The sequence below is a fragment of the Nostoc sp. DedSLP04 genome, assembly GCF_034530775.1.
Classification (GTDB): Bacteria; Cyanobacteriota; Cyanobacteriia; order Cyanobacteriales; family Nostocaceae; genus Nostoc.
Genome location: NZ_JAVRCL010000032.1, coordinates 1 through 57,671 on the forward strand (window position 1 = coordinate 1; position 57,671 = coordinate 57,671).

At 40.4% G+C, this 57,671-nt stretch carries 43 protein-coding genes and 1 pseudogene (1 of these 44 running past the window's edge); 15 read left to right on the plus strand and 29 right to left on the minus strand.

What is annotated here, in order from left to right; genetic code table 11:
* The first annotated feature begins 474 nt into the window (after window positions 1-474).
* Both RMX89_RS18885 and RMX89_RS18890 read left to right on the plus strand, forming a co-directional pair.
* Complete coding sequence (locus tag RMX89_RS18885; protein WP_322690010.1) at window positions 475-2,709, plus strand: hypothetical protein; 2,235 nt, start codon at window positions 475-477, stop codon at window positions 2,707-2,709.
* Window positions 2,710-2,722: 13 nt separating this feature from the next.
* Window positions 2,723-5,029, plus strand: coding sequence for a hypothetical protein (locus tag RMX89_RS18890; protein WP_322690011.1), 2,307 nt, complete (start codon window positions 2,723-2,725; stop codon window positions 5,027-5,029).
* Between the two features lie 20 nt (window positions 5,030-5,049).
* Here RMX89_RS18890 and RMX89_RS18895 read toward each other — a convergent pair whose 3' ends face one another.
* From RMX89_RS18895 to RMX89_RS18915, 5 genes and pseudogenes are all read right to left on the minus strand, one after another.
* Window positions 5,050-6,252, minus strand: a complete 1,203-nt coding sequence (locus RMX89_RS18895; protein ID WP_322690012.1) for an FtsW/RodA/SpoVE family cell cycle protein — start codon at window positions 6,250-6,252, stop codon at window positions 5,050-5,052.
* A gap of 333 nt (window positions 6,253-6,585) precedes the next feature.
* Window positions 6,586-6,792: a phycobilisome linker polypeptide gene (locus tag RMX89_RS18900; RefSeq protein WP_094349821.1), complete on the minus strand. Its 207-nt coding sequence runs from the start codon at window positions 6,790-6,792 to the stop codon at window positions 6,586-6,588.
* A gap of 222 nt (window positions 6,793-7,014) precedes the next feature.
* Window positions 7,015-7,503, minus strand: a complete 489-nt coding sequence (gene apcB / locus RMX89_RS18905) for an allophycocyanin subunit beta (protein WP_104908010.1) — start codon at window positions 7,501-7,503, stop codon at window positions 7,015-7,017.
* Window positions 7,504-7,568: 65 nt separating this feature from the next.
* A complete protein-coding gene (gene apcA, locus RMX89_RS18910; protein WP_322672097.1) occupies window positions 7,569-8,057 on the minus strand; it encodes an allophycocyanin subunit alpha in 489 nt (162 codons plus the stop codon).
* A gap of 397 nt (window positions 8,058-8,454) precedes the next feature.
* Window positions 8,455-11,754: pseudogene (locus RMX89_RS18915) on the minus strand (phycobilisome rod-core linker polypeptide); the annotation flags it as partial.
* Between the two features lie 1,114 nt (window positions 11,755-12,868).
* Between RMX89_RS18915 and RMX89_RS18920 the strand changes: the two are divergent.
* Window positions 12,869-13,993 (plus strand): glycoside hydrolase family 2 TIM barrel-domain containing protein, encoded by a 1,125-nt coding sequence (locus RMX89_RS18920; RefSeq protein WP_322683848.1) that lies wholly within the window; start codon window positions 12,869-12,871, stop codon window positions 13,991-13,993.
* A gap of 282 nt (window positions 13,994-14,275) precedes the next feature.
* Here the strand turns inward: RMX89_RS18920 and RMX89_RS18925 are convergent, their stop codons facing one another.
* From RMX89_RS18925 to RMX89_RS18995, 15 genes are all read right to left on the minus strand, one after another.
* The gene (locus RMX89_RS18925) at window positions 14,276-15,136 is read right to left on the minus strand and encodes a glycosyltransferase (RefSeq protein WP_322690013.1); all 861 of its coding nucleotides are present in this window, start codon (window positions 15,134-15,136) and stop codon (window positions 14,276-14,278) included.
* 275 nt (window positions 15,137-15,411) lie between these two features.
* Window positions 15,412-16,080: a hypothetical protein gene (locus RMX89_RS18930; protein WP_322690014.1), complete on the minus strand. Its 669-nt coding sequence runs from the start codon at window positions 16,078-16,080 to the stop codon at window positions 15,412-15,414.
* 256 nt (window positions 16,081-16,336) lie between these two features.
* On the minus strand, window positions 16,337-17,101 hold the full coding sequence (locus RMX89_RS18935) for a glycosyltransferase family 2 protein (RefSeq protein ID WP_322690015.1): 765 nt from the start codon (window positions 17,099-17,101) through the stop codon (window positions 16,337-16,339).
* Between the two features lies 1 nt (window position 17,102).
* On the minus strand, window positions 17,103-18,461 hold the full coding sequence (locus RMX89_RS18940) for a hypothetical protein (protein ID WP_322690016.1): 1,359 nt from the start codon (window positions 18,459-18,461) through the stop codon (window positions 17,103-17,105).
* A gap of 180 nt (window positions 18,462-18,641) precedes the next feature.
* Window positions 18,642-19,904 carry a glycosyltransferase family 4 protein gene (locus RMX89_RS18945; RefSeq protein WP_322690017.1) on the minus strand — a complete coding sequence of 421 codons (1,263 nt, stop codon included), beginning with the start codon at window positions 19,902-19,904 and terminating at the stop codon, window positions 18,642-18,644.
* 38 nt (window positions 19,905-19,942) lie between these two features.
* On the minus strand, window positions 19,943-20,860 hold the full coding sequence (locus tag RMX89_RS18950; protein WP_322690018.1) for a glycosyltransferase family 2 protein: 918 nt from the start codon (window positions 20,858-20,860) through the stop codon (window positions 19,943-19,945).
* 158 nt (window positions 20,861-21,018) lie between these two features.
* A complete protein-coding gene (locus RMX89_RS18955; RefSeq protein WP_322690019.1) occupies window positions 21,019-22,029 on the minus strand; it encodes a glycosyltransferase family 2 protein in 1,011 nt (336 codons plus the stop codon).
* Window positions 22,030-22,052: 23 nt separating this feature from the next.
* Window positions 22,053-23,060 (minus strand): glycosyltransferase family 2 protein, encoded by a 1,008-nt coding sequence (locus tag RMX89_RS18960; RefSeq protein ID WP_322690020.1) that lies wholly within the window; start codon window positions 23,058-23,060, stop codon window positions 22,053-22,055.
* Window positions 23,061-23,129: 69 nt separating this feature from the next.
* Complete coding sequence (locus RMX89_RS18965) at window positions 23,130-24,119, minus strand: glycosyltransferase family A protein (RefSeq protein WP_322690021.1); 990 nt, start codon at window positions 24,117-24,119, stop codon at window positions 23,130-23,132.
* Window positions 24,112-25,149 carry a polysaccharide deacetylase family protein gene (locus RMX89_RS18970; protein WP_322690022.1) on the minus strand — a complete coding sequence of 346 codons (1,038 nt, stop codon included), beginning with the start codon at window positions 25,147-25,149 and terminating at the stop codon, window positions 24,112-24,114. The genes RMX89_RS18965 and RMX89_RS18970 overlap by 8 nt, the downstream gene beginning before the upstream one ends.
* Window positions 25,146-25,892: a methyltransferase domain-containing protein gene (locus tag RMX89_RS18975; protein WP_322690023.1), complete on the minus strand. Its 747-nt coding sequence runs from the start codon at window positions 25,890-25,892 to the stop codon at window positions 25,146-25,148. The genes RMX89_RS18970 and RMX89_RS18975 overlap by 4 nt, the downstream gene beginning before the upstream one ends.
* A gap of 54 nt (window positions 25,893-25,946) precedes the next feature.
* Window positions 25,947-27,032, minus strand: a complete 1,086-nt coding sequence (locus RMX89_RS18980) for a polysaccharide pyruvyl transferase family protein (protein ID WP_322690024.1) — start codon at window positions 27,030-27,032, stop codon at window positions 25,947-25,949.
* 258 nt (window positions 27,033-27,290) lie between these two features.
* Window positions 27,291-28,556 carry an ABC transporter ATP-binding protein gene (locus RMX89_RS18985; RefSeq protein ID WP_322690025.1) on the minus strand — a complete coding sequence of 422 codons (1,266 nt, stop codon included), beginning with the start codon at window positions 28,554-28,556 and terminating at the stop codon, window positions 27,291-27,293.
* Window positions 28,557-28,597: 41 nt separating this feature from the next.
* Window positions 28,598-29,443, minus strand: coding sequence for an ABC transporter permease (locus tag RMX89_RS18990; RefSeq protein ID WP_322690026.1), 846 nt, complete (start codon window positions 29,441-29,443; stop codon window positions 28,598-28,600).
* Between the two features lie 35 nt (window positions 29,444-29,478).
* Window positions 29,479-30,792, minus strand: a complete 1,314-nt coding sequence (locus tag RMX89_RS18995) for a polysaccharide biosynthesis tyrosine autokinase (RefSeq protein ID WP_322690027.1) — start codon at window positions 30,790-30,792, stop codon at window positions 29,479-29,481.
* A gap of 15 nt (window positions 30,793-30,807) precedes the next feature.
* Between RMX89_RS18995 and RMX89_RS19000 the strand changes: the two genes are divergently transcribed.
* Together RMX89_RS19000 and galE are read left to right on the plus strand one after the other, a co-directional pair.
* Window positions 30,808-32,208, plus strand: a complete 1,401-nt coding sequence (locus RMX89_RS19000; RefSeq protein WP_322690028.1) for a sugar transferase — start codon at window positions 30,808-30,810, stop codon at window positions 32,206-32,208.
* A 10-nt stretch (window positions 32,209-32,218) separates the two neighbouring features.
* Window positions 32,219-33,235: a UDP-glucose 4-epimerase GalE gene (galE, locus tag RMX89_RS19005; protein WP_289794838.1), complete on the plus strand. Its 1,017-nt coding sequence runs from the start codon at window positions 32,219-32,221 to the stop codon at window positions 33,233-33,235.
* 165 nt (window positions 33,236-33,400) lie between these two features.
* Here the strand turns inward: galE and RMX89_RS19010 are convergent, their stop codons facing one another.
* Together RMX89_RS19010 and RMX89_RS19015 are read right to left on the minus strand one after the other, a co-directional pair.
* A complete protein-coding gene (locus tag RMX89_RS19010) occupies window positions 33,401-34,147 on the minus strand; it encodes a 2-phosphosulfolactate phosphatase (protein WP_322683833.1) in 747 nt (248 codons plus the stop codon).
* Between the two features lie 143 nt (window positions 34,148-34,290).
* On the minus strand, window positions 34,291-34,974 hold the full coding sequence (locus RMX89_RS19015; RefSeq protein ID WP_322690029.1) for a hypothetical protein: 684 nt from the start codon (window positions 34,972-34,974) through the stop codon (window positions 34,291-34,293).
* A 507-nt stretch (window positions 34,975-35,481) separates the two neighbouring features.
* Here RMX89_RS19015 and RMX89_RS19020 point away from each other — a divergent pair.
* Window positions 35,482-36,663 (plus strand): class I SAM-dependent methyltransferase, encoded by a 1,182-nt coding sequence (locus RMX89_RS19020; RefSeq protein ID WP_322690030.1) that lies wholly within the window; start codon window positions 35,482-35,484, stop codon window positions 36,661-36,663.
* A gap of 70 nt (window positions 36,664-36,733) precedes the next feature.
* On the opposite strand, the gene bioB is transcribed toward RMX89_RS19020, so the two are convergent.
* The gene (gene bioB / locus RMX89_RS19025) at window positions 36,734-37,741 is read right to left on the minus strand and encodes a biotin synthase BioB (protein ID WP_322672075.1); all 1,008 of its coding nucleotides are present in this window, start codon (window positions 37,739-37,741) and stop codon (window positions 36,734-36,736) included.
* A 498-nt stretch (window positions 37,742-38,239) separates the two neighbouring features.
* On the opposite strand from bioB, the gene RMX89_RS19030 reads away from it, so the two are divergent.
* Together RMX89_RS19030 and RMX89_RS19035 are read left to right on the plus strand one after the other, a co-directional pair.
* Window positions 38,240-38,815, plus strand: coding sequence for a GNAT family N-acetyltransferase (locus RMX89_RS19030; RefSeq protein ID WP_322672074.1), 576 nt, complete (start codon window positions 38,240-38,242; stop codon window positions 38,813-38,815).
* Between the two features lie 379 nt (window positions 38,816-39,194).
* Window positions 39,195-39,650: a hypothetical protein gene (locus tag RMX89_RS19035; RefSeq protein ID WP_322690031.1), complete on the plus strand. Its 456-nt coding sequence runs from the start codon at window positions 39,195-39,197 to the stop codon at window positions 39,648-39,650.
* A 504-nt stretch (window positions 39,651-40,154) separates the two neighbouring features.
* Here RMX89_RS19035 and RMX89_RS19040 read toward each other — a convergent pair.
* Window positions 40,155-40,367, minus strand: coding sequence for a hypothetical protein (locus RMX89_RS19040; RefSeq protein WP_322672072.1), 213 nt, complete (start codon window positions 40,365-40,367; stop codon window positions 40,155-40,157).
* 198 nt (window positions 40,368-40,565) lie between these two features.
* Here RMX89_RS19040 and RMX89_RS19045 point away from each other — a divergent pair, with 198 nt between their 5' ends.
* Window positions 40,566-40,700: a hypothetical protein gene (locus RMX89_RS19045; RefSeq protein ID WP_322690032.1), complete on the plus strand. Its 135-nt coding sequence runs from the start codon at window positions 40,566-40,568 to the stop codon at window positions 40,698-40,700.
* Window positions 40,701-40,711: 11 nt separating this feature from the next.
* Window positions 40,712-42,169, plus strand: coding sequence for a protein adenylyltransferase SelO (locus tag RMX89_RS19050; protein WP_322690033.1), 1,458 nt, complete (start codon window positions 40,712-40,714; stop codon window positions 42,167-42,169).
* Between the two features lie 371 nt (window positions 42,170-42,540).
* On the opposite strand, the gene RMX89_RS19055 is transcribed toward RMX89_RS19050, so the two are convergent.
* The gene (locus RMX89_RS19055; protein WP_322690034.1) at window positions 42,541-44,265 is read right to left on the minus strand and encodes an ABC transporter ATP-binding protein; all 1,725 of its coding nucleotides are present in this window, start codon (window positions 44,263-44,265) and stop codon (window positions 42,541-42,543) included.
* 249 nt (window positions 44,266-44,514) lie between these two features.
* Between RMX89_RS19055 and RMX89_RS19060 the strand changes: the two genes are divergently transcribed.
* Entirely contained in the window at window positions 44,515-46,482 is a 1,968-nt protein-coding gene (locus tag RMX89_RS19060) for a putative bifunctional diguanylate cyclase/phosphodiesterase (RefSeq protein ID WP_322690035.1), read from the plus strand.
* Window positions 46,483-46,826: 344 nt separating this feature from the next.
* Here the strand turns inward: RMX89_RS19060 and RMX89_RS19065 are convergent, their stop codons facing one another.
* Window positions 46,827-47,822: a PRC-barrel domain-containing protein gene (locus RMX89_RS19065; RefSeq protein WP_322690036.1), complete on the minus strand. Its 996-nt coding sequence runs from the start codon at window positions 47,820-47,822 to the stop codon at window positions 46,827-46,829.
* Window positions 47,823-47,885: 63 nt separating this feature from the next.
* Complete coding sequence (smc, locus tag RMX89_RS19070) at window positions 47,886-51,623, minus strand: chromosome segregation protein SMC (protein ID WP_322690037.1); 3,738 nt, start codon at window positions 51,621-51,623, stop codon at window positions 47,886-47,888.
* A gap of 659 nt (window positions 51,624-52,282) precedes the next feature.
* Here smc and RMX89_RS19075 point away from each other — a divergent pair.
* Window positions 52,283-53,104 (plus strand): carbonic anhydrase, encoded by an 822-nt coding sequence (locus RMX89_RS19075; RefSeq protein WP_322690038.1) that lies wholly within the window; start codon window positions 52,283-52,285, stop codon window positions 53,102-53,104.
* A gap of 449 nt (window positions 53,105-53,553) precedes the next feature.
* On the opposite strand, the gene RMX89_RS19080 is transcribed toward RMX89_RS19075, so the two are convergent.
* The gene (locus RMX89_RS19080) at window positions 53,554-54,012 is read right to left on the minus strand and encodes a BON domain-containing protein (protein ID WP_322690039.1); all 459 of its coding nucleotides are present in this window, start codon (window positions 54,010-54,012) and stop codon (window positions 53,554-53,556) included.
* Window positions 54,013-54,301: 289 nt separating this feature from the next.
* Between RMX89_RS19080 and RMX89_RS19085 the strand changes: the two genes are divergently transcribed.
* From RMX89_RS19085 to RMX89_RS19095, 3 genes are all read left to right on the plus strand, one after another.
* Window positions 54,302-54,502: a hypothetical protein gene (locus RMX89_RS19085; RefSeq protein ID WP_322690040.1), complete on the plus strand. Its 201-nt coding sequence runs from the start codon at window positions 54,302-54,304 to the stop codon at window positions 54,500-54,502.
* The gene (locus tag RMX89_RS19090) at window positions 54,480-55,400 is read left to right on the plus strand and encodes a ribonuclease D (RefSeq protein ID WP_322690041.1); all 921 of its coding nucleotides are present in this window, start codon (window positions 54,480-54,482) and stop codon (window positions 55,398-55,400) included. The genes RMX89_RS19085 and RMX89_RS19090 overlap by 23 nt, the downstream gene beginning before the upstream one ends.
* Before the next feature lie 232 nt (window positions 55,401-55,632).
* Window positions 55,633-56,475 carry a tetratricopeptide repeat protein gene (locus RMX89_RS19095; RefSeq protein ID WP_322690042.1) on the plus strand — a complete coding sequence of 281 codons (843 nt, stop codon included), beginning with the start codon at window positions 55,633-55,635 and terminating at the stop codon, window positions 56,473-56,475.
* Window positions 56,476-56,627: 152 nt separating this feature from the next.
* On the opposite strand, the gene RMX89_RS19100 is transcribed toward RMX89_RS19095, so the two are convergent.
* On the minus strand, window positions 56,628-57,671 hold the 3' portion of the coding sequence (locus tag RMX89_RS19100) for a sodium:solute symporter family transporter (RefSeq protein WP_322690043.1). 525 nt of this gene lie beyond the right edge of the window; the window shows 1,044 of its 1,569 coding nt (coding positions 526-1,569); its start codon lies off the right edge, out of view — the gene reads right to left on this strand; its stop codon occupies window positions 56,628-56,630.

Sequence of the window (57,671 nt, forward strand, 5' to 3'; positions counted from 1 at the left end):
ATTTCAGTTATTTACTACTTGCTTATGTCGGAAAGTGACAGAAGAGGGATACAGCAGATTTCAAGTTGGTGAGGTACACAAGCAAGCTAAATCTGTTACCCAGGTATAAAGCGTGTTTTATATCATGTCCGCTTGATTGCTTATTAAACCCGAAGAACCCCACCCCGCCAAAGCTACGCCTTGTCTCCCCTCCCCGCTTGCGGGGAGGGGTTGGGGGTGGGGTGTAATGACTGTGGTTAGCATAACTAATTATGCGGACATGATATTACTCCTGAATTCTGAATTCTGCTGTATATGTATTAGCGATCGCCTTTGAAAATGACTTTTATAAATTGGTCAATTTATTACACAATATTTAATAGTATATAAATTTCAATAATCAAAGGAAAAAAGCTATTGTCACGTTTTCACGAGACATTAATTTTTTAATAGTGCTAGTCATGCAGAATATAAAAAAATATTATAAGTAATAACATGGAAAAAAGTGTTATTAATGCCAGCCTTTCTACTCAGAACCTAACCTTTCGTCCAGGTGATACTCCTGTATCATTTGAGGTAACTGTCAATAATGACAGCGATCGCTTCGTCAATTTTCAGATAGAAATTACTGCGGCGGGTGAAATCCGCAACACAGGATATCGCTGGTATAGACTTGAACCAGAGGTAGCGGCAGCCAAGCCACCGGGCAGTAGTACCATCTTCCAAGTTTTCGTATTCAATACACCCATGCCGGGATTTGTTGGTACTGTTAACCTGATGGTAAACATTTTTTCACCGCAATTAGCACAACAGTCCAGACTTGTGCTACGCCTGAAAATCGAGCGAGACAACAGACCAACACATTTAAGTGTAGAATTACCTGTACGAGAGTTCCAAGTTTATCCTCGCAATTCTGTCGATATACCAGTACGGGTACGGAACTTGGGGCAACAACCAACTGAGGTAATGCTGCGTTTTACAGGCGTCGAGCCGTCTTGGCTAGCTGGCAGTGCAGAACGCCGATTACCCTTAGATCCAGGTGGTTTAGCAGAAGCTACATTCCAATGCCAACCTCCTTCTGTAGTGCAAGCGCCCAGTCAAAATTATCCTTTTACTATTGAAGCTGTTAGCAATAATGGTTATCCAACTAATGCTGAAGGCAATATTGAAGTTTTGCCAGTGGGTTTTATAGACTTTACTACCACCGAAAAACACCTGAAAATCCCCAATAAATCGGCATGGTTGCCTGACTGGAAATCTGATACAGCTTCCTTTGAATTACTATTTAAAAACGCTAGCAATCTCAACCAGGAAATTAATGTACAAGTGCAGGGTAGAGACTGGCGAAAATGTAGTTTTAAAAAGCTTCCCGAAACTGCTAATCTGCATCTAGGAGAGACAAGTAAAGTCATTCTCGATGTTAAAACAAAACGTCCTTGGATTGGAATCGGCAAAACTCTATTATTAGAGGCTAAATCGGAATTATCCGATCAACGTTTAGGCAGTACAGACCCAGCCACGCAGACATTAGAAGTAGAGACTCTGCCAATTATACCTTTATGGCTACAATTGGCTGCGATCGCACTATTAGCCGCACTCCTCGCATTAATCTTGCAACCAAAAGGTGTAATGCATACCCGTTCTGTCAACTCAGTGCGCTTTAGTGGCATTGGTTTATCTGTGGTCAGTGGCTCAGATGATTGCACCTTAAGATTTTGGAGAATTGGTGCTGATAGTTTAGACCCCGATGATACTGTAAGATATGCTGGACAACCCCTTGCTTGCGACCAAGCACAACAGCCTAAAGGCTTGATGGCGATTACCGATGACGCTGTAGAAGTCTTGCGCTTCATGCCTTTACAAAATAATCGCGCTGCTGTTGGTTTAGATAATGGTGTAATTGAACTTAGAGATGTCCCATCAGGTACAAAGATTAGCCAACTTCAAGACCTTAAAGATCCTAAAGCAAAAGGCGATCGCGTTTTTGACCTAGCTTTCACCTCAAACTCACTTAACTTATTCAGTGGGTATGGCAGTGGTAAAGTCAGACTATGGTCAAGACCAGCGCCTAACAGCGATTTTCTGCCAGAACCGCAAGTTATTGACGTACAAAGTAGATTGAAACTCTCAGGTTTCCAAGTCCGGGCATTAAATCTCAGCCCAGATGCAAAAACTCTAGTAATTGCTGGGAACTTTAAGCGTTTTATATTGTGGCAGTGGAATCAAACTCAATCTGATAAACAATCCCCAACTTTATCGGTGCAAAATCTAGAAAAACTAGACCCATTAGTTGGGCCTGAAGATTATATTTGGGGATTAGCTTTTGTTCCTGACTCAACAGGAAAAATCCTCGCAACTTCTGATTCTGCGGGTTTTATTACCATTTGGGATTTAAATCAGTGTCAAACTATCAAAAATCCGAATCCGCTAGAAAAAGTAAATGAACTTAATTGTTTGCAACTAGACCGTTGGTCAGCATCAAAAACATCTGTGCGGACTCTAGCATTTAGTGACGATGGGAGTCTCTTAGTAAGTGGTGGCGATGATGGACGAGTCGTAGTTTGGTACTTAACTCCCGAACATAAGCTTGACAAAACAAGAGCAGCAGAAGGTAAAACAATTTACCAAAGCTCTAAAAAAATCAATAGTATCGACTTGAAAACCAATCAAGGAACCATGATTGTGAGTGGTGGTGAAGATTTTCAGGTCAAATTACACCGCATCAAATAAGGGAATCAATGACATGCAAGCTAAATTCAATCCACTGCAAGTTATTATCAACCCACCTGGAATTCAATTTGGGATGCCAGGAGATACCATTGAACTTTATATTGTTGTAATCAATCAGGGAAATCAAAGTGCGGTTATTGACTTATATTTTGTTTTTGATGAAGTATTTCAAAATTTAACCGGCTGGTCTAGTTCTCCTAGAGAAAGTTTAGCGTTAGCTCCAGGGCAAAATAGCGACGAAGTCAGATTTGAGTTTCAAATCGCCGCAAATGCTCTCCCAGGAACCTATGACTATACACTAGTCGTAGATTCTCCTCTACATTATCCCCAAGATACTCCCATAACTTTCGCAAACCAAATTAAGGTTCTGCTAAAAGAACAGACTGCAATTCGGGTGAACGACCCAACATTTTCCATCAGACCTAACACCAACCCCAACAAACCGTTAATTTTCAATCCTAGTGAGCCTTTGCAAGTGGAGGTAATAGTTGACAATCGCTCTTATCTCGTAGACAGATTCCGCTTGAGTTGTCCAGATTTAGACGATGACTGGTTCACAATTAATTATCCTGCGACTGGATTTGAGGGGCCAGGATTAGTGTCTGACGTGACTGCATTAGAACTCAATCCTGGTACGCAAGGTCAAATATTGTTGAAATTTCACCCACCTGGAGATACCCTTGCTGGAAGCTATTCGCCGACAATCCGCTTGTATTCAGAAAACTCTCCAGATTTAGTACTGTTGGATTTGGTGTATATCCAAATTCCGACAAATTATCGCTTAGATATACAACTTAATACCATCTTGGGACAAGTTAGCCGTAGTCTTGGTAAGTACGAATTATCACTAGCTAACCAGGGCAATATTGTCCGCGAACTGATATTAAACTTAAAAAGTCGAGACGAAGAAGAACTCTATACTTACAAATTCGATCCCACTGAAGTCAGATTATTACCTAATAGAAGTGCTGTGGCTAATTTGACGGTCAAACCCAAACCTTGGTGGCGACGACCGTGGTTTGGTGCAGGGCTAGCGATCAACTTTCAACTCAACATCAAAGATCAACAAAATTTACCCCTACCGAACACACTGCCTCAAGGAACTTTGGTATGGAAACCCCGCCCTTGGTGGCAATTTCTTCTGTTAGTTTTGGCAATTTTGGGGTTATTGGGAGGGATAGGATTTATCATTTGGCGAATTTTAAACCCCGATCCTTTGAGATTAGAAAATTTTAGTGCAAATGACTCTCAAATTACTGAAGGTGATGAGGTAGCTTTAAATTGGGAAATTCATCAATATAAACAGTTAAAAAAGTTAGTTTTGACGGCTAAAGGTTCCCAACCTATTCAGCCGATTACTTATGACTTTAGCAATGGCATTCCTGAAACACTGGGTAAAGGAAGTGCTAATGAAATCCCTCCTTGTCAGGTACAAAATAAACAAGAATTAATTTGTAGCAACGTCAAAACTGGAGTAAAAACAAAAGGCAATTACACTTTTGAATTACAAGCCTTTTATCACAATGGTATACAAATATTTTCTCAAACTAACCAAGTAGTAGCGCAAACTACCCAAGTAGAAATTGCAGAAAAACCAATTGCATCAGTAGTTAATTTTCAGCTAGATAAGCCACAGTACACAAAAGGTGAAAATATTCTTTTTAGTTGGACAATTGCACGTCCATTATTGCTGTCACAACTACAGGTTGTTGGCAATGCAGATGATGGTACATCTTATGGTGAACCAGTTACTTACAAATTTAATCAAGGCAATATTACAGACCCTAAAATTAAAAAACTATGTATACAACAAAATCAACAACTGCAATGTAAAAATATTCCTTTATTAGCAAATAAAGTGGGAAGTTTTGCATTTGAAATCAAAGCTGTTTCTAACAATGGAAGCGACAAAATTAGTTCTAAAAAAGCTGAATCAAAAATTCCAATATTACCTAAACCATTTAAAATTGTCTATTTCAAAATTAACGGTAGCGAGCAACCAAATTTGGTTCTCAATGAAGGAACATCTGCTATTCTGAGTTGGAGAGTAGAGGGAGAAAATATTCAGGTTAAACTTATACCATACGGCAATGACGTTCCAGCAGTTGGTTCAACGAAGTTTTTAGTAAATCAAGCCTTCCCCGCTCAAATCGGGCTGCTAGTCAATGATATATCTGGTAAGCAACAACCCCAGCAAAGAGGATTTGCAATCACAGTCCTCAAAAAAGTAGTGCCTACTCCTATACCTAGCTTTAACCCAATTCCACCTACTCTGCCACCTAGCAATAGTCCATTTAAGACTCCCTTACCTCAGAGGTAACTTTTTGGGCATTTGCTAGCTCAATTCCTGGTTTTATGAAAAGCTCGGCGTCTGCGCCCATTTTCAAGCTGAGGTTTTCGCAACGGTACTACCTCAGCTTCACTACTCTCACGTGCTACCCGAATCAACAACCCAGCAGCTATTAAACTGGCAATCATAGAATTACCACCATAACTAAACATCGGTAAAGGTAAGCCAGTAGTCGGTAGAGAACCTGTAGCAACACCGATGTGGAGCAATGATTGTCCTACCATCAAAGTCGTCACACCGATCGCTACTAATCTATGTACTATATTTTTAGCCTTCAGTGCCACAACTAATCCGAGAGTAGCGAATGTAGCTAAAAGTACCAACAACACCATACTGCCAACAAAGCCAAACTCTTCAGCGAACACCGCAAAAATAAAATCGGTATCTTGAATTGGTAAATAAAACAGTTTTTGTTGAGAAAGCCCATATCCAGCTCCCCAAGTTTTACCAGAACCCACAGCTAGTAGACTTTGCACCAACTGGTAGCCATCTCCTGTAGCATCCGCCCAAGGATTGAGGAATGACATTACCCGCTTACGCTGATACTCTTTAATACTAATACTGAGTAGCGCCAACATTACTCCACCAATTGCTGTTCCTCCCAGGTACTTGTAAGGTAAGCCAGCTGCTAAAGCAATTAGCCAGATAGTCATGCCGCAAAGTGCCGTTGTACTCAAGTTAGGCTGGGCAAGAATTCCTAAAAGTACCAAACCAAAAACGCCCAACCAAGCGAAGCGAACCCGCCAACTAATTCGTTCCCATTGACCAAAAAGCCGCGCACTTTGCAACACCAAAAAGGGTTTAATTAATTCTGAGGGTTGAATCGGAATTGGCCCGATCGCAATCCAACGCGCTGCATCAAAAGCTTTTTTTCCCAATCCTGGGATCAGTGTGACAAAAATTAACCCTAAAAACAGCAACAAAAACCAATGGGATAGTCCCAAAATTTTCTGCAACGGCGAATTAACAATAATATTGAATCCAATTAAGGAAACTAAGACCCAAAGCAATTGACGTTTAAAGTAATACAAACCATCATTCTGACGGGCATCAGCGACAGGATATGATGCTGAAAATAGCATGATCAAGCCGACGAACAGCCAAATCAAGGTTAACCAGCGCAACAATCGCGCTTCTAATGCCCAGTTGGAAACTGAACTATCAAAAATTGGAATCAGGTGGCGTAGATTCACGATCGGTACAGGTAAAAACTTAGAAATTAGGAGTTAAAAATAAAACTCATAAATCATAACTTATAACTCATAAGTAGGCTTTACAACCATAAATATTAGAGTTGTTAACTTCAATACACCACTAGTTCAATAATTTCTGACAAATTGCCATTTCTACACTGTAAAAGCTAAGTAGTATTTTATACTCAAAGCTCAGTTTTCTATAGTTAAAAGCGATCGCTCGAAAATTGACTGAAAGTGTTCTAAAAGTTTTTTGTAGTATCAATTCTCAACAAAAAAGAGGTCTTTCTCGACCTCTTACCAATTTCCTAAAATAATATTCTATTTACAGAATTACGACAAGCCAGTATTAGCGCCTTGCTTACCAGTTGCTAGTTCCACCTTGATGATTGTGCCGCCTGCTTTTTGAATGCGTTGCTGTTCGCGGAACCAGTTTTCATAAGGAACTAGCTTAGTGAAGTAAGTATTTTGCAGTTCGCGTTGCGTACGAATTCGGGTTTGGCTAGGAACTAGAGCAGTAATTTTAAACAAACGGGACATATTTTGAAAATCTCCTGTATACTTTGCGAAAACTTTTTTATCTCAAAATCTTGAGTGCAAATCTTTTAATCATTCAAAGGCTGGAAATCAAACATCAATACTAGACCACCAACACTCATCACTGATAATTTACCAAGATAAGCAATATAACGTTCTAGCACTCACGGCTGATTTCCAGACCTTAATAAAGCCGCACCTAAATTCTTAAGCGCAAACTAGTTCTTAGCTTAAGCCAGAGGAGATATAGTCTAAGTAAACGCCCATTTCCTTACCAGCATCAGAACCTACCAAGCTGGCGGTTACTTCTTTGATTGCTTGGATAGCTTGCACGGTAGCACCGACAGGAACGCCCAAGGAGTTGTAGGTTTCCTTCAAGCCATTGAGCACACGCTCGTCTAGGATGGAAGGATCGCCAGCCAACATAGCGTAGGTAGCGTAGCGGAGGTAATAATCCAAATCACGGATGCAAGCAGCATAGCGGCGGGTGGTGTACATGTTGCCGCCGGGACGGGTGATGTCAGAGTATAGCAAAGATTTTGCTACAGCTTCTTTGACGATCGCAGCAGCGTTAGCGCTGATGGTGCTAGCAGCACGTACCCGTAGTTCGCCAGTAGAGAAGTAGCCTTTTAGCTTTTCTAAAGCAGAAGAGTCAAGGTATTTGCCTTGAACGTCTGCGGAGTTAATGACAGCGGTAATTGCGTCTTGAGCCATGTTGTTAATTCCTTATTTCCAACCGTATTGCAATACTTCTGTTTAAGTAGGTAAACAGCTTTACCCTATCCTAGAAGGGCACCAACTAGGTAGTCGAAGTAGCCAGCAGCTTCACTAGCGTCATCACCAGAGAGCAGTGACGCAGAGCCATTCTTCAGCCCACGGATACCTTCAGCAACACCATCGATAGGAGTTCCCAAGGACTTGTACAGTTCACGGGCACCAATAACACCAATTTCTTCGATGGGGGTGACATCACCAGCAACGATACCGTAGGTAACGAGGCGGAGGTAATAATCTAGGTCACGCAGGCAAGTAGCAGTCAATTCTTGACCGTAAGCGTTACCACCAGGAGACACAACATCAGGACGCTTTTGGAACAGTTGATCGCCAGCTTGCTTAACGAGCCGTTCGCGATTTTCTGATAAAACTTGAGCAATCCGCACCCGGCGCTCACCACTTGTAACAAAGGACTTGATCCGATCTAACTCACCAGGGCTGAGGTAGCGAGCTTCTGCATCAGCATTCACGATAGCTTTCGTGACGATACTCATTAATGGATTCCTCCAATACTAATGAAACCAGGATTTGATTAAACTGGTGCGACTTTGAGTTTGGTTTACTGAGTTTGTTTTCTCATTCTTTTAGACACAACAATTTTACAACTGCTACGGCTAATAAATTACGAGTTTGCTTGAGTCAACACAAGTACACAAGCTTTCAAACTCAGTTACCTTCCGCAAAACATTTTCCGGCATTCTGTTGAGCATTTATGACTGCTCTTAATACTTTGTAATATTGCTTTTCAGAATTTACTGTTTTAACTGCAATCTGAGAGCGGTATTACGAAAGGTTAAGAAGGGGACAGGGGAAAGGTTACAGGGGACAGGGAACAGTAAATAATCTGTACCCTATTCCCTATTCCCTATTCCCTACTTCTTAATCAACCGCAACACTGCCGAGGTAGTTACCTGCTGGCAGAGATGGGAAGCGGTTGTAAGGCACAACATCTTCACCGAAGTAGCGGTTATATTCTGGACTTTCGACTATTGCTTCTACAGCGGCTGACAAACCACTATCGACTAGCAGCTTGTTATATTGGCCAATTTCTTCCTGAGTTGCGGGTGTACGCCCCAACAGATGACGGAAGAGGAACTCAATGACCTTGGTATGAGGATAAGGTGATAAGAAGCGCTGGCGATAGATTTGGGAACTAGCTAGTTCACGCACAAACTCCCGCACGGAAATTTCACCATTTTGGAGTTTGCTATCTAGGTCAGTGCGACGGAAATTATCGGGCACTTCACCGCTAAATACATCCAATACTTGACGATAAATGGCATTGATTGCCTGTTGTTTTTCGTCTTGGTTGGTGTTTTCTGTTAGACGGTAAATGCGCGCATGTTTACGCACACCTTGTTCCACGGATTGTCCGCTAGCATCATTGTAGGAACGGCCCAGTTCAGCAAAGGATGGCTGACCATTTGTTTGGGCTGCGATATCTGCGATCGCCTGTGCCAAAAGCGGTGTATCGTTACTAACTCCGACACGGGCTTGTACTGGCTTAAAGCTGGGTACAACCACGTCATCGTTTTGCTTAGTCAGCTGGTTGTAAAGCTTCTCTGTATTCGGGAAGTTTGCCGCTGGCAGGGTCGGGAAGCGGCGGTAAGGAACCGTATCTTCACCAAACACCTGGTTATATTCCACACTATCTACCAAAGCACCAATAAAGGCACGAATACCTTGAGTAGCCAAAATTTGGTTATACTTGCGGATTTCTGCTTGGTCTAGTGGCGCACGTCCCAAGAAGTGTTTGGTTCCTAACTCAATCACTTTGGTGTTGGGGTAAGGTGTGTAGAACTCTTTCAGGTAGAGGTTAGAATAACCCAAACCTTCAATAAATTCCTTCACGCTAATTTCGCCATTCCCCAGCTTGCTTTCCCATTTGGTAAATTCGTTTTTGGCGATGTATGGTGCAATATCCCGCTCAAAAATCTGACGATAGGCAGCGCTGATCAAAGTTTTGACTGCAACCTTGTCAGTAGTATTCGCCACCAATTTGAAGATTTTGGTTTGTTCCCGTTGCTTGCTAACACCTTGGTTAATGCGGAACTGAATATCTGGTTCTGACCGCTTTTCTGTCACTGTACCCAGTGTCACAAAGCTTGGTGTTACCTCCTTCTGGATTTTCGCTGCGATATCATCACGAATGCTACCAACACGTAATTGTCGCCCTGCTACACCACCAGGAGTCAGATACCGTTCGTAAGGAATCGTATCTTCACCAAAGGCTTCGCTGTATTCTACGCTGTTAATAATGGCATCAACCACCGCGTAAAAGCCCTGTTTAGAAGCAATATCAAAGTACTTGTTGATTTCTTGACGACCATAAGTCGGACGACCCAACAAGCGGCGGTGAATATACTCGATCGCTTTACAAACATACAGCGATGACCAGTATAGATTGCGGAAGACATCCGACTTAGCCAAAGCACGGATAAATTCCCGTACCGAGATGTCACCATTTTCCAGCTTGATTTCTAATACCTTTGGGCGCTGACCTTCGTAGACATCGCGACCAAAAACTTGCAGGTAAGCAGCTCTAATCACTGCTTGTGTGGAGCTTTCGGAGTATCTGACACTAGAACTTTTGGGAGCCTTTTTACCTCTAGTACCAGGCAGTTGGTCTAATTTGAACACCTTGGGACCAAGGGTACCAGGAGCTTCACCCCGCGCTCTGGGATTACTATTTTGGTTATTAATCCCTGCTCCTTGGTGAATCAGGATGCGTTTGGTATCCTTGCTAAAAGGAGCCGGACTGGTACTGGGGTTGCGAGTTTCTTTCGGGAAAATCGCCCCAAACTGAATTTCCAAGGGGTCGTTACCAGAACCGTAAGGATGTTGATCTGGTAGCGGTTGCTCGTAAGCCGCAAATGTGGTGAGGAACTGAGGTATCTTGCGGAAAGGCGCACTGTAGTTAAACAGGTCTTGCTGCGGCCCCCAGTTGCGACATTCTTGTGCTTCTTGACCCAGACCCCGCAGGTAGGGTACTGTTTCTTCACCAAAATAGTCGCCGTATTCAGCAGAATCTACTAAGGCATCTACCAAAGCTGGTAGACCACCGTTAGAAATAATCGAGAAGTATTTTTGTACTTCTTCTCGGCTACTTGGGCCCCGTCCGAGAATGTGACGGAAAGCTAGTTCGATGACTCGGCTGTTAATAAAAGGCTGGTAAAACTGTTTTTGGTAAAGGGGAGATTTAGCTAAACGACGGACAAACTCTTTCATAGAGATGTCGCCATTCTTCACCTTGGATTCTAGGTCAGATATGGACAAACTATAAGCACGGGTAATGTCGCGCTCAAAGATTTGTCGATAGGCCGCTTTAACTACCTCATTTTTTTCACTACTGGATAACCCAGTCTTCATCACAAACTTGGGACGACGTTCTGAGGCATTGAAGTAGATTTGCGGCAATTCTAACCCTTGCTGGTCGCTAGAAGGGCGTTGGCGCAGTTTATTTGAAGGTGTGGCTGCTTTGAATTCTGTTAACAAAACATCCATGTACTGAGACACAATTTCTGTACCCTCAGCATCGTTGCGGAAAAATGAAAGTGCCCCAGCTTTGATTTCTTGTAAAGCTACTAGCGTAGCTTCTCCAGAGCAGGCATTTTCAATGATTTCCCGCAAACCCCTTGTATTCACCGCTATGATGTTGGGATCGCCAGCAACGATCGCATAAGTAGCGTAGCGCAAGAACCAGGATAAATCCCGCAAGCTCTTGGCCATGTTGCTTGGGCCATATCGAGCAATGTTAATTGGTCTGAAACCTGGAGGTGTCGGGCCGCTGGGGGATGAGTTAAATATTGATCGTAAATTTTCTAGGAACCCACCACGACTTTCAACGTAGGTTACAGTTCCCAGTTGCATCCCTTGTTGAACATTAGCACCGCTAACAGCACTAACCGGTACTATTTCTACTGCTCTGGGCTTTTCTAAAAAAGCCATTGGCGAACCACCAACAAAAATCCGGTTAGCAGCTCGAGACACAATAATCTCGGCATTGTCCGTCAACGTCTGAGAAATTTCTAGACGCTTTGCACCAGATGCAAAATAGCTTGCCAGTTCATTTAGTTCACCATTTCCCAAGAAACGGTCTTGCTGCTCCGCTTGGGTAATTGTGGATACAGGTAGGGTTTGATATAGTTGCGGACGCGCAACCGAGCTTCCACCACTCGCCTTAACACTCATCGGATTTGTAAAACTCCCATTATAAGCGTTTATATGTTAAGTCTGGATTGTTTTGAGGCTTGACACATCGGCGTGTCTATGCTTTATAAGCTTGAAAGTATTACCTGCAAAACTGCCAGTAAATTAACCCACTTAGCTTTTAGATTAGAACGTTTTGCGTTCTCAAGGCGGATTTATTAAGAAGTATGTAGAACCTGTATCTTAAATGTCTCCAGTCTTAAAAGTGTATACTCCAGTTTGTCTGAGATTAAGTCTAAGTTTTGTAACTAAGTAGTAGGTTGGGAACTGTCTGCTGATTTCTTTTTTATTTAAACGCATAAGCACTTCGCCTTTTTGCAGGGTAGGGGCACAGAGGGAAACGCAGAGGCACGCAAAGAATTAGCTATGCATTAATTAAAGGTTGCACTTAGTCACTAGACAGTGGTTATTCGTCGATGTTAAGTTGTTTTTGCTACTGGTAAAAGCATGTTAAAACTGACACTATAGGGGAAATAATTCTTAATTTGTGGTAGTTTAATCTGGAAATAGTCAGTATTAAGATTAAGGGTAAATGCTAAGAACAAAAGTTGTAAATTTAACTATTGATTCAATGCTACCCTATCTGCGATCGCAATTATTTTCGCTGTCACTTCGGCAAATGCGTTTCCAGAGAAAACATCAGCACTGTTATCAACCGAGCAAAGACTAGACCTCAAATACCAACTCTGGTATACAACAGTGAAGCCCGCCACTACGACCCAAATTAAATGTATAAATTTATACTTTTATTTTAATGTTACTTCTTAAAAAGGGACAGTGACTAAAGAAAGCATAACTGTTAGTGGTAGCGATCGCTTCAAATTCACTACAAAAAATGCTAACGCAGTGAAACTGTTACAAAATATTTATAATTCTAAATATTGCCAATGATTTTCAGAGAACCAGCATATATCACCAAAGGTGGACGTGACCAGTTTTATCGCGGACAAACGTTTGCTTACATCGCTACTAAGGTATGAGGTAGGTACTCAAATGTCCTTGAATAAGTTGCAATGATTCATAGATAATACCAAATATTGCCAAACCAATCAATGTGATGTTTAATTAAGCTTGTTCTTAAATTTAATATTTGATAATGATAACGCGACGTAAATTTATAGCTTTAATTCCTGGTTTTTTAGTAGCTAGTACTAGCAGCATACTTGTAAGTTTAAATCCCAAAAAATATTTAACTAATCGGAAACGAAGTTTACCGTTTTTCTTAGGTTGGTATGACAATATCAATAATATTGATGTACCAATCAAAGCATCTTCTAAAGGAATTGACTTATTAATGCCCTATGTTGAAAAAGAGAGCAAAGCAAAAATCCAGGCATTTTTGGATGCTTCTAAAAAAACACCAATAAAAATCCTGCTTGAGATTCCTCGTATTTTAATCGAATCAGAAAATATTTCTGGAGTGAAAGACTTTATTCGTACTTATAAAAACCATCCTTCCGTTTATGCTTGGTATCTTTATGATGAACCAGAAATAAAAAAACCTAGACCAATTTCTCCAAATTTGTTAAAAAAGGTATACAAAGCTATTAAGGAAGAAGATAAATCAAAGCCAGTGGCATTAGTTTTTACCAAAATAGAAAAAATTGAACCTTACAGCGATGCAATGGATATACTGATGTGGGATTGTTATCCTTGTAAATATGGAGTTGTAGAATTCCAATGGGTATCATTTTACCGAAAAGCACTCTACGAAGTCATTTCCCTTGCTGATGTTAAAAACAAAAAGTTTTGGAACGTAATACAAGCTTATAAAGGAAATCAGACCGATTTTCGATTACCAACAAAGTTAGAATTTCGCTATATGTTTTATTTATCAGTCCTGACAGGGGCTGATGGGTTGCTATTTTGGATACACTATCTCTCTTCACCTTCCTGGAATGAGTCAGTTTTGTATCCTACTATTAAAGAATTCCGAGATTACATTCCTGCAATCGTTAGAGGAGAAGATTTAAGTAATCCAGTACAAGTAAACAACCCAAATATAGAAGTTAAATTATTTCCTATTCCTAATACTACAAAATCTTTAATCATAGCTGTTAATCACACTTCGAGTCAAATAAATTTCGTAGTAAAACTAACTCAGAATTTAGCTGGTAAAATAATTACTTTTAATGAAAAAACTATTAATAACCTATTTCCTAATGCAAGTTTCAGTACTCGTTTAAATCCTTATGAAGTAAAGTTGTATCAAGTAAGATAAGTTAATAAGCTTAGTAACTAAATATAAGACATCTAAACTATTCAAACTTCTTATCCCATATCTCTTAACTCCGAGAAGTGGGGATGAAGAAGTTTGAGCTATGTGGCATAGTTAACTCTATCTTATGTTTAATTGCGTTATCCCACTTAGATATACAGTATGATAAATATTTTTTACGGAGATTAAATAGATATGATATTAAACCACTTTTTATGATGGTAATTAATATCTATAGTTTAAATATAATTAAATAGAAATCTAAGATTTCTATTTAACTAAAAATTAGCCAGCATTTTGATTAAAATTGCTCTGTTTTTTAAATTTTTTGTATCCCCAAACTTGCATTTTATAGGGAAGAATGCGAAATAGTAAAGACATTACTTTGAGAATATTTAATTTTAGTGAAAGAGTATTGTATTGATATCGTGCTTTAATTTGCTGTCCTAAAGCCGCAGACCTTCTACTGATAACGCCTGTATTTCTATAATAAAGTAAAGGTTCAGATAAATTTGAAATACCAACTCTCAATTTCAATGCTCTTGCCCACAATTCTAAATCACATTCAGAACGAAATTTCATGTTATAAAGTCCTGTTTTAGCAAAAACACTACTTCTAAACATCACAGATGGATGTATCAACGGATTTTGATAATGAAACAGTGCATGTATCTCCTGATTACATACAGGCATTATCCTAATTGAGCAATTTTCTCTTGGAAATTCATCCTCAAAGACATAAGCCCAAGTACCTAAGATGTCAATATCTAAGTTATTTTCTAAAAAATCTATTTGTTTACTTAATCGCTCTGGATGTGCAATGTCATCAGAGTCCATTCTTGCGTAGTATGTAGATGAAGAGTTTAATATAGAGATATTAAGTGCATGAGCTAAACCCATGTTTTGAGAAATTAAGAGGTGTTTTATATGAGGATAAGTTGCAGTATATTCATTAACAGTTTCCTCCAAAATTTTTGAAACCAAACCATCCTGAATTAAATGAATTTCCTTTGCTGGTACACTTTGCCATAAGATAGAGTCAATAGCAGCACGAAGATGTGCAATATTGCTACCTTGGTAAAAAGGAATACCCACTGTAATGCTTGCTTGTATGTTGCTAGAAACTGTAGGTACTGTATTCGACATGGATGTATTTCACCTTTGTATATTTCAAAAACAAAAATATGTTTATAAAATTTCTTGCAAGGTTTTTGAAATATAAGCTTCTGAATGATTTTCTTGGAAGTATCTTATTGCATCCCAATAGCGGGTTTCATAATCATTTATGTCCATACTAAATACATCCTGGATACATTTTGACATTGAGCTTTTGTCATTAAAATCAGTAAAAAAGACAAAACTTAGACCTTTTAAATATGAGAAAGTAGAAATATCATTAATAATTAAAAGCTTTCCATAACTCAAAGCTTTCCATAACTCAAAGCCTCTGTCACCACACCACTTTGAGTTGAGAATGAGTAGGGAATCACAACAAAGTGGCTTAAACCAAGTAGGAAACTTTTAGCACTATTTGAAATGAAGCCAGGAAATCTAATTATTAGTTTTTCGTCGTAATTTACTTGTATGTTCCTCTCACTTCCACCACGAATAAATCTCGCTTGTTTTGGGTAATCTGTGTTAATTATACTTGCTAGAGATAAAAATCCTTGAGGGTTTTTATCTCTATCTGCTCGACCTAACAATAAAAAAGTTTTTTCCTTATCCCAACTATACTTTAGTTGTGCTAAATTATTTTGTAAAATATTTTCTGGTATAGAAATAAATGATAAGTTTAACTTGTAAAGCTTATCATTATTAATGAAGTCTTTTGCTTTCAAAACTGCCTCATTGCTAGGCAATAATATTTTATCTCCTATATAGCCAAAAATCAAATGATATAAAAATACAATATCTGCTTTTAAAGGGTTAATTCTTCCTTTTTCAAATTTAGGCTCATGCATTAAATAAAAAACTTTTAATTTCTTATTTAAAAATTTACTAATAGTTTTTAAAATTAAAGCTAATACTAAATAATCTAACTGAATTAAAAAGAAAAATACTGATATTTCTTCTTCCTTATTTATGCTCACGAACTGTTTGATTAATGACCAAACCTCTCGGAAAGTGACGGAATACAAGTATTTTACAGAATAACTAGTTATATCAGAATCAGTATTTAGTGTCATTGCTTTGTAAAAAGATTCTGAGCAATGATGCACTCTGGGATTTTTCGGTCTAAAAAGATATATTATATGCATAATTCACAAATGGATAAAAACGCGGTTATTTAAAAAATATTTGAGATGGCTAAAACTTTAGTAGATATTCGCTAATTTAATCTTTGATTTATTCATTTTTTGATGCAAAAGGTGAATCAATTTTGAGATAGTTCTTAAGTAGAATCAATGCATTTAAAATGCTAATTATCAATTTTTCATGTATTTTATTAGCGTAAATCAAACGTATTTGTGAATGTTCACTAATTCTCTTTTGAGTTTGGCTAGAAATACCTCCAGGTTCGCGTATTGATATTACTGTAGGTAAATAAAAGATTGTTATATTTTTGAGCATTCGTAGAAATAACTCGTAATCCATAGAAATTTTTAGAGATTCATTGTATTTGTAATTCTTATGTAGAGAAGTCTCACAGAAAAATCCCTGGTGTGGTAAAAACATAAAGTATTTTAGAAATTTCGATGAAAGTTGTGGCGGACGATAAAATATGGTTTCTCCAGCAAAACTTGTAGTAACGGTGACACCAATAGCACATTTCCATTTATGTTGCATATAGCTTTGCACAACTTCAGAAATCACTGTTTTGGAAAAGAATACATCTCCCGCGTTTAAGAAGAAAATTAAATCCCCATTACTTTTTTGTAAACCTTTATTAAATGCGCTAGATATCCCATTATCTAGTTCTGACAAATAAATATAATTTTTAGAATGGGTATATGAATCTAAAAATGCTTTACTTCCATCAGCAGAATCTCCGTCAATAACAATATGCTCTATTATTTTATAGTCTTGTTCTTTGACTGATTCTAAGGTTTTTTGTAATCCTTGGTAATTATTTTTGGATATCGTCACTATTGATACTTGGCAATTATTCATATTAGTTATGATAAATTAGGTTTAATATAAACTGATAAAAAAGGTAAAAATATTCACTGATTGGTGTAGTTAGCGGTTCACCATTCCAAAAAGTTAGGTAGCTTTGAGGAAGTGTGATACTAACAAAAAAGTAAATCATCCTGAAAACAATTGCCAATATAAATATAAAAGTATCATAGCTATAGGCACCATTAAGTTTGTCTGAAGAGAGAGCGATAATATAAAAAAAACCAGGGATGCAAAAAAAGATACTGGTAATTCTTAAATTAAATCCATATGTCAAAGACCCAAAATAAAGTAAGAAAAGCAAAAAGAATGTTGTAATCCATCTTATATATCTTCTATTTGTTTTGCTATATACTCTATTTATTTTGTTTATATCAGTTCTCAAGATAAATATAGAGATAATAATATAATCAAGAATAGGACGTATTTGATTTTTAATTTTATCTCCAAAACTGTAGTCATCACCGCCACCGCCATAAATATCGATTCTCTGAGATACAGAACTATCAAAAGATGATAATGAAATTGTTAAATCTAGCAGTGATTTCATTATTACTGATGAAAATAAAAGTATCGCTCCAAAACAAATAATAATACTAAATCTATTATTCAAATATTTAGAAAAGGATTTGAATGGATTTAATGCATTAATAAATTTATACTTGAATAGTCCAGGTAATATGCCAAAAATATACATTAAAGAAGATTTGTGTGTCCAATAGCCGACATATATACAAAGACAAGCAATCACAAAATTATCAACATAAATAGCAGGTATTATAAATATCCATGAATAAATTTGTCTCATCCAAAAGAGTTGAAAATAGTATCCTTGAGTCGTTACATTAATTAATATAATTAATGGATAAAAATCGGGCATAAATAGCATAGAGAAAACGGTGAAAGCCGTATTCATGCTCAAAGATTGAAGGAATAAAAAACTCAGTTGACTAGGCCCTATTAATACACTCAAATATTTAGGCAAAATGAAAGAGACTGGTTCTAGTTCGATATCTGGAATAGTCAACCCTGTTTCTTTCTGAAGCGAAGAATAAATATCAAGATATACAATTGTATCTTGAAATGGCTCAAAGCTAGCTATATATGTAGTAATTGTAAATAAAACTAGTAAGATTGGAAATATATTAAGTATACGTTTTTGGCTTCCTACTATTTTATTTTGGGAAACGTTAATTTGGCAATATACAAGTATAAAAACTACACCTAATAACGGAATAATAGCCCAAATAGCTAGACCAAATATCAAAATAAAATTTTTTAAATTGCCAAACAAAGAAAAAACTTTATGTATTGAATGAATTTTATTTTTTTCTGGGATAAATTTAAGAAGCATAATTTTTAGATATTAGAAGTGGAACATTATCACCTCTATAGACTCAAAACCCTTACACTTTCTCTGGGAGGTTGCTAAACGAATTTGATGAGACTCTGTTACGAAGCTAGTATTTATCAAGCTGCGTAAATTCTAAATCCACAGTGGGGCTTTTTCAACAAGCCCTATATAGTTACTCACTCACTTTTTTTGTATATTCATTGCTTCCTTATAAACCGCAACGTACTGCTGTGCGATCCGAACTGGGTCAAACATATATTCTGCATGACGACGGGCTGCTAAACTAAGAGAATTACTTTCCTTTTGTTGTTGTAGAACCCATTGAATTCCTGTTGCTAAATCTTCTGCTTCGTATGGTTGTGCCAAATAGCCTGACACTTTATGCTGAATTAAATCAGGCATTCCTCCAATTTTGAAAGCAACAGTAGGAGTACCACAAGCTATTGCCTCAATAACTGTATTCGGTAAGTTATCTTGTCTAGAAGGTGCAACAAAGACATCAGCAGCAGAATAGAGTAGAGCCAGAGAAATATCATCAGCAAGATGTCCTGTGTATCGAAGTGGGAAACCCAATTTAGGAACTTGTGGCGGACGTGACTGTCCAAAAATTACTATTTCAATTTCTATATATTTTGACTTTTGATTTTCCAGAAAACTGGTAGCTTGTAATAATAAATCAATACCTTTGCGAGGATCGTTAGTTCCGCCCAAGGCACCAAATAAAATTAACGATCGCTGTTGAGGTAAATTCAAAAGCTGTCGTGCTAATGTTTTTTCAATCGGGCGAAAGCTATCTAAATCTAAGGGATATGGTATTACTGAGACGGGACAATCTGCCATCAATGCACTATTGCGAACGCAATCTGCTAGCCAGTTACTAGGACACACAATATGGAAAGGATATTTCCAGTTACGTTGCTTGCGTTCCCAAGTCCAACGATTTAAATCGAAACCAGACTCGTCTTGTGGACGATTGTCTGCTCGATAACCCTCACGCCAGCGAGCATTAAGTCCATCGTTTGTATAGTGCTCTGCTCCACAAAATGCCCACATATCGTGAAACGTCCACACTATCGGTTTACGAATCTGACCAATTTCACTAATGGATAAAGTCTCTGCACCTACCCAATGAAGATTTATCACATCTGCATCAGAGGCATGGAAAGATTTTACCCAATTAGAAGGAAGAAGTCCAGCCGAATAACGCGTTGGATCGGAACTTTTGATGGTTTTTTTGGCTAATAAACCAATACCTGTGCGAATTTCTGTTGTTATTCTTCCGATTTTTAATGAATTACCTCTAACTGTTGGATCGTCAGAAATTTTTGACAAAACTTGCATTCGAGAGTCTATTTTTGCCTGTAACAAACAACGATGAATCCGGTAAGCTGCACGAGCAGCACCTCCAGATAAATCAGAATAACTAGTATGAATAATTTGCATAAGTAGATTCAATGGTTAAACATTAATAGATCGACAAGTTATTTGAAATTTTTGAATGTTTTTCTGAGCTTTCTCTGGACACGTTTCAAGAGACTTGGCATATAAACATGTTCTCTTGTGAAGCGATCGGCTTGGCGATCTGGGATCGTGAAGGGCGGATGTTGTAATGGAAATTGCACGGCTTGTGTCGGAACATTGGAGCGTGGATCGCCTCGATCTGTTGTATTGGTTCCATCCAGATCGAATCCCAGATTGCTAATCAAATTAACTGTGGGGATAATGCTCAAGGCATTTTGTAACCAGGAACAGAGCATCCATTGATAGTCCCAAGTATCAAAACCATCATAGGTAGATTGAAATTGGTTTTGCCAAAATTGGACTTCTCTGGAATCTCTGAGAATGTCTTGCAGCCAACCCTCGTCACGAATAGTTGACCACTTTTTCATTTCTAGATCGTAATGTTGCCATGCCCTACGCCAGGTTGCCCATCCCCATGTTCGGGTATAAATTGAAAAGTAATAGCTATCCTGAGTCTGCCGATTTCTAGGATTGCCCAAGGGGGTATTATCTCCAGAAATTGTCATAACCCGCTCATCACGACGGTAATACCTCAATAATTCTTCGCAATAGGGAAAAAATGTCGGATGAGGTAAACAGTCGTCTTCCAAAAGAATAGCTTCTTCAACGATGTCAAATACCCAAGAAAAAGCAGTCGCTTCTCGCTGCTTCATCCCCATATTGATGTCAGAATAATTGGTTAAGACTTCGCAGGGCCAGTCAACGCGATCGATTATCGATCGCGTTTCAGCACATTTTTCGGACTCTCCAGCTCGATTTACACGAGGCCCATCCGCTGCAACTAGGAGCATCGGTGGACGCGCTTGGCGAATAGCCTCAAACACTTTTGCGGTTCTATCTGGGCGATTGAAAATGATGAACGCAACTGGAGTTTGCATTTTGACAATACCTTTCTTCCTGAAAGTTGATACAAGAGATGATGCGTTTGTACAGTGCGTAAGTTTTAAAGTCGCCAAACAATAAACAAGTCTGGAAGGATTTTAATGACTGGAGTGACTATCTGATTACTTTCCGCAATTGGTATTATTTAGTTTATTTAACTTCGATAAAATGACAGCGAACGTTTCAATCCAGCTTGGGTAGCAAAGTAAATAAAATATGCCATAACTTTTGGTGAAATACTGCATTTAAACGCCTCCTGAATTTGTGCGATCGCAGCAGGTAGATCGCCAATCATCAGCATATTTTGGGCTGTTCTGAGAGCACAGATTGCCGAGTGTTTTTTATTGGCATCGATCAAGCGATCGACTGTTGATTGTGGCAGATAAGCAGGCAAATAAGACTGTGCAATTTCCAATCCACGGCGTACCTCTTGCATGTTTTTGCCTGTACGCACAGTTTGTCCAGTATTAGATACAGAATGTAGCCGATAAATAGCTAGTGGCTCAACTTCGTACCATACAGGGTATTGTGCGGCAATTCGCACCCACATTTCCCAGTCTTCATAATAAAAACAAAACCGACGATCAAAACTACCTAACTTTTCATATACTTGTCGGCGAACGACAATAGAGGGAGTTTGAATATATTGTTTAACTATAATCTTTTCCAACCAATTATCAATTGTGCCGCTTTGAGGTTGTAATATCTCAGAAAAGTGTCGCCAGTGCCCTGTCTCATCCATAAAGATGTGACGACAAAAAGCGGCTCCTATTTCCGGCTGAGTATCAAATGTTTGTTGCATCTTGCGATAAAAGCCTTCCCGAACGCAATCATCACCATGCAAAAGATGTTTGCCACGCGATCGCTCTAAGCAGGTGGTAAAGTTCTTAACATGTCCAACATTCTCTGGCTGGCGATAAAAACTAACGCGATCGCCTGCTAATTCTTTAACAATAGCTTCAGGATCGTCCTTGGTGGAGTGGTCATCAACCACCTCTATTTGCATTATCTCCGATCCTGGGTCTTGTGATAACACACTCGTCAGTGTTTCACACAAATAGTTTGCACAGTTGTAGGTGGGAATCATTACTGACCAAACAGGATGTGTTGTTCCCTCTGGTACTGGTGAAATTATTGTACGGTAGGGGTATTGTTTATTAATCATACGTTAATTTAGTAATGTTGTTTTTAGGGTCTTGTCTTCTTCAACCAAGTTTTTCCTGTGCGCCAAGGAAGCACAAAAATTAATGCCTGAATTACCTTTAGTGAGTAACTGCACCTTAAAGCTTCTTGAATTTGAGTAATTGCAGCAGTCAAATCACCTATAGCAAATAACCGTGGTGTTATATCGCTAATTGCATAAAGTGCCCAATTTTCTCTTGCTTTTATATACAGCTTGTTGCTAATTGATTTAGGCAAGTAAGGCTGAATAATCTCTATAGCTTGGCGTATATCTCTAACATTTTGACCAGTACGTATAGAGTATCCTGTAAGAGATGATGAATGAATCCTATAAATTGCTAATGGCTCAACTTCGTACCACACTTGGTACTGTGCAGCAATTCTAACCCACATTTCCCAATCTTCTGCAAATTGGGATAAACGACTATCATACCCCCCAAGCTTTTCGTACACATCACGGCGCACAACCATTGACGGCGGTTGTAGGTGATTTATTACAGCAATTTGCTCTAGCCAATTTTCCAAAATTCCACTTTTTATTTGCTGTAATGGGGGTAACCATAACCAGTGCCCATGCTCGTCCATACCGATATAGCGACAAAAGGCAGCTCTAACTTCAGAGTATTTCTCAAAGGATTGCTGCATTTTCTGATAAAAACTGTCTTGTACACAGTCATCACCATGCAGTAGATGAATTAAATGACCACGGGATCTCTGCAAACAGGTGTTAAAGTTTCTGATATGACCTACATTTTCTGGCTGGCGATAAAAACTAACGCGATCGCCTGCTAGTTCTCTAACAACAGCTTCAGGATCATCCTTGGTAGAGTGGTCATCAACTACTTCGATCTGCATAACATCTGCTCCAGGGGCTTGGGCTAATACACTTGCCAGTGTTTCACGCAGATAGTTTGCACAGTTGTACGTGGGAATCATAACAGACCATAAAGGTCGTGTTTCGCTATCGGGCACAGATTGAATAACAGCTCGATAAGGGTGTAGCTCATTCATCATAATTGGCTTTTTGTCAGTTCACTTGTTCAGTTAATTTGTTTGTTTACTGCTGTAATCAAATAATTTCTTTCAGTCATTAATTGGTTTCTCTAAAAAATGCCAAAAAATAGTAGCTAAAATAATCAGATACCGTTTAGGTTGATGAATAAATCTAATCAGACGGTACAAGATAGGATGGCGATAAGGAAACTGCGCTTTTTTGAGCGCTTTCCAAACTTCAGGAACTTTAATTTCTTTCTCAGATAAATAATTCTCTAACCAAGTCAGGTATTTTAAATGACCAATACGGCGTATTTCTACTCCTTTTCCTTGCATATCTGCATGTCGCCAGTAACTATCTGGGTGTATTCGGTACTTATCCCAGCATTCACTGGATACATATACAGGTGCTTTCAGAAAGACCTTGGAGTGAAAGACCATATCTTCATGAGCATTGCGAAAATCCTCTTCAAATCCACCAATATCCTTAAAAACCTGACGACGTATTAGAATGCTACACGTACAAGGATAAATTTCTTTGTTTTGTAAAAACAAGAGAAGCTGTGTTGTTGGTCTAATCAGCGTATCAAATTTGGCACTAGTTATTGTCATCAGGTCATCCTGTCCATTTTCAGAATTCCATGAATTGACGGGATTATTCTCTGTCCAACTGAACCAAAATTGAGTTCTGCCGTAGAGCATTGCTGCTTCGGGATGTGATTCTAAAATAGGTACTTGCTGTTCTAGCTTGTGTGGCAACCAAAGATCATCAGCGTCTAGAAAAGCAATGTACTCTCCTTTGGCGTGGCGAATACCCAAATTGCGCGTTGCACTCATACCGCGATTTTGGTGTCCTTTATGCTCTACATAGCGCACTTTGTCAGGGTATTGCTGGGCATATTGCAAAGCAATGGCTGTACTCTCATCAGTTGAGCCGTCATCTGCTAGCAAAAGTTCCCAATTTTCATAGGTTTGCGCGAAAATGCTTTCTATCGCTTCTTCAAAGAAGTTCTGCTTTTTAGCATTAAAAAAGATGATTATGCAGGATACTAACGGTTTACTATTTATCTGTTCAACCATGAAACCACCTCGATAGTTGCTTGGCAAATTCTTCCCCATTCCAGTTTTCGATCCCGAAGCGAGGTAATTGAAAACTGTCGCTCTGTTGCCAGACAATATCTTTAGTTGTAGTGCAAGCACAGTCAAATCCAACAGTTCGAGCTAGTTCAGCGGTTTTTGTGGTGTAATTGCCAAATGGATAGGAAAAACTCGTCACAGGACGATTGAGCATTTCCTCTAAAGCAGCTTTGCTTTGCTGGATTTCTTGCCTTTGTAATTCTGTTGATTGTGCTGAAAGAAATGGATGGGTGACTGTGTGAGCGCCAATTTCTACTAATTTCCCTTGTCCCAAAGCACAAATCTCTTCAGGTAAAAGGGAGCGGTGAGTCTTGCGTAAAGTAGATTCGGCATTAGCCCAAATTACTAACTCGTCTAGAGCTTTTAAACATTCCCGTTCTGGTAAAGGTAGTAATACTTCCCAAATTGAGTAATAGAAAGACATTCGAGAACCGGGTTTAGCTTCCCAGGCTTTACAAATGCGATCGCTTTGATAGTCTTGTTCAGTGTAATTTGCTGCTTGACCCAATTCCCAGTGATAAAGACTACCACTAATATTTAGAGAAAGCTTCTCAGGTAATTTGCCCGGTCGCAAAAGTAACCTCTCTAACTCGTCCCACCAAAACTCACGCTCTTTTCCGATGTAGCCAGTACTTACGAAAACCGTGGCTGGAATGCTATAGCGCTCAAGTATTGGTTTGGCATAATGGAGATTGTCTGCATAACCATCGTCAAAGGTGACAACCACTGCCCGATCTGGAATTTTGCCATCTTGATGCGCTTGCACGAATTGCTTCAGGCTAATGGGGTTGGTTTTTTTTTGTAAAACTTCTAGTTGCTCGGCAAAGTGTTGGGAAGTTACGCACAGACTCCAGGGGTCTAATTCTGCCTCAGCGACGCGATGATACATCAAAATAAGCCCCTTAGAGGATGCGAAATTTTTCTGGAGCCGTTGAATCGTTCGCTGCAATTTATCACTTCCAAGTATTTTCATTCCATCACCTCAGGTTTCACTGCTCTGACGGTGATAGTTACCTCGTAGCTACGGTCATGATAATCTAGCTTTCCCTTGGGTATATCTTGAACTGCCAATCCTTGAAGAAAAGCTGTGGCCGCCAAAGCATTTCCGTGGGTTTCGACTTGAATATTCTCCTTAGGAAAAACCTCCTCAAACAGTCGCTGTGCAGATAGAGCTGTAAAATTCCAACACCAGCAATTGTTCCATTCCTCATCTTTGAGTGGTGTGATTCCCGGAAAGGTAGCAAGAACGACACCCCCTGGTTTCATAATACGGTAGGTTGTTTTCAGTGCTAGTCGCACTTCGTAAATTAGCTGAAGCGTCTGAACCAGGACAAAGCAGTCGAATGTATTTGATGGGATATGTTCTGCATTTGTTAGGTCTGCGATGATTGTTGCATTGGGGTTATCTTCAACGTGCAATACATCGCTTTTAGTAACGCGATCGCCTCCAAATTTCTGAGTATAAAAGTCATCTCCTATTGCTAATACCCGCCCGCTAATATCATTTGAATGGCTAGCCAAAAAATTCCCAATATAGTAGCGGTCAATTGGCTGTCCTCTCTCAAAACCCCAACCTGAATTTATAGGTTTTAAGCTTTGCAGATCGCCCAAGCGTACCTTACCATATTTATAAGCTTGCAATTGAGACTTGAGCCAGTGGTGGATAGGAGATGGTAATGTCTTTTGGGCGATTAGTTTGAATTGCTCTTTGTTCATGATAAAAAATTATTTAGGACTAAAAATGACAGCTTATAAAGTGCTACGATCGGGTCATCTATTACCCAATTTTCTCATCAGGTTTGTAAAATTATGACCAGTGTTTATCAACTTTTTTAGAATAAAATTTTTATTTTGATTGGGAAGTTCACCCCAAGGAATACAATGCTGTAGATCGGCATAAATTCTTTTATTATTAGTCTTTTTATTCTTTGATTCATCATATTTTTCTTGGACGGAATCGTGGCAAACATTATGACGAATAAGTTGATCTGGGTGGTCAAAAGCAGTAATAAACTCATTCTGTATTTCTACAGCCATTTGCTTTGCCAGTTCAGAACATTCTTTAGCTTTTTTTCGTGCAGCTTCTGTTAGGCAATAATCAAAGGCTTCTTGTAATTTATTGTCAGTTATATTAGTAGATGTAAATGTCATATTCCAGCCAATTTTTTTTGTTTGTTTTTCAATTTTAAAGCTGTCACCTCCTGGGTCAATTGAAATTGTGGGAACTCCATTTTTAAGGGATAAAACTGTTCCATGTAGACGTGTTGTTATCACCATATCCATACGAGCAATAAGTGACTCTATCTCCGCCGAACTGCAAAGTCCAGTTGTATTTGTATCTAGACGAGTATCAATATTTACTATTGCCATTTCTCGCGATTCTACAAGTCTTTGAATCGCAGCATAAGCTCCCTCTTCAAAGGCAGCACCATAAGGCTCTACCAAGCAAATACCTACAACAGGTACTAACTTTTGATGTGTTAGAAAAACCATGTCAGGGCGAACAGATGCAGAACTATCCCGCTCTATCAAAACATCAAAAGGATTCCATTCATTCACTGGCTGAATCATAGTTAAGTTAAGTCCTATCATCCGACAGCCAGAAAAATGTGCTAAAAATTCTTGTGTTTCCTTTGAATCACAAAAAGGTCCGCATACAAAGACGATATGTGAATAGTCTTTAGGATCGGCAAAACGCCAATTAATACCTCCTTGAAATGGAGGATCGAGTGCAAAATCATAGGGGCAGCCAATATCTTCAAGCCAATCACCCACCAGTTCCGCGGCTAGCAAATCACCAGCCGTTGCACTTCCATAGTTAAAAAAGCTGAACCAACCTGCAACTAGCGTTTTCATGTAAATTCTCTCGAAGTCACTTCAAATTAACTAAAATTATGCTTGTCGATCTCTACGACCAACTCATCCTCAACTATTCCAGCAGTAGATTAGATTGTAAAATTGTTAGCTTTGGTAATGACTGACAAGGACTAGCCGCTCGATCTAAATTGAATGGCAGATTGTGGCACGAGCAAACCACACATTCATCCTGTAAATAGCCTGCGATGCGATCGGGTCTGCCCCTTCATGCGGACAATAGCGAGTAAAAATAGCAATTCATGCAGGGACAATCCATCGATGGTGAATACAGACATTGCCGTATCCAACTGTTGGGTTTGCTGGGCGGCCTCGTAAGTTCCCTTGCTCAACATCAAAAAGAGCAGCTCCTTTGACATCATCTTGAAATTCTCCATTGCCCATGATTGCAGCATTGATCCGATAGCGACCAGGCATCAGCAACAGTTCATCAATCTTGCAAATGAACTTGGTCTCTTGCTGCGGATTAATCATATCCTCTTGACTATGCACAGCAGAGTCAAAATATGTGACTGGCTGTCCATATTGGTCGTAAATAGTAAAACAGCATGAAAGTCCCGAAAGAATTCCAGTGATATGGAAGGTGAAAACAGCAGGAAACCCTGTTGCCAAAATTGTAGAGGGATAACTTCCACCAGTCGAAATTCCGATCTGAGAAAGTCGCACATGACCCTTACCCTGGCGATCTGTACGCTTTAAAAGATTCTGGAAAGAGGCTTGTTCAAGGTTTTGGAGGTAAGTGTTAACCGCTACATCTACTGTACCATCAGCTACCACTGTTCCTTGCCTCAGCAAAACCCCACGACTACAAAGTGCCTGAACAGTCCCCAGATTATGACTTACAAATATAACTGTTCGCCCTTCTTTAGCCACATCCTCCATCTTACCCAAACACTTCTTTTGAAACTGCACATCCCCCACCGCTAGCACTTCATCCACAATCAAAATTTCTGGTTCCAAATGCGCCGCCACTGCAAATGCTAGCCGTACGTACATCCCCGAAGAATAGCGCTTAACAGGCGTATCTAAAAACTTTTCAATCTCCGCAAAATCAACAATTTCATCAAATTTGCGCTTAATTTCCTCCCGGCTCATTCCCAGAATGGCACCATTGAGATAAATATTTTCCCGTCCGCTCAACTCTGGATGAAACCCCGTCCCTACCTCTAACAAACTCGCTACCCGTCCCTGAATTTCAATACTTCCCTTTGTTGGTTCTACTATTCGACTTAATATCTTCAACAGCGTCGATTTACCTGCTCCATTTCGCCCAATAATTCCAACCCGATCGCCCTGCTTAATTTCAAACGATACATTCTCCAGTGCCCAAAACTCCTCACGAGAAGGATTTTGGATTTTGGATTTTGGATTTTGGATTTTGCTGAATAAAGACTTTGCCCCGTCCGCCATCACATCGCGCAACGCCTTATAGCGATATTCCTCTTGCTGATGGCTCAACACATATTTTTTACTTAAGTTTTCAACCTTGATTACCGTATCCGACATGAATCCTCCAACCTGTGCTAACAACTCCTGAAACGCTATGTCTAAATAATGTCCGCAAACTTGCGCTCCATCCGACGGAAATAGTAAATTCCAGTAATCAGCACTAATATCACTAACGCCACCGACAAGAGAAATCCTGGTAAATAAATGTCAAAATTTTTACCCAAAATTGCCCACCGGAAACCATCAATTACACCCACCATTGGATTTAATGAGTAAAGTAGTCGCCACTGTTCCGGCACCACACTACTACTAAAACCCACCGGCGAAATATAGAGTCCAAACTGCACAATAAACGGCACAATATATCGGAAATCCCGATATTCCACGTTTAATGCCGCCAGCCATAACCCCGATCCCATCGCCGCCGCAAATGCGATCGCAATAAACAACGGCAGCGTTAAAATTCGCCAATCTGGCACAAAGTTATACCACGCCATAAATCCCAATAGGATGATTGCAGAAATCATAAAATCGACAAAACTCACAATCACTGCACTTGTTGGGACAATCAAACGCGGAAAATAAACCTTAGAAATTAAATTAGAATTACTAATTAAGCTATTACTACACTCACTCAAGGCATTGGAAAAGAACTGCCAAGGTAGCATCGCCGAAAACACGACAATCGGGTAAGGCGCACCCGCCGACGGAGCCTTGAGTAAAACACCAAATACAACCGTAAACACAACTGTCGTTAAAAAAGGTCGCAGCAATGCCCAAGACAGCCCGATCGCCGTTTGCTTATAGCGCACCAAGATGTCTCGCCAAGCCAAGAAGTAAAACAACTCCCGATACTTCCAGATATCCTGCCAGTACTGCTGCTCGGTTTGCCCTGCCTTAATAACTAATTTCTGCCGAGGCTCGAGCGTTTGTTTTCCGATCATGAAAATACCCCTATCCCCATTAACCTATAGTCAAGTCAATAAATAAACTTCATCAAGCTCTTAATCCCAGGCAAATTTATCTGACTCAAAGCAGACCTTTTTCCACCATCAGACCTCCTAGAGTGATAGTAATCAGACCCCTTTTCAGCAGTAACCCCATTTACCACCATTCCTAAAACATGCGATCGCGCTTGCTCTAGCATCATTTTCGTACTCTTAGCAACAGCACGGTCAAGCACTCCAGGATGTACAACCAGCAATATCCCATCTGCCATCTTGCCTAGCATGAGTGCATCACCAAACAAACTCAAGGCAGGAGTATCAATAATCACACAATCATAGTCTTTGACTGCCTCTTGAATTAACAAAGCCATGCGCTGCGAATGTAGCAATGCTGCGGGTTTTGCTAGGATTGTCCCAGCCGTTAAGAGATCCAAGTTAACTAATACTTCTTGAGTGGCGTTGCGAAACTCTGCTTGACCAACTAAAACATTACTTAGTCCAACTGGATTAGATAATCTCCAGATTTCCTGTTGGGAAGAGTGACGCATATCCGCATCTACTAATAGGATTTTGCGCCCCATATGTGCTTTAGCTACTGCCAAATTTGCAGCCACAAATGATTTGCCTTCACCCGGAGCTGAACTAACTACGGCAATTACTTTTAATGGTCGATCGGAGATAGTAAAATCCAGGTTTGTCTGAAGCATCTCAAAGGCTGAACTTGCTCCCGAATATGGATTATCTTTGACTGCTAGTTCGACTAGACCTTCCCCACTGTTTTTAGCTTTTCGATCGAAGTGAGGAATCGTACCGAGTAAAGAATAACCTAATAACTGCTGGGCTTGCTCAAGAGTTTTCAGGGATCGATCCATAGCTTCTAAGATCAAAGCTACGCCTACACCCAGCAAAATTCCCAAAAATCCACCCAGTGCTAGCTGAAAGGCAATTTTGGAAGGAATAGCTTTTTGAGGAAGTAAAGCCGCAGATATTACCCTGGCATTACCGACATTCTGATTTACTACTACATCGACTTCTTGCGATCGCTTTAGCAGTTCTTCATAAGTAGATGTAGCAACTTGCAACTGTCGCTCTAACTGCTCCTGTTTTTCTTGCAGTTGCGGTAAAACACTCAATCGTCTTTGAGAAAGTGTGTATGCATTCTGCAAAACCGTAATTCGGTTAGCTAATGCTGAACGTTCTACATCCGACTGTACCAGTTGGGCCACTAAGGTCTGCTTGAGTTCTCCCATCCCTAAATTCTGGGCTGGTACAGATTTTTCTCTATCTGCATTCTCAACAATTCGCGTCTCTAGCTGCTTTTTGAGGGCTGCTTCTTTTGCTAACAAATTAGCGATCGTCGGATGTTTGTCTGTTTACCTATCAATACTAGGCTGCCAAATATAGTCCGCAGCCTACCGATATTGCTTTTGTTAGGGGATATTTTTGGGTTGCTAATTTGTTTAGCGATCGCACAATGGTTGCGTTTAGATCAACCCTTACATTGGCTAAATCCGTTGCCTTATGTATTTGTCTGCATGATACTTGCAGCATTTTATTTAGCAGATGCTTACCATCCAGATCGGCAAATTTCAGGTTTAAGAGCGCCCGCTCGAATTATTGTTTGTAGCATTGCGATCGCCTTCTTGATTTCTGCTCTGATTTACTTGTCAGATATTGCCAAATACAACCCGATATCGTGGCGGAGTGTCTTCTTACCTAGCTTAGGAATCTTTACTATCTGGGCAATAATATTGCGCGTAATGGCGGTGAGATGGGTGCGATCGCACGCTCTGAAAAGCCGTTGGTTAATACTAGGAGGCGGGGATAATGCCATCAAATTTACACAAAAATTGCTAGAACTTAATCCTTTAGGAAAGCTGACTGTTCTAGCAGAGGAAAACCAAAAAGCTATAGACTTACCAAAAAGAAATCTGAGTTATCAGGGAAGCCTGAGCGATTTGTCGCAATGGAGTCAAGAATCCTGGTCTGGGGTTATAGTGACAGCGCAGATAAACTTTTCCGAGTCACAAGCACAACAGTTAATGCAGATGCGGTTGCGAGGCATTCCGGTTTATACATTGCCGGATGTTTACGAAACATTTTGGTATAAACTCCCTTCGTCGCTGTTACAAGATAAATGGTTGGCTTTTAGTGATGGTTTTAACCTCATGCCTGGTTACTTCAGTATGAAACTGAAGCGAGTTATCGATCTCATATTGATCCTCTTTTTACTAGTATTAGTTGCACCACTTCTGTTATTGGTTGCATTACTAGTTAGGCTAGATAGCCCTGGCCCAGTATTGTACAGTCAGCAGCGAAGTGGGTTATACGGTAAACCATTTAGAGTTTATAAATTTCGCTCCATGTATCAGGATGCAGAAAAGTTGGGGGCGCAGTGGGCTAGTCAACGCGATCCACGAATCACCAGAGTCGGATACTGGCTACGTTTGTTGCGTATTGATGAATTACCTCAAATATGGAACGTCTTACGGGGTGAAATGAGTCTGATTGGGCCTCGTCCAGAACGACCAGAATTTGATGTCAAACTCAAAGAAGCGATTCCCTACTATGAAGTTCGCCATTTGGTCAAACCTGGAATTACAGGCTGGGCACAGGTTATGTATCCCTATGGAGCATCTATAGAAGATGCTTATGAAAAGCTGTCATACGATCTGTACTACATCAAAAATTATTCCATTTGGTTGGATTTAGCGATCGCCTTCAAAACGATTCGAGTTGTTTTGTTAGGTAAAGGTAGATAAGGAAAAAGAAATGAAAAATAAAATATTGGTAACTGGCGGTGCTGGTTACATTGGCTCCCATGTAGTTCGTCAACTAGGAGAAGCTGGTTATGATGTCGTAGTCTACGACAACTGCTCTACAAGTTCACCAGCATCGGTACTACACGGGAAACTAATTATTGGCGATTTAGTAGACAGTGGGCATCTTTATCAAGTTTTTGCCCAGCATAAATTCAGCGCAGTCTTACACTTTGCCGCTAGTCTGATTGTTCCAGAATCAGTAGCTCATCCCCTCGACTACTACGCCAACAACACCCGCAACACCTTAAATTTGCTGCGCTGCTGTAGCGTTATGGGTGTTAACAAGTTCATTTTTTCCAGCACAGCCGCAGTCTATGGAGAAGTAAAAGACAATCCTGTTACTGAGTCGAATCCTACACAGCCCATCAATCCTTACGGACGTTCAAAGTTGATGAGTGAGTGGCTGATCCAGGACTATGCAGCAGTATCTTCACTAAACTACGTAATTTTACGTTACTTTAATGTAGCAGGTTCTGAACCCAGTGGACTATTGGGGCAAATGTCACCGAATGCCACACACTTGATTCGAGCTGCTTGTGATGCAGCACTCAAGCGCAAGCCAGAAGTCCGAATTTTTGGTACTGATTTTCCTACGCCCGACGGAACCGCAATTCGAGACTATATCCATGTTGAAGATTTGGCGACTGCTCACTTAGATGCTTTAGATTACTTAGAAAAAGGAGGGGAAAGCCAAATTTTCAACTGCGGTTATGGGCAAGGATACAGCGTGCGACAAGTTATTGAAAGAGTCAAGGCTATTTCTGGTGTAGATTTTCCCGTTATTGCTGCACCACGTCGTCCAGGCGATCCTGCCTGTGTTGCAGCTTGTGCTGATAAAATCCATAGGGTTCTGGGTTGGCAACCAAAACACAATGATTTAGACGAGATTATCAACACAACCATTGCTTGGGAAAAACACAAGAGTAACTTGGCAAGTCAAAGGCATATCAATATGGCATATGCATAATTAGAACTTGGCACCTAATTAACCTTGTTTTTGCAATTTAGATAACGTGAATTCGACGGCTCATATAGTGTCCCTATAATTGACTCAATCAAAAAATTTCTTAGAGGTTTTACTACACAAAACCGTCCCTATTGAAATTGAAGAAGCACAGACTTGAAGTTTAATTCAAGGTAAAGAGAGGTTCGTCGAACTTACGTTGACATAGGCATTATCTTTAAATAAAGGCACGCAATTACTGATGTTAAAGGCGGCGGATAGTTCAACATCTGACTCAAAACCTCTTTCAATCAATTCTTTACCAGAACTGCATTTTTTCAAGTACCCTAGTAAATCCTGCTGGAAAGCCTGAAATGTTGTCACAGCGACTTCGGCTTCTGGTGATAGACTGCCATTTAAATAACTAAGAATTGCCCCAGCACCAATTAAATCTTCAAATGCAGGGCGGAGGCTACCATCTTCTTTCCACCTCTCACCAGCAGGAATCACAGCAATTTGATCGCCATACTTTTGAGCAAACTGCGCCACAGCTTGGCAATTTCGCAAGCAGCCAGCCAAAGTTGGTGTATTTCCTGTATGTAAAGTCAGGAAAGAACCGTTAGGTGATGGTAAAACTAGTCTGGTTCCAGCAGGAATCTGAGCCACCGATTTTGGCGAGAGAGAATATCCAGTTGTAGTCCAACGTTGTCTATGACTTGCCAACTCTGCTTGCACTGATTTGGCATAATCTATGGCTGACTCATCTTTATATGCGTAGGGAAAAATTATTGCACCGTTGTTAGTGGCAATTTCTACGCAAGTAGAAAAAGAGAGAACATCAACTATCACAATTACATCACTGATAGGAACGAGTTCAGCAACTCCTTGTGCGCCCCATTCACAGCGTAAATTAAACTCTGATTGGTTGTAAATCATTGGTGCGATCGCAAAAGACAATATGATAAAAATTAAACCATAGATAAGTAAGGCAGTGTAAATAATTAAAGGTTTATAGTCAGCACAAAACCTGCTTATCTTAGTATAAGATATCTATACAATTTCAATATGTTAAACTCACATTAAAACAACGATTGTAGATTATTTATTATCCATGTTTCTAATTGTTTCCAAGGTATTATTACAAGGTTATTTTCATTAATTTTATCTACATTAATATCATGCCAATATGACTTTATTGCTCTTTTTGCTATTACTATTTCAATGCCATCTCTATTGCTAACTTCAAATTTTTTGCTTGAAGACCATATAATTGCAGTCTTAGTTGATACTTTTTCTAGTAAAATTAATGCTTTCTCTCCTTTTTGAAAACATGCATATGACCAAGCTGTATACACATTAAACTTGATATTTCCAAAGCAATCTGATTCAAATTCATCCTTTTGTCCTTTCAAGATGGATAGAGGTTTTGCAGTGACCTTTGCACCTCTATTTTTCACAGATATGACTTGTACAAAAGCGATCAATTTTGCAGATCGGCAATCATTCAAAAAAGTGTATGGGCCTGAACGTTGATATTCTTCTTTGAAGTCAAGGTAGTATTTAGGTAATAGCGATTCTTCCAACTCACAATCTGGAGGAAGTGGGTCAGTTATCAATTGGAACATCTCACTTAATTCGTCATAATATTCATTCAGACTATGACAATATTCAGATGTATTTTTAGAACTGGATTCGATAGAATGTTTTAGTTGTCTTAAAATATTTAAATCATCTTCTGGGAGTTCTGAATAATATTGAAACATTAGCGCTATCACTCAAAAATAATTACAAATGTTCAAAAACCAATTAGATTTAGAATGTTTGTACAATTTTAACAATTTTCTAAAACGTCTCCTCATCTTAGTGCAACACATACTTGCTGTTATTTAGATAAGCGCGTATCTCATTTATTTTAGCTTGCTTATTACTTTCAGAGTTAAAAGACTTACTATCAAATCTAATCTATAAACAACTTAAACATAAAGCTCTAATCTAAGGCTAAGAATTTTAAATTAGATAAAAGTTTAAGAAAAAAATTATAAATTTAGTTGTAAAAATTTCCGATGTGTCGGTTAAACTTGAGCAAAGAGATTACTTTTTTGATTGGGAACATACAGACTATTAGCAGCACAAAAACAAATTTTACGCTCCTTATAAACGCGAATTTACTGACTTTGCTGTTGGATAAGTAGTTGAAAATAAGCAATAGTAATCTTTGCTCTAATCAGCCACTATCCGCTAAACTCAGAAATGCTGCGTTATTCCTCATCATGTCCGATTCTCAAACTGTTAGTGCTGCTGTTGCCAAACTCTACAATACCTACCCCTTTCCGCCTGAAGCCCTGCTGGATGAACCACCTCCAGGCTACAACTGGCGCTGGAATTGGCTAGCCGCTCATAACTTCTGCACAGGTCAAAAGCCCCAAAAGCAAGATATTCGGATTTTAGATGCAGGTTGCGGTACTGGTGTAGGTACAGAGTACCTAGTTCACCTCAATCCTCAAGCTTCTGTTGTGGGAATTGACCTCAGTACTGGTGCTTTAGCTGTAGCAAAAGAACGTTGTCAGCGTTCAGGTGCTAACCGCGTTGAATTTCATCACCTCAGTTTGTTTGATGTGGAACAGTTACCGGGTGAGTTTGATTTAATTAACTGTGTTGGCGTTTTGCATCATACCCCCGATCCCATTCGCGGAATTCAAGCTTTGGCGAAGAAATTAGCCCCAGGCGGCTTAATGCACATTTTTGTGTACGGGGAATTGGGGCGCTGGGAAATTCAACTCATGCAAAAAGCGATCGCACTTCTTCAAGGTGACAAAAAAGGCGACTACCGCGATGGTGTCCAAGTCGGGCGACAAATATTCGCTTCCTTACCAGAAAATAACCGAATTGTCAAATACGATAAACAACGTTGGTCGCTAGAAAACAACAAGGATGAATACTTTGCTGATATGTACGTTCATCCTCAAGAAATTGACTACAACATTGAGACGCTGTTTGAATTAATTGATGCTTCGGGATTGGAATTTATTGGTTTCTCGAATCCGAGCTTTTGGGATTTGGAGAGACTTTTAGGCAAAGCACCAGAGTTAGTCGAACGAGCAAAAGAATTGAGCGATCGCCAGCTTTATCGCCTGATAGAATTATTAGACCCAGAAGTAACTCATTACGAGTTTTTCCTCGGTCGTCCTCCCTTAATCAAAGCTGACTGGTCGGAAGATAACGTATTACTGGCAGCGATTCCCGAACTGAATCCTTGTCTTGAGGGATTTCCCAGTCAATGTTTCTTTAATTACGATTACCAAATTGTTAATTTATCTGTAGCAGAGTTTGAGTTTATGCAAAGATGCGATCAAAACTCCACAGTTGCAGAGATATTGACAAATGTAGAACTGGGATTGGATGAGGTAAGAAGCCTTTTGCAACAGCAGTTGATTTTATTGACACCTGCTTAGGGAATTCAAGTAAAAAATATCCAATTATTAATTGTGGGATGGGCCTTTCGGTTATCCCACAATTAGATATTTACCCTACAACAGCCGAACTTGCTACTTTCTCCTGTCTTTGGGAAGGCGGACGCATTCCCAAACCAAGTAAATTCAGCATTTCTCGGTCAGTATCGTAATCTGGACAGGGAGTTGTCACCGTCAACATCTTGTTGTCGTCGCTAGAAAAGATAGAATTGGCTCCTGCCATAAAGCAGAAAGCTTGCTCAACTTGAGAAAGTCTCGCCCTGCCGGCGCTAAGACGCACATCGGAAGCTGGCATTAAAATTCTGGCTGTGGCAATCATCCGCACAATATCCCAAATGGGGACATCAGGCTGATTTTCTAAAGGTGTGCCCGGTACTTGCGAGAGAATATTAATTGGCACGGACTCTGGATGCGGATGTAAGTTTGCCAGAGTTTGTAACATCCCAACCCGGTCATCGACAGTTTCGCCTAAACCCAGGATACCGCCGGAACAGACAGTAACATTTGTCTGACGGACATTCTCAATTGTGTTCAAGCGATCGCTATATGTCCTTGTGGTAATAATTGTGCTGTAATATTCCTGCGAGGTATCTAAGTTATGGTTGTAGGCATAAAGTCCTGCTTCTGACAATTTCTTGGCTTGATTTGCCGTCAACATACCCAGAGTGCAGCACACTTCTAAACCCATTGCAGTTACATCCTTGACCATTTCCAGGACTTCCTCAAATTGTGAGTTATCCCGGACTTCGCGCCAAGCTGCACCCATACAAATGCGACTAACACCAGTTTCTTTAGCTTTTTGAGCGATGTTAACTACTGTTTCTTTTTCTAGAAGTGCTTGCGCCTTTACCTCTGTTTTATAACGGGAAGATTGGGCGCAGTAGCTACAATCTTCTGGACAACCTCCCGTTTTGATAGATATGAGTTTGCAAACTTGTATTTTTGTTGGGTCATGATATTGGCGATGCACGCTAGCAGCTTGATAAATCAGCTCTAGCAATGGCGTATTGTAAATCGCCCGAATCTCTAATTCCTGCCAATCGTAGCGTATTCCCACCACATCACTATCCTTCTTGTAGACTGGGTTAAATCTTGAGCTGTCTTTTGCTTAAATCTGCTGCGGTACAGCCTTTGGGCAAAGCTATTTTATCGAAGTTGTACCCTGGAATGTGCTTTATCACCCATTGGCTCTCAATCCTTCCGCTCTAGATATTAGACATCAGCTTATCAAGATTTTGGTTGAATGGCAGATTAAGAGCAAAAATACTCACCCCATCTTTTGTAAAGGGAATTGGGAATTGGGCATTGAGCATTGGGCATTGGGAATTGGGAATTGGGTATAGATATATCTTTTGTCATGCTGGTCAAGAGTTCAAAGTCTATATAAAATCAGTTAATTGACCCCTGACTATTAACAAACTTTATGAAAAAACTATGACACTTGCATAAGCCCTGATAATCAGACAGCTAATCTAGCTGCTGCTAAACCGCAGATTATGAGAGAATTTACAAAATTTAGAGATTGTTCTGGGAAGAGATCCCGCCAATTAAGTAATTTATGATATCAGAACTGCCAATAATTGCAAGCGATCGCCTATTATTGCGAGCAGCGATCCATGAAGATATACCCCAAATTCTCAAGTACTTTATTGATAACAAAACTTATCTCACTCCATTTTACCCTCTTTGGGCTGATGGTTTTTTCACTGAAGAATATTGGCAATATCAGATAGAGAATAGTTTTCTAGAATTTATCAATGGGCAATCGTTAAAACTATTTGTTTTTACCAAAAAAAATCCTACCGTAGTTATTGGAACGGTCAACTTTAGTAATTTTGTCCGAGGAGCCGCTCATTTTTGCTATGTGGGATATAGCCTTGCTGAAAATAAACAAGGTAAAGGATATATGACAGAGGGTTTAAAGTCTGCAACTCAATATCTATTTGAAGAGTTAAATTTTCACCGAGTTATGGCTAACTATATGCCTCACAATCGGCGCAGTGGTAATGTACTCAAAAGGCTCGGTTTTGTTGTTGAAGGATACGCTAGAGACTATTTGCTAATTAATGGACAATGGGAAGATCACATTTTGACAAGTCTTACAAATCCTTATTGGAAAGAACCTAAAATTTAAATAAGCTGACGGCTATTGTCAATATTATTTAATTTCTCTAGCAAAACTGCTTTTAAAGCAATTTGTTTATAATTCATAATTATTATTTTTTTTAGTCATTTTATACAAGTAAGTAACTCTAAAATTGCACTCAATTACTCATTTGTAATTTTTGAGTAATACCCATCTTACAGCTATTCGCAATACTCTCATATTTATATGAGAAGGAATTTAATATATCAGTTGTGAATCTCTACAAATTCATAGTAAATTCATCATAAATACACAACAACTCCACAGGCAAATGCAATAGTAATATTTGTTCGCTAACAAACTTAGTTCCTAAGGTTAGCTTTAGCCGATGTGTCCAATTTTCTTAAACAGTTGAGGAGTTTTTAAAATGCTCATTAATTCTATAAAACGCTTATCTGTCTTTTCTACTATCTTCGCTTTTGCTACCGTCTTAAACGGAGTTGTCTTAGCAGCACCAGGCCCAAATCCCAGCACTACACCAGCCTTAAAAACTCAAACTAGTGCTGTACCACACCAACCAATCAAACTCACAAATCAACAGCGCCAACAAATCCAAGCGGCTCGCCAGCAAAGAGACAAGAATATTGAGGCTCTATTAAACCCGTCCCAAGATACTAAATTTAAGGCAGCACTGCAATCCCGTCAGAGAATCAGAATAGTTTTAAAATCTTTGGATTTGAATCAAGATCAACAGAAACAAGTTCAATCAATTTTGCAAACTTATAACCTGCAAGTGAAAAAAATTCTCTCTTCACAGGCATCACAACCAATATCAAAACCAGGAGAAATTGCTTCACCAACATCACAACCAATTAAAAAATAAAAAATCAGTTTTATTTCATTAAGTTTAAATTTTGCAAGACTGGCGAATTTTATCCAAACTTCGGTTAAGCCAGTCTTATTTTTTTTGAATATCCAAAACTTTATTTATTTTAGAGGATGTTTGAAAAGTCGTAAAGTATACTATAAATCTCACTTCCATTTTTCTCCCCGTTGGCGTCAACCTGCCGTTAGGCAAGCAAAGAGAGGCTTTGAAACCCCCATTTTCTCGTGAGTGTTGGGGGCTAGGGGGGTTAGGTTTCTGAAGCTTTGATGTGATGAAAAATACTTTTAAAACATCCTCTTAAAAGAGGGTACGAGGTATGCAGTTACACTTAGGGACTACTTGTGTAATAGGCGATTGAAAGCGGTTTTACAAGAGCCGATACCTCATGGCAGAGGTAGAAATTTACTCGTGAGCGATTGACACGCGTCTACGAACTTACGCCAGCTAGCTTCAGTGTTCTAATTATTCTGAGTTGCCTAACCCAAAATGGGTGTATAAACTTCAACATTTATAGGGCTTATTCTGTACAAACCACTTTTCACAGGCATCTTTGACAACTTTTCTGTCTTCAGATGACAAAAGCTCATCTGGCTGACCAGAAGCTAAAATTTTAGCGGCAGTAACCGCTTTTTCATATAACACACCGCACTGAACCAGTTCTGTACAAAAGATTTTTTCTCTTTCTTCTACAGGCGTAAAAAAATTACTTGGCATTTAGAAAAAAATTGTTTAGTTTTGTTTTTAAGAGAATACTTTTTATTACTAAACTTCTTCTTCTATCTAGTGAATAATTTCAGGTAGATAAAGCATGGTTTAATGTAAAGTTTGCTAGTAATAAAAAATACAAAACTGAAATTTCTCACTGATGATTTTATCAGGCAGTTTGATACAACTACAAATTAGTCAGCGTTCTTGCTTCAATTCCACGTTTTTCAAGGTGGCTTACTTCTGCCTCCTGAAGCGCTCCCGATTTTGATATGGATCGCTTTTTGCGTCTATGCTGATGATGCTGAAGCCAGAGGTAGTATTAAAGGAAGAATGAATTAGCTTTGCTCGTAATGACTCTGGCTGAAACTCCAAACGACAAGAATTCTAGCAATCCTTTTCTCTCCCTCAACTACGAAACCGCCTTAGAATCTCTAGGAGGCGACTACTACGATGAGGTTGCAGCAGCTGAATTTCCCCAACACCTCCTGCGTTGGCGTAACGATCAACTATTACCCCGTTTTGGTCTAGACCCCCAAGTAGTCAAAGACGAAGATTTCATCGCAGCCTTTGGCCAATTTCAAGGGCGCAAACCATTGTTAGCACTGCGTTACCACGGCTACCAATTTGGTGAATATAACGGGCAGTTGGGTGATGGTAGAGGCTTTCTCTACGGACAAGTACGCGCCAATGATGGCGAATTATACGATTTTGGCACTAAAGGTTCTGGAAGAACGCCCTACTCCCGTGGTGGCGATGGTATGCTCACGCTCAAAGGTGGGGTGCGGGAAGTTCTGGCTGCGGAAGCACTGCACTACTTGGGTGTACGTACTTCGCGCTGTCTGAGCATGATTGAAACAGGTTTACCACTCTGGCGGGGCGATGAACCTTCGCCTACCCGTTCATCTGTGATGGTTAGGATGAGCAGTTCTCATATTCGGTTTGGCACTTTTGAGCGACTGCACTATTTCCAGCGTCCAGATTTAACTAAGAAGTTATTAGACCACGTAATTGAGCAGTATTATCGACACTTAAATGCTGAAGAAGATAAATATGGCTTGTTTTACGCCGAATTAGTTAAACGGGTTGCAGAACTAGTAGCGCAGTGGATGGCGGCTGGCTTTTGTCATGCAGTCCTGAATACTGACAATATGTCGATTACGGGAGAAAGCTTTGATTATGGGCCTTATGCATTTATCCCTACTTATGACCCATACTTTATCGCTGCATATTTTGACTATTCTGGACGCTACTGTTACAGTAATCAACCAATTATTTGCAAGCTAAATTTAGAAATGCTCCAGGAACCTTTAAAGGCGATTATTGATAAAGGCGATATGGAGACTAGTTTAGCTAAGTTTGATGAATATTATCAAGCTGAATACAGTTCTTTGATGTTGAAGAAGTTGGGTTTTGTGGAGTTGCAACATCCACAAGCTGAAGAACTCTTAAATCTCACGATTGAATTCTTGAAAGCCAGCCAAGTTGGTTATCATCAATTCTTTTATGAGATGGCTCGCACTTTTTCATCTAAATGGCGAGATGAACCAGGTTTTGTAATGAATAGTTCAGATATTGTACCAGTACCGGGTGCATCAGCAATTTTTGATGATTGGTGCATAGCATACCACAAAATCTTGAATGATTTTGATAGCGATCGCATTAATGTAATTGCCCAAACTCTAGCTGTTCATAATCCCAAAACGGCATTATTAAGACCTGTGATTGAATCTGTTTGGGAAGCAATTGCTCAGGAAGATAATTGGCAGCCTTTTTATGAGTTAATCAAGGCAATTCAGTCTAGGAAGTAGTCAATTTACAGCTACTTTCTTTTTAATATAGTACTTCTCGTTTGTATGCAATACACTCTGACCTCTCTCCAAACCTCTCTCCTAAAAGGAGAGAGGCTTTGAAACTTACTCCCCAACGCTAGTAGGGAAGGGGCTGGGGGTTAGGTCTGTATTCCATGCAATTGAGAAGCGCTATATTATGAATTTTTGTGCTTGGTCAGTAGTAAGCTGTTCCACCTTTAATTTGCATAATTAGGGCGGGCAAGATGCCCACTCCACAAGATGGATAATTTATTTCTTAGAAGTCCCTTATGGATATTCAATAAATGTTGGATAGGTCTGAAGCGGGAGACTAATTCAGTTGTCTCAAAACCTCGAACTTTCCCCTACCTCTAACTAAACTGTTGAGCATAAAACCGCGCATAGCGACGCTCTAGAGCTAATAATTCTTCATGGGTTCCCGATTCGACAATTTGTCCCTGTTCAAGAACTAAAATCCGATCGCACCTTCTAACTGTCGATAAACGGTGAGCAATAATAAACACTGTCCGTTTTTCCATCAATCTTTCCAACGCTTCCTGCACCAGTGCTTCTGACTCAGAATCTAAGGCTGATGTCGCCTCATCAAGAATCAAGATTTGAGGATTGAGCAGAACAGCACGAGCGATCGCAATTCTTTGTCTTTGTCCACCTGATAAGTTTACCCCACGTTCGCCTACCCAAGTCTTATAACCTTCTGGTAGTTGGCTAATAAATTGATGGGCATTAGCAATTTTCGCCGCCTCCTTAACTGCTTTTATGTCAAAAATATATTGTCCAAAGGCGATATTTTGGGCAATCGTCCCGGAAAAGATGATGGTTTCTTGAGGAACAATCCCAATTTGTCGCCGCAGACTATGCAACTTCACATCCCGAATATCAACATCGTCAATGAAGATTTGCCCAACTTCGGGGTCGTAAAAACGGGGTAAGAGATTCACAAATGTAGTTTTACCAGCACCAGAAGCACCCACAAGAGCGATCGCTTCACCTGGCGATACCAATAAACTAATATCTTTTAATACGGGTTCACCTGGTTTATAAGCAAAGGAAATATGACGATATTCTACTTTGCCTTTGACTGGAGGGAGAGCGATCGCATTTATCTTTTCGATTACCGTCGGCTGAATTGCCATCAATTCAAAAACGCGGTCAACTGATGCCTCACCCTGCTTAAATTCGTTGTAGTTGTTAGTAGTATGACCAATGGGATCGATTAACAGCGCTGCCGCCGCCACATAACTGAAAAAATTCGCCACAGTCAAGTTACCTTGGGAAATTTGCCAAGCTCCCACAATCAGTAACGATAACGCACTTAAGGCTTCCAAAAATCCAATGATGGGAATCTGAATCGCTTTCAGGCGTTCGGCTGAGTATTTTGCTTTGAGGCTGCGTTCTGCTTCATGGCCAAAGCGGGCAATTTCGTAATTTTCGGCAGCAAAAGCCTGTACTAAACGAATACCGTTGAAAACTTCCGCGAGGATGGCTGATAAACCCGACACGCGATTTTGACTTTTTAAGGAATATTTGCGTAAACGTTCGCCAAACCAGCCAACTAAAATACCCATGAGTGGCGCAACTATCACTGTTGCTAATGTTAGTTGCCAATTCAGATAAATCATGTAAATCGGAATTGCTAGCAGCTGCAAAATACAGGGGATAAAGTCGTGAAATACTTTATTTACCACTTCGCCAACGCGGTCAACATCTTCGGTGAGGCGGTAAGATAAATCACCAGCTTTTGCCGTTTCAAAATAGCTGAGATTTAGCTTTTGAAGATGCGCGTAGACTTGCTGGCGGAGATGAAAAGCAACTCGCAAAGCAGCTTTTGCCATGTACATATCTTGTATAGACTGAAACAAGCCTCGAACAAGAAATACTAAAGCACAGCTGCCAGTTATTTGAGCGATCGCGACTACATTACCTTGAGCAAAGGGAATTGCCAATTTACCAGCGAGATTAATTAATACTAAAGTCGCCAGCACGTATCCCAAGATACCAATAATTCCCTTGGTAATGGTTTGCCACTGGAGTCGGATATAAGGTAGCAATTGCCAGTAATTAGAACGGGTTTTCAAGCTTGAAGATCCACAACGCTATTTTACTTTGTTTGACGCTAGCAGTTTTTAGGGAGTTTCTGAATAGTTTACTAATTAGTTACAAACTGTTTTAGCGTTCAGGTCAAAATAATCTACATACATAGAATTGGTATAAATATTAAAAGTATACCCTGCTATAGATGACAGGTTTTTAGTATTAATAAATACTGATATTTAGATTTGACCATTACTTCCACCTACGCTTCATAGTTTTGCAGCTCGAGCAATATGGATGTAGATAACTTTGGCCAAGAGATAGAAGAATTGCGATCGCGGGTACGGAAAATATGGCAGCGTACAGCAACTCAACCGAACTCACAACAAGAGCTAATAATAGAGGCTTTCGATGAACTCCAAATCTCAGTGGAAGAACTATTGGCTGCCTCCGAGGAGTTAGAGCTAACAAGAGCCGGAGCTGAGAGAGAACGCCAGCGTTACCAAGAATTATTCGATTTTGCGCCGGATGGCTACTTAGTAACTGATACCGTCGGGAAGATCCTAGAGGCTAACTATGCAGCAGCAACTATGCTCTCCATACGCCAAAAATATCTGGTAGGTAAACCATTAATTGTGTTTATTGCTCAACAAGACCGTCAGATATTTCGCTCCCTGATCAATAATTCACAGCAGATACAGGACTACATAATGGATATAAAGCCACGCTTGGGTAAATCCTTTCCTGCTAGTATCAGCGTATCTCCAGTGTATGACTTACAAGAAAAGTTGGTAGGCTGGCGTTTGTTGCTGCGTAATCTCAGCGAAGCTAAACAAGCACAAGAACAAGTGGCAAAACGCACAGAGGAACTGGCAAAAGCAAATCAGCAATTGCTGAGTGAAATTACAGAGCATAAACGAGCCAAGTCACAACTGCTGCATCTTGCGTTTCACGATGTACTGACGGGACTCCCAAACCGCGCTTTATTTATGAACCGCTTAGAAGATGCGGTCAATTATTCCCAACGGCATTCAGATTATCTATTTGCTGTCTTGTTTCTAGACCTAGATCGCTTTAAGGTGATCAATGACAGCCTGGGGCACACATTTGGAGATCAATTACTGCTTACCGTTGCTCAAAGGCTTCAAGAATGCTTGCGCTCTACAGATATGGCTGCACGGCTGGGAGGAGACGAGTTTATCATTTTGCTAGTGGGAATTAGAGATGTATTAGAAGTGGTAGGGGTTGTTGAGCGAGTACAAAAGAATCTGTCACTTCCTCTGGTTCTGGACGGGCACGAAGTCTCTACTACAGCGAGTATTGGCATTGCTTTAAGCATAACAGATTATAAACAACCAGAAGATTACTTGCGTGACGCTGATATAGCGATGTACCGAGCTAAAGCACAAGGCAGGGCCTGCTATGAGATTTTTAACCCTGATATGCATATTCAAGCAATGGCACACTTGGAGTTGGTTAACGAGCTACGCCGAGCCATTGAACTTCAAGAGTTTCGGATTTATTATCAACCGATAGTGTCACTCAGTCATGGCAAGATAACTGGTTTTGAAGCGCTTATACGTTGGTTACATCCAAAACACGGCATTGTTTTGCCAGAGTATTTCATGTCAGCTGCTCAAGAAACCGGGCTAATTATCCTTATTGAGCAGTGGGTCTTGTATGAGGCTTGTCATCAGATACATCAATGGCAAGAGCAATTCTCCTCTAGCTGTGGTGAACTGGCTGAATATCCCTTGACCATTAGTGTCAATCTTTGTACTACTAGGTTCAGTGAAGAAAACTTGCTGCCGCACATCAATAAAGTTCTCCAAGACACTGGACTCCCCGCACCGAATTTGACGCTGGAGATTACAGAGGGCGTAATTATGGAAAATCACGATCAAGCCATTATCAGGGTAAAGCAACTGAAAAATTTAGGAATTAAGTTGGCAATTGACGACTTCGGTACGGGCTATTCCTCATTAGGTCGTCTCCACCACTTTCCAATTAATCAGTTGAAGATAGACCGCTCTTTTGTTAGCGGAAGCATTTTTGATGATGGAAATTTAGATATTGTTCAGACAATTATTACATTGGCACACAAATTAGGTGTGGATGTAACCGCCGAAGGGGTAGAGACAGAAGAGCAACTAGCAATGTTGAGAAAGTTGAACTGTGAATATGGGCAGGGATATTTTTTCTCCCATCCATTAGATAGCTCTCAGGCGACGGCATTAATTATGGCAAATCCTCAGTGGTGATGGATCTTGTGCAAAGGGAATTGCCAATTTACTGCCAAGATCGATCGATAGACCTCTTGCATAAGTGGAATAGACCCCCCTTAATCCCCCCCTTATAAAGGGGGGAAACTTGAAATCTTGCTCCCTCCCCTTCACAAGGGGAGGGTTGGGGAGGGGTAATTCAAGGATTTTTGCAAGAAGTCTAATACAAATAAACAGTGCCTTATGCTGTCGCTAACACACTCTCACTACGTTCTAAAAAATTAGCCCTCTCCTTGTAACTAAGGAAAGGGCTGAATTAATCTTAAAATACTTCGTAATTTTCCGGTTAAATTACGAATTACGAATTACGAATTACGAATTACTTAATATCCGCCTTCTTCTTCGTATTCTGGCTGTCTTTCCTTGACTTTCTTAGGAATATTCACAGGCTTTGGCGCATCTTCCCAAGCATCGCCGTCTACGTCGTCATAATCATCGTATTCGTCAACATAAGGCTTGTTATAGGGCTGGGCTTCATACTTTAGCGGCTGCGGTTGTTGATACCTGTCGTTGCCAGTTGCCTCGCTCCAGTTATCTTCTTCGTCATCTTCTTCGTATTGAATAGATTCATACTGCCGCGCCTTCATTACCTGACGCTGTGGCCTTTCCTCTTCCACATAGTCTTCATTCCATTCTTCTTCCCGCGCTACGGGTTCGGGGGCGCGAACTTTTTGCCTGGGTGGCTGCAATGGCACTCCGCTAGGCAGTTGATTGGGTGCTGCAATTGTACGCGGTGGAGTATAGCCGTATTCTTCTTCTATATCTCGCTCCCACGGTGCTTTGCCGATACCCAGACGCTCTAGTAAACCAACTGTCAACTGGTTTACTCGTTCTTCGGCTCCCTCAAACACAATTAATCGATTGGGGCCTGTGCTGACAATTTCATCGACTGAGAACTCGTAAGTACTCAGAAATTGATCGGGAATTTGGGGCAATCCTAAAGAAGCAATGACTATAGATTCAAGCTTCCCGCTTTCGCCGTTGAACTTGAAGCCGCGGACTTTACCTAAGACTTCACCTGTTTCTGTAATTACTTCCCAGTTAATCAAATTACTGAGAGATTCAACTTCGATATCTTCAATGACATCTTCGTTATCAACCAGGATGACATCACCAATCTGGCTGATGTTGTTGAGGTACATATAGCGCGGTATGCCCGAAATGGAGATCAGGCTGTCTCGCAAACCAAGAGCCACAACCTCTCGTTGATCGATATCAACCCAGACTTGACTAATGATGCCTAGCCGCTTGCCGTTGTCGCGGGTAATCACCTGGGTATTTAATATGTCGGAACGCCTAATTATCTGTTCGGAGGTCATTCTATACCGAGTCCTGATCTCGAATCCGGTTTGGTTTATCTATACACTATTATTAACAAAAACTCAAGCAGATGTATTGGATGATTGTAATTTAATCCCCAAAACTTGAGTGTAAGCTCCTCGTGCTTGAGTAACGCCAATTGTGCGTTCGGCTGATTCTATCATCGGACGACGCAAACTCACAACTATAAATTGCGCTTGTTGTGACTGTTGTTTAATCATTCTAGCTAATCGCTCTACGTTTGCTCCATCTAGGAACATATCTACTTCGTCAAAGGCGTAAAATGGCGATGGGCGGTAGCGTTGCAGGGCAAAGATAAAGCTCAAGGCTGTGAGTGATTTTTCTCCCCCAGACATGGAAGCTAGGCGCTGTACGGGTTTACCTTTTGGATGTGCGACTAAATTTAGCCCACTACTAAAGGGATCTTCAGGATTTTCAAGTTGTAAGAAGCCGTCGCCGTCGGAAAGAATGGCAAAAATTGATTGAAAGTTTTCGTTGACAGCATCGAAAGCTTCTTTAAAGGCAAGTTGCCGCAATGTGGTAAAGTTTTCAATTCGTAAAAGTAGTTCGGTGCGTTCTCCTTCTAGTGTCTCTAATTTTTGCGTGAGTTCCTGGAGGCGGTTTTGCGTGCGTTCGTATTCTTCCAACGCCAGCATATTCACAGGTTCCATTGCCTGTAAGCGTTTGGTAAGCGATCGCAATTCTTTCTGCAATTCTTCTAAATCTACTTTATCTGGAACTTCTGGCAAGGGATTTGGTAATTCTGCTCCCACATCCCGCAACTGCGTTTGTAATGCAATTAGTTCTTCGCGGCGCTTCTCTTGGGTTTCTTGGAGTTTTTGGATTTCCCATTCCAATTGTTGTTGGCGCAAAAGATGCGATCGCACTTCTTGTTCTGTAGCGTCGCGTTTTTGTTTTTCTTCTCCTAAATTTTGTTCCATTTGATTTAACGATAAACGGGTTTGGGTGATTTGGTCGTCTATCGTTGTGGTTTGTGTAAAGACGCGATGAATCGCGTCTCTACAAGAGGTTTGTTGGGTTTCGTATTCGGTGATGCGTGTCTCTGCTTCTTGGATTTTTTCTTGCGATCGTTGTTGCTGATTTTCTAAATTTTTTAATCTTTGTTCGGCTTCCCTTAACGCCGCCTCTCGTTGTTGCAATTGTTGCTCTTGAATTTTAATGGTTGCCTGGATTTGTTGCCATTCACTGGGGGTTTGGGATGCTTCTAACTCTGCTAAAGCGTGTCGCAATTGTTGCAACTCATTTTCTTGTCCAGGTAATTCCCGCTCTAAAATTTCTAATCGGGATTGAGCTGTGGCTAATTTTTCGCTGTTTTGGGCGAGTTGCGATCGCGTTCCCTCTAATTGCGCTGTCAAATTCTTAATATCTTTTTGCAACTGTTCCAATTGCAACTGCTGTTCGCGCCGCGCCTGACGCGCTTCTGTTAATTCTTGGGTGAGTTTTTTGGTTCTGGCTGACAAAGTAGCGATCGCTTCTGTACAACGCTCTAAAATTCGCTCAATATCCACCAAGCGACTTTTTAAAGCGATCGCTTCATCAGATTCCGCCGCTTCACCCGTACCAAATCGTAACGCTGAACGCTGGGTATTACTACCACCAGTCATTGCACCACTGGTTTCTAAGAGTTCCCCGTCTAAGGTGACGATGCGATAAAGTCCTAAATTTTTCCGCGCCGCTTCAAGGTTGGCAAAAACTACGGTGTTACCGAAAACATAGCTGAAGACATCTTTGTAACGGCGATCGCAATCGACTAAGTTAACAGCATAGTTAACGAAACCGCTAGCGAAACGCAGCGTTGCATCTTGGGTAAATTTGGGAGCGTGAATTTTATTCAGTGGTAAAAAAGTTGCCCTGCCTGCACGTTTTTGTTTGAGCAGTTCAATACCTGCTGCGGCGATGCTGTCATCTTCTACCACAATATGTCCCAAGCGTCCCCCAGCAGCCATTTCCAAGGCTAGCTGATGGCGGGGTTCCACTAGTCCCAACTGCACCACTAAACCGCAAACACCAGGCATTCCTGATTGTAAAATGACTTTACTAGCTTGGGTTCCTTGGACTTCTTGCTGTGCTTGCGCTTGCGCTTCGATTTTATCCAACTGGCGTTGTTTTTCTCGTTGTTCGGAAAGTAACCGTTTTTGAGTTTCCTGTTGGATTTGCAGTTCTTGTTCTGTGGCTGAGAGATTTTGGGCTAAGTTTTGGATGGGTTCGCTAGAAGTGTTAAATTCCGTTTCAATTCCACTACATTGAGTTTGTTTTTCTGCTAATAGCGGTTCGTCGCGTTCAATTAACTGGGTTTGCTCTTGGATTAACTGCTGTAACTGATTATTGCGTTCTCTGAGTTGTGCTTGTTCGGTGCGTTGCGGTTCTAGAGTGTGCAGCAAAGCTTCTATTTGACGGTTGAATGCTGTTTGTTGCTGCACCCAGGCTTCTGAAGCCGAGGCGATTTCTGCGGCGGCTTCGCGGGAGGTTTCTAGAGATTGTTGTGCTTCATTCCTTTGGTGTTGGGAAGACGCGATGAATCGCGTCTCTACAATGTGTGTTTCGGCAATTTCTTCTAGGGAATGACGATGTTTTTGAATCTCTTGCTGAGTTTGAGCTAGACGTTTGGCAGTTTCTTGGGAAGCTGTTTGTAATTCCGTTAGCTGACGCTGGAGTTGTTTACGTTCTGCTTCTTGGGTGGCGAGGGTAGATTGTACTGCCAAAAGTTCCTCTTCTCCCAATGCTTTGACGTGGGCATTGAGTTGTTCGAGTTCAGCAGTTTTTTGAACGATTTCGGAATTTAGGTTGGTGAGTTGGGTAGTGAGTTCAGTAGAATTGCGATCGCCTGTTTGAATTTCGTGAACTAATTTTTCTTGTTGTGCTTGTAGCGATCGCCATGATAAAACAGCTTCCCAGGATTGTTTAGCCAGAAATTCTGTGCGGAGTTTTTGATATTTCTCAGCTTTCGCCCGATCTTGGGAAAGGCGATCGCGCTGTGCAGTTAATTCCGTTTCAATAATCCGACAGCTATCTTCCTTTTCCTTCACCTCATCTAAAGTTGATTTGGCTTGGACAATTTTGCGATCGAACGCCGCCACCCCAGCTAATTCATCAATAATTTCCCGCCGTTCTCGCCCATTCATCGAGATAATACTGGTGACATCTCCTTGCAGTACTACATTGTATCCTTCAGGATAAACCCGTAGATTACTTAGTTCCCCATGCAACTCTGTTAACGTGCAAGGTACACCATTGATATAGTAATTCGATGTGTAAGTCCCTTGGTGAGTGACTCGTAGCCTTCTAGTAACACTCCACTCTCCCGATTTTGGGCTTCGGCTTACTTCGGCTCCGGTTCCATCAAGCGAAGTCGAGATGCTCGGCACAAGTTGCTCAGTCGAGCGAGTTTGGACTTCGGCTTCGCTCAGTCGAACGATTTTGGATTTTGGATTTTCTTCCCCTGCTTCCCCTGCTTCCTCTACTTCCTCGACTTCCTGTCTTTGTGCCTTTGCGTCTTTGTGTGAAATTTCATCCGATAAATCAAATGTTACCGTGACGCTAGCCTCAATCGAAGCACGTCCTTTAGCCGTTTGAGTATTATTTACCAAATCCGGCAAGCGATCGGCTCGCATTCCCTTAGAACTGGAGAGTCCCAGGCAAAAGAGCAGTGCATCTAAGATATTAGACTTACCCGAACCATTTGGCCCAGATATGACAGTACACCCCGGTAGCAAAGGGACAGAAGTAGTGCCACCGAAGGATTTGAAGTTCGTAAGTTCCACGCGCTTGATGTGCACCATAGGCGCTGGTTCCCTGGGCTAATGAAGAACAAGTGTATCAACTAATTAAGAATTCGCAAGAGGGTAAGGCGGAGAATTGGAAATTATAGTAAACGCGTTGCGGTGAGCCTGCAAGCTTCACTCAGAAGGCTTACCGCAGGCGATCGCTCAGTGTACGGCAAAAATTTTGATGTCGCAAACTGACCATCAAAATTTTCCCAGAGCAGATAATATCATGTCTGACTAATTACTTGTAATTCAAAAATCTCTGCGTTTGCGTGTCTTTGCGTCAGTCCTAAATTACAACTATTCAATCAGAACGATCTCAGGATAGTTTAAGTGCGGAGGATAATTAGTTGGTATAGTTTAAATCATTTATTCTGTCTCTGTCGTCTTCGCTCGATCGTGACAACAAAGCGATCGCATTTTTATCTCAGGATATAACTAGTTTGAAATACGCTCAAGGCATTCTCACACAGTAATGTTACCTGCTAAGGAACTGAGGGGAACAAGAGAAAAAAGTAATTCAACCAAATGGTAGAGGATATTAAAAGCACCAAATGAATTTATAATAAAGTAATCTTTACAATTGAAAAAACGTAGAAAGAAAGTCATCTTTACTACCCCAATCCGTTGTCTGTGATATGGTTCTTAACCCCAAATATTTGTAGAACTTAGTAATGAAGAAATTAATTAAAGGTCTGCGCGAATTTAAATCTAGCTATTTTTCGACACATCAAAAATTATTTGAGCAACTTTCACACGGTCAAAAACCCAGAGTATTATTTATTACCTGTTCTGATTCGCGTCTCGATCCAAATCTAATTACACAAGCCCAAGTTGGTGAATTATTTGTCATTCGCAATGCAGGTAACATCATTCCACCCTATGGGGCAAGTAATGGCGGTGAAGGTGCGACAATTGAATATGCTGTTCAAGCTTTAGATGTTCGCCAAATTATTATTTGTGGTCATTCTCATTGCGGTGCAATGAAAGGATTAATGAAGTTACACAATCTCAGCGATGAAATGCCGCTTGTACATGATTGGCTTAAATATGCAGAAGCAACTCGAAGGCTAGTTATAGACCACTATAGCCACTATGACCAAGAAGAACTACTAGAGATTATGATAGCCGAAAATGTTCTGACTCAAATTGAGAATTTGCGGACATATCCAGTGATTCACTCTAAGCTTTATCAGGGGGAACTCAGCATTTATGCTTGGATTTATCACATTGAAACAGGAGAAGTTTTCGCATACGATCCCCAGAAGCACGCTTATGTTTTGCCTCAAACTCTGTTTGCAGAATCAGAGATAGATGAGTCATTCAGAGGTGAGGTTACAAATACCAATTTAGCTGTGCGTTCCCCCCAAAACCAGCAGGATGATGTTCAACCTTATGAGAAACAGTCTGTTTCTCCATTTGAGTGGTTTCCAATGAGACGACTTTCTCCAGAGCAGATGGAGCGAATTTATCGAGGTTCAAATAATGGAAGTTGAAAGATAAAAATATAGAATTTCAAACATTCTATTAGAGGGTTGAGAGTGAGGTTTTTGTACCTTACAGCTATTTTCAGGTAAATAAACCATGCGGTAGGGGCACAGCATTGCTCAGTGGTGTAAACTTAAGCCAAAACCCTTTTAAAATCTCGTTTTCAGCCTCTGGCTGGAAATGTTACTCTTGGCGGCTCTGCCGCGAGTTGGGAGGCGGAGCCTCAATGAGGGGCATTCCCAGTCTCAGACTGGGAACGAGATAAAGAGGAGAAAAAGCCCTGCTTTTTAAGGGGGTTGAGGGATCTTCGAGAGACAAATTATGTTAACCGAAGCGTATTGGGTATTAACTACCTATTCCTGACTTTTATTTAAGCAAGTCAAAATAGAGACTTATATCTGTATAAGTCTCTATTCGGCTTCCATGTTGATGCTAACTGAAAGCTTCAGTTATTCTTTTATGGCTTTTTTACAGCATCAATTTTTGCTTCTACCTTCACCGTCTTCACACCTTGGACTTCTTTAGCCAAGGTTTCAGCTTTCTTAAGTTCTTCAACCGAAGCAGCTGTACCTTTGAGGATAATTTCACTCTGTTTGTTTTCAACTTGTAACTTGTTACCTGGTAAGCCTTGATTCAACTTGGCGCTAACTTCAGTTTTTAAGTCGCTCTTAGCTTTTGTTGCTGCCATTTTTTCAGCATCGGTTTTAACTTTAGTACCTGTACTAGCTGCTAAAGGAGTAGTTTGTGTTTCTGGCACTTTGGCAGTTTGATTTGTGTTTGAAGCTGGTTTTACTGGTGCTTGAGCGGCTTCATTAGTTGTGCTAGGAGTTTCGGAACCAGTTTTAGGAGCCTCTTGGCAGCCAAAAGTACCAACTACCAAAATGCTACTAACTACTAATAGAATTAGTTTTTTCATTATTTATCTCCGAATTGAGTAATTGAAGCGGTTAATTGAGATGTGTGTCATGGTGAGGAGCAAATTTAAAAAAACAATTAAAAGTGAAGTAGCAAAAGTACTTAAGCAATAGCTCAGGTTACTGAAAATTGAAATTTGGGCGATTTCTTGAAGCTAAGATTTTGCACCCGGTTTTGAGAAATCTCAATTCAATTTTTCTGACGGCTGCTAACCAGGATGGCTTTACACGCAGTCTGTGGCTCTCGATGAATTTAATGTAGATGCACAGTAGCTCTTTTGATGGTAGACTATGCCACTCCACAGTAGTGACTCGATGTTATCAGATTTGAGTCAATTTGGCGATGTCTATGACGAATTTAAAACTTCAGCCTTTTTGCAATCTTATGCCAGCAAACTTACCAACAAAATGTTACTTTATAAAACTATGGCTTACTTACAATGCCTTAAATATCAGGAAATATTAGTCAATGCCCTACCTTACTTCGGCTAGCGAAATTCGTGCCATTGTTGCTGAATATACAAACGCTAAAACATTGTGGATAGATACAGAAGTCGCTGACTACAAAAGTCGTAATCCCCGATTATCGCTGATTCAGGTATTAGATGATCCTCAAGATATGAGTGGCGATCGCGTCTATCTTTTAGATGTATTAGACCAACCTAATATTATAGCTGAATTTATTGATAAAATTATAATAAATTCTGCCATTGAAAAAGTTTTTCACAACGCGAGTTACGATCTAAAATTTCTCGGTAGCAAGAAAGCCAAAAATATTACTTGCACTTTGGATATGGCCAAAAAAATTCCCTACTATCTTTTGCCATTACCCAACTACCAACTCCAGACCATAGCTACAGCACTTTGTAGCTTTAATAATATCGATAAACAAGAACAAAAAAGCGATTGGGCAAAACGCCCTCTGACTGAAGAACAAATAGAGTATGCTTACCTAGACTGCATTTATCTTGCTCAAATTCACCTAAACTTGTTAGACTTACAAGCCCAAGCCAGCCCCGAAGCTGCAACAGAAGACTTAAGTTCGCTAAGTGCTAGATACTCGCAAGTTGAGCAGCAGTGGAAGTTGTTGAATTCAGAATTTGAGCATTTGCAAGAACGTATAAAAAAAGCTATGCAGGCTCAGAATATATCAGAAACTTATGATTATAAACTGACTAGTTATGAACGAACTACAATCAAAGCTGCATTTACAGAATTGGCAAAGCTAGCCCAAACTCAAGGTATTAATTTAGATTTTCCAGTCACGCTAACTCAGAAACTCCAAAAAGATTTAGGGCAAAATCTAGAACAACTATCTGTAGATATTGATAAAAATACCTCTTGGCGGCTAATTCCCAAAACTCAAGAGAGTGAAGCTGAGGATGAGTAAATTGTTCATCAGGCTACAAATGTCTGAATTTATAGAGTGATTGTGAAGAAAAATATTGAAATTTAATAATTATTTCCTCCTACCTTCTCTGAGAAATCTATAAAATATTAGAGAAATTTGTCAATTAACTTGAAAGGACGATCAAAAGTTAGAATAGTTATTGAGTTAAAGAATTAAAATCTAGATTTTGGTACTAATTCCATTCAGGTATTATGGCAGTTTATATTAACTTATGAGACGGCGTTTATTTGGGCAAAAGCGAACAAGGGTAAATACTTTATTTACCATAGCTATTTTTACTACATTAACAGCAACTAGCAGTATTTCTTGTAGTAAGAATGACAATGTATTAGTAACAGAAATAGGAGTTAGTCAACCTAGCCGTGGTTCAGCTACAACTTCCATTGGTGGGGAATTTTATCTTCAGGGAAAGAATCAGCATTTAAACGGCGACTTGCAAGCTGCGATCGCTTCTTACGGTAAGGCAATTAGTCAAAATTCTCAGTATGGCGCTGCCTACAACGCGCGAGGATTAGCCTACTTTGATTTGGGAGACAAGGAAAAAGCGATCGCAGATTACAATCAAGCACTCCGCATCAACCCTAACGACGCCGAAGCCCACAATAACTTGGGGAATGCCCGCGCCTCACTGGGAAACAACAGAGAAGCAGTTAAAGATTACAGTGAAGCGATTCGCCTAAATCCCAACTATGCCGAAGCCTACAATAACCGAGGAAATGCTCGCGCCACCAATGGAGACAAAAAAGGGGCAATAGACGATTTTGACCAAGCGATTCTCCTCAACCCCAAATATGCGATCGCCTATAATAACCGAGGAAATACCCGTGCTGCGAATGGAGATCCCAAGGGTGCGATCGCAGATTACAATCAAGCCATTCGCCTCAATCGTAACTTTGCCCCTGCTTACAATAACCGAGGAAATGCCCGCGCCATCAATGGAGACAAACAGGGGGCGCTCAGGGACTTACAACAAGCAGCAAGTATTTTTCAAAGTCAAGGTAACAACGACTTATACCAACAAGTGATGAATAACATCAAGGAACTTGGACAGTAACAGAGGGGCAGGGAGCAGGGGAGCAGAGGGGCAGGGAGCAGGGGAGCAGGGGAGCAGGGGAGATGAGGGGATAAGGAGACAAGGGGGAATTATTGAACAAATCTCTACCTTGTCTCTTCTTGATGCCCAATGACAAATGACAAATGACAAAATCACATCCCAGAACCAATGTGAATGCGATGCTCAACTTCCGCAAATTTTTCCTGTGCCAGCTGTTCAGTACTCAATAGTGAAACGACAATCGCCACAATAAACGCCAGTGGGATACTGATTAATCCAGGATTTTTTAGGGGAAAGGGTGCAGAAGCGTGCTTGAGAATCGTTATTTGAATAGTAGGTGACAAATAAATCAGCACTAAAGAGGAGACAGTTCCTACTAACATACTTGCAACTGCACCATTGGTTGTGAAGCGTCGCCAAAGCATGGATAAGAGTAACGCTGGGAAGTTTGCACTAGCAGCGATCGCAAATGCTAAACCTACCATATAAGCCACGTTTTGCCCTTTAAACAAGATGCCCAAGAATATCGCCACTAACCCCAAAAGCATTGTTGCACCGCGAGCCACCTTTAATTGTTCTGACTCGTCGGCATGACCAGAGCGCACTACATTCACCCACAAATCATGAGACAGTGCAGCCGCACCTGAAAGTGTCAACCCAGCGACAACTGCTAAAATAGTTGCAAAGGAAACAGCAGCAATAAAACCTAAGAAAGCATCACCACCGAGAAATTCTGCCAACATCGGTGCAGCCATATTACCACCAGTACCAATTTGCTTGATGGCATCTTGACCTACTAGCACCATCGCTCCAAAACCCAGAATAAAGGTAAGGAGATAAAAAACGCCAATAATAGCTGTAGCGTAAGTAACAGAGAGCCGCGCTGCTTTGGCATCCGGTACTGTGTAGAAACGCATCAGAATGTGGGGTAATCCAGCAGTGCCGAACATCAATGACATCCCCAAGGAGATAGCATCAAAAGGATCGGAAACCAGTTTGCCTGGAGCTAATACACCTGTATACTTTTGGGATGCAGCAGCGAAAAGAGCGATCGGGTTAAAGCCAAATCGTGCCAGTACCAAGATAGCTAGTAAGATAGTTCCGCCAAGCAACAAAATTGCTTTGATAATTTGTACCCAGGTGGTGGCAATCATCCCGCCAAAAATCACATAAGCCATCATCACACAACCGACAAT

Excerpts from the sequence above, each read along its gene's own strand:
- RMX89_RS19095 (WP_322690042.1), top strand. The coding sequence starts at position 55,633 with ATGAGACGGCGTTTATTTGGGCAAAAGCGAACAAGGGTAAATACTTTA.
- RMX89_RS18970 (WP_322690022.1), bottom strand. The coding sequence starts at position 25,149 with ATGAAAATACTTGGAAGTGATAAATTGCAGCGAACGATTCAACGGCTC.
- RMX89_RS19050 (WP_322690033.1), top strand. The coding sequence starts at position 40,712 with ATGACTCTGGCTGAAACTCCAAACGACAAGAATTCTAGCAATCCTTTT.
- RMX89_RS18990 (WP_322690026.1), bottom strand. The coding sequence starts at position 29,443 with ATGATCGGAAAACAAACGCTCGAGCCTCGGCAGAAATTAGTTATTAAG.
- RMX89_RS19085 (WP_322690040.1), top strand. The coding sequence starts at position 54,302 with ATGCCACTCCACAGTAGTGACTCGATGTTATCAGATTTGAGTCAATTT.
- RMX89_RS18985 (WP_322690025.1), bottom strand. The coding sequence starts at position 28,556 with ATGTCGGATACGGTAATCAAGGTTGAAAACTTAAGTAAAAAATATGTG.
- RMX89_RS18900 (WP_094349821.1), bottom strand. The coding sequence starts at position 6,792 with ATGTCCCGTTTGTTTAAAATTACTGCTCTAGTTCCTAGCCAAACCCGA.
- RMX89_RS18980 (WP_322690024.1), bottom strand. The coding sequence starts at position 27,032 with ATGAAAACGCTAGTTGCAGGTTGGTTCAGCTTTTTTAACTATGGAAGT.
- RMX89_RS19075 (WP_322690038.1), top strand. The coding sequence starts at position 52,283 with ATGAAGAAATTAATTAAAGGTCTGCGCGAATTTAAATCTAGCTATTTT.
- RMX89_RS19030 (WP_322672074.1), top strand. The coding sequence starts at position 38,240 with ATGATATCAGAACTGCCAATAATTGCAAGCGATCGCCTATTATTGCGA.
- RMX89_RS19015 (WP_322690029.1), bottom strand. The coding sequence starts at position 34,974 with ATGTTTCAATATTATTCAGAACTCCCAGAAGATGATTTAAATATTTTA.
- RMX89_RS19060 (WP_322690035.1), top strand. The coding sequence starts at position 44,515 with ATGGATGTAGATAACTTTGGCCAAGAGATAGAAGAATTGCGATCGCGG.
- RMX89_RS18940 (WP_322690016.1), bottom strand. The coding sequence starts at position 18,461 with ATGCTTCTTAAATTTATCCCAGAAAAAAATAAAATTCATTCAATACAT.
- RMX89_RS18945 (WP_322690017.1), bottom strand. The coding sequence starts at position 19,904 with ATGCAAATTATTCATACTAGTTATTCTGATTTATCTGGAGGTGCTGCT.
- RMX89_RS18960 (WP_322690020.1), bottom strand. The coding sequence starts at position 23,060 with ATGATGAATGAGCTACACCCTTATCGAGCTGTTATTCAATCTGTGCCC.
- RMX89_RS18890 (WP_322690011.1), top strand. The coding sequence starts at position 2,723 with ATGCAAGCTAAATTCAATCCACTGCAAGTTATTATCAACCCACCTGGA.
- RMX89_RS19065 (WP_322690036.1), bottom strand. The coding sequence starts at position 47,822 with ATGACCTCCGAACAGATAATTAGGCGTTCCGACATATTAAATACCCAG.
- RMX89_RS19020 (WP_322690030.1), top strand. The coding sequence starts at position 35,482 with ATGTCCGATTCTCAAACTGTTAGTGCTGCTGTTGCCAAACTCTACAAT.
- RMX89_RS18950 (WP_322690018.1), bottom strand. The coding sequence starts at position 20,860 with ATGCAAACTCCAGTTGCGTTCATCATTTTCAATCGCCCAGATAGAACC.
- RMX89_RS18975 (WP_322690023.1), bottom strand. The coding sequence starts at position 25,892 with ATGAACAAAGAGCAATTCAAACTAATCGCCCAAAAGACATTACCATCT.
- galE (WP_289794838.1), top strand. The coding sequence starts at position 32,219 with ATGAAAAATAAAATATTGGTAACTGGCGGTGCTGGTTACATTGGCTCC.
- RMX89_RS18955 (WP_322690019.1), bottom strand. The coding sequence starts at position 22,029 with ATGATTAATAAACAATACCCCTACCGTACAATAATTTCACCAGTACCA.
- RMX89_RS19090 (WP_322690041.1), top strand. The coding sequence starts at position 54,480 with ATGCCCTACCTTACTTCGGCTAGCGAAATTCGTGCCATTGTTGCTGAA.
- RMX89_RS18965 (WP_322690021.1), bottom strand. The coding sequence starts at position 24,119 with ATGGTTGAACAGATAAATAGTAAACCGTTAGTATCCTGCATAATCATC.
- RMX89_RS19080 (WP_322690039.1), bottom strand. The coding sequence starts at position 54,012 with ATGAAAAAACTAATTCTATTAGTAGTTAGTAGCATTTTGGTAGTTGGT.
- RMX89_RS19040 (WP_322672072.1), bottom strand. The coding sequence starts at position 40,367 with ATGCCAAGTAATTTTTTTACGCCTGTAGAAGAAAGAGAAAAAATCTTT.
- apcB (WP_104908010.1), bottom strand. The coding sequence starts at position 7,503 with ATGGCTCAAGACGCAATTACCGCTGTCATTAACTCCGCAGACGTTCAA.
- RMX89_RS18925 (WP_322690013.1), bottom strand. The coding sequence starts at position 15,136 with ATGTCGAATACAGTACCTACAGTTTCTAGCAACATACAAGCAAGCATT.
- RMX89_RS19035 (WP_322690031.1), top strand. The coding sequence starts at position 39,195 with ATGCTCATTAATTCTATAAAACGCTTATCTGTCTTTTCTACTATCTTC.
- smc (WP_322690037.1), bottom strand. The coding sequence starts at position 51,623 with ATGGTGCACATCAAGCGCGTGGAACTTACGAACTTCAAATCCTTCGGT.
- RMX89_RS18935 (WP_322690015.1), bottom strand. The coding sequence starts at position 17,101 with ATGAATAATTGCCAAGTATCAATAGTGACGATATCCAAAAATAATTAC.
- RMX89_RS18920 (WP_322683848.1), top strand. The coding sequence starts at position 12,869 with ATGATAACGCGACGTAAATTTATAGCTTTAATTCCTGGTTTTTTAGTA.
- apcA (WP_322672097.1), bottom strand. The coding sequence starts at position 8,057 with ATGAGTATCGTCACGAAAGCTATCGTGAATGCTGATGCAGAAGCTCGC.
- RMX89_RS18885 (WP_322690010.1), top strand. The coding sequence starts at position 475 with ATGGAAAAAAGTGTTATTAATGCCAGCCTTTCTACTCAGAACCTAACC.
- RMX89_RS19010 (WP_322683833.1), bottom strand. The coding sequence starts at position 34,147 with ATGATTTACAACCAATCAGAGTTTAATTTACGCTGTGAATGGGGCGCA.
- RMX89_RS19000 (WP_322690028.1), top strand. The coding sequence starts at position 30,808 with ATGTTTGTCTGTTTACCTATCAATACTAGGCTGCCAAATATAGTCCGC.